The 55,798-nt window shown below is 62.6% G+C and carries 54 protein-coding genes, 1 tRNA gene and 1 pseudogene (1 of these 56 cut by a window edge); 24 read left to right on the top strand and 32 right to left on the bottom strand.

Translation table 11 applies throughout. The features are described from left to right. Together pyk and aroQ are read right to left on the bottom strand one after the other, a co-directional pair. A protein-coding gene (pyk, locus tag ACMQ11_RS07475; RefSeq protein WP_418992138.1) for a pyruvate kinase crosses the window boundary here: on the bottom strand, positions 1 to 523 show its beginning. The gene continues 953 nt to the left of window position 1, outside the view; 523 of the gene's 1,476 nt are visible here — the first part of the coding sequence; it begins with the start codon at positions 521 to 523; the stop codon falls past the left edge of the window. Between the two features lie 150 nt (positions 524 to 673). Continuing rightward, complete coding sequence (gene aroQ / locus ACMQ11_RS07470) at positions 674 to 1,102, bottom strand: type II 3-dehydroquinate dehydratase (protein WP_418992137.1); 429 nt, start codon at positions 1,100 to 1,102, stop codon at positions 674 to 676. A 201-nt stretch (positions 1,103 to 1,303) separates the two neighbouring features. On the opposite strand from aroQ, the gene ACMQ11_RS07465 reads away from it, so the two are divergent. Continuing rightward, positions 1,304 to 2,059 carry a hypothetical protein gene (locus ACMQ11_RS07465; protein ID WP_418992136.1) on the top strand — a complete coding sequence of 252 codons (756 nt, stop codon included), beginning with the start codon at positions 1,304 to 1,306 and terminating at the stop codon, positions 2,057 to 2,059. Next, a complete protein-coding gene (gene thiL, locus ACMQ11_RS07460) occupies positions 2,056 to 2,994 on the top strand; it encodes a thiamine-phosphate kinase (protein WP_418992135.1) in 939 nt (312 codons plus the stop codon). The genes ACMQ11_RS07465 and thiL overlap by 4 nt, the downstream gene beginning before the upstream one ends. Positions 2,995 to 3,217: 223 nt before the next feature. On the opposite strand, the gene ACMQ11_RS07455 is transcribed toward thiL, so the two are convergent. The 18 genes and pseudogenes from ACMQ11_RS07455 to trkA form a co-directional block, all read right to left on the bottom strand. Beyond that, positions 3,218 to 3,493: an FtsB family cell division protein gene (locus ACMQ11_RS07455; protein WP_418992134.1), complete on the bottom strand. Its 276-nt coding sequence runs from the start codon at positions 3,491 to 3,493 to the stop codon at positions 3,218 to 3,220. A 116-nt stretch (positions 3,494 to 3,609) separates the two neighbouring features. After that, positions 3,610 to 4,239 carry a 7-carboxy-7-deazaguanine synthase QueE gene (locus ACMQ11_RS07450; protein ID WP_418992169.1) on the bottom strand — a complete coding sequence of 210 codons (630 nt, stop codon included), beginning with the start codon at positions 4,237 to 4,239 and terminating at the stop codon, positions 3,610 to 3,612. After that, positions 4,239 to 4,781, bottom strand: coding sequence for a hypoxanthine phosphoribosyltransferase (gene hpt / locus ACMQ11_RS07445; RefSeq protein WP_418992133.1), 543 nt, complete (start codon positions 4,779 to 4,781; stop codon positions 4,239 to 4,241). The genes ACMQ11_RS07450 and hpt overlap by 1 nt, the downstream gene beginning before the upstream one ends. A gap of 191 nt (positions 4,782 to 4,972) precedes the next feature. Further along, positions 4,973 to 5,551, bottom strand: a complete 579-nt coding sequence (rsxA, locus tag ACMQ11_RS07440; RefSeq protein WP_418992132.1) for an electron transport complex subunit RsxA — start codon at positions 5,549 to 5,551, stop codon at positions 4,973 to 4,975. A gap of 2 nt (positions 5,552 to 5,553) precedes the next feature. Next, positions 5,554 to 6,138, bottom strand: a complete 585-nt coding sequence (locus tag ACMQ11_RS07435; RefSeq protein ID WP_418992131.1) for an RnfABCDGE type electron transport complex subunit E — start codon at positions 6,136 to 6,138, stop codon at positions 5,554 to 5,556. Beyond that, positions 6,131 to 6,781, bottom strand: a complete 651-nt coding sequence (locus ACMQ11_RS07430) for an RnfABCDGE type electron transport complex subunit G (RefSeq protein ID WP_418992130.1) — start codon at positions 6,779 to 6,781, stop codon at positions 6,131 to 6,133. Before ACMQ11_RS07430 ends, ACMQ11_RS07435 begins: the two co-directional genes overlap by 8 nt. A gap of 13 nt (positions 6,782 to 6,794) precedes the next feature. Further along, entirely contained in the window at positions 6,795 to 7,760 is a 966-nt protein-coding gene (locus tag ACMQ11_RS07425) for an RnfABCDGE type electron transport complex subunit D (protein WP_418992129.1), read from the bottom strand. 144 nt (positions 7,761 to 7,904) lie between these two features. Then, positions 7,905 to 9,248 carry an electron transport complex subunit RsxC gene (rsxC, locus tag ACMQ11_RS07420; RefSeq protein ID WP_418992128.1) on the bottom strand — a complete coding sequence of 448 codons (1,344 nt, stop codon included), beginning with the start codon at positions 9,246 to 9,248 and terminating at the stop codon, positions 7,905 to 7,907. Between the two features lie 299 nt (positions 9,249 to 9,547). After that, positions 9,548 to 10,561, bottom strand: a pseudogene (locus ACMQ11_RS07415) (Fe-S cluster domain-containing protein); the annotation flags it as partial. Continuing rightward, entirely contained in the window at positions 10,561 to 10,980 is a 420-nt protein-coding gene (locus ACMQ11_RS07410) for a SoxR reducing system RseC family protein (RefSeq protein ID WP_418992127.1), read from the bottom strand. The gene ACMQ11_RS07410 and the pseudogene ACMQ11_RS07415, both read right to left, overlap by 1 nt. Before the next feature lie 4 nt (positions 10,981 to 10,984). Continuing rightward, positions 10,985 to 12,565, bottom strand: a complete 1,581-nt coding sequence (locus tag ACMQ11_RS07405; protein WP_418992126.1) for an NAD+ synthase — start codon at positions 12,563 to 12,565, stop codon at positions 10,985 to 10,987. Positions 12,566 to 12,718: 153 nt separating this feature from the next. Continuing rightward, entirely contained in the window at positions 12,719 to 13,477 is a 759-nt protein-coding gene (locus tag ACMQ11_RS07400) for a zinc ribbon domain-containing protein (protein WP_418992125.1), read from the bottom strand. A 23-nt stretch (positions 13,478 to 13,500) separates the two neighbouring features. After that, positions 13,501 to 14,286, bottom strand: a complete 786-nt coding sequence (locus tag ACMQ11_RS07395) for a Nif3-like dinuclear metal center hexameric protein (protein WP_418992124.1) — start codon at positions 14,284 to 14,286, stop codon at positions 13,501 to 13,503. A gap of 96 nt (positions 14,287 to 14,382) precedes the next feature. Continuing rightward, entirely contained in the window at positions 14,383 to 14,922 is a 540-nt protein-coding gene (locus ACMQ11_RS07390; RefSeq protein ID WP_418992123.1) for a MerR family transcriptional regulator, read from the bottom strand. A gap of 20 nt (positions 14,923 to 14,942) precedes the next feature. Beyond that, positions 14,943 to 16,319: a methyltransferase RsmF C-terminal domain-like protein gene (locus ACMQ11_RS07385; RefSeq protein WP_418992168.1), complete on the bottom strand. Its 1,377-nt coding sequence runs from the start codon at positions 16,317 to 16,319 to the stop codon at positions 14,943 to 14,945. An 18-nt stretch (positions 16,320 to 16,337) separates the two neighbouring features. Further along, the gene (locus ACMQ11_RS07380; RefSeq protein WP_418992122.1) at positions 16,338 to 16,949 is read right to left on the bottom strand and encodes a deoxynucleoside kinase; all 612 of its coding nucleotides are present in this window, start codon (positions 16,947 to 16,949) and stop codon (positions 16,338 to 16,340) included. Between the two features lie 453 nt (positions 16,950 to 17,402). Next, positions 17,403 to 18,875 carry a GH3 auxin-responsive promoter family protein gene (locus ACMQ11_RS07375; RefSeq protein ID WP_418992121.1) on the bottom strand — a complete coding sequence of 491 codons (1,473 nt, stop codon included), beginning with the start codon at positions 18,873 to 18,875 and terminating at the stop codon, positions 17,403 to 17,405. A gap of 29 nt (positions 18,876 to 18,904) precedes the next feature. Further along, entirely contained in the window at positions 18,905 to 20,245 is a 1,341-nt protein-coding gene (gene trkA / locus ACMQ11_RS07370) for a Trk system potassium transporter TrkA (protein WP_418992120.1), read from the bottom strand. A gap of 130 nt (positions 20,246 to 20,375) precedes the next feature. Here trkA and ACMQ11_RS07365 point away from each other — a divergent pair, with 130 nt between their 5' ends. Both ACMQ11_RS07365 and ACMQ11_RS07360 read left to right on the top strand, forming a co-directional pair. Beyond that, entirely contained in the window at positions 20,376 to 20,627 is a 252-nt protein-coding gene (locus ACMQ11_RS07365) for a hypothetical protein (protein WP_418992119.1), read from the top strand. Between the two features lie 967 nt (positions 20,628 to 21,594). Beyond that, positions 21,595 to 22,053, top strand: coding sequence for a hypothetical protein (locus tag ACMQ11_RS07360; protein ID WP_418992118.1), 459 nt, complete (start codon positions 21,595 to 21,597; stop codon positions 22,051 to 22,053). 147 nt (positions 22,054 to 22,200) lie between these two features. On the opposite strand, the gene rpmA is transcribed toward ACMQ11_RS07360, so the two are convergent. Then, the gene (gene rpmA, locus ACMQ11_RS07355; protein ID WP_418992117.1) at positions 22,201 to 22,461 is read right to left on the bottom strand and encodes a 50S ribosomal protein L27; all 261 of its coding nucleotides are present in this window, start codon (positions 22,459 to 22,461) and stop codon (positions 22,201 to 22,203) included. 21 nt (positions 22,462 to 22,482) lie between these two features. Next, positions 22,483 to 22,794: a 50S ribosomal protein L21 gene (gene rplU / locus ACMQ11_RS07350; RefSeq protein WP_015546709.1), complete on the bottom strand. Its 312-nt coding sequence runs from the start codon at positions 22,792 to 22,794 to the stop codon at positions 22,483 to 22,485. Between the two features lie 158 nt (positions 22,795 to 22,952). Between rplU and ACMQ11_RS07345 the strand changes: the two genes are divergently transcribed. From ACMQ11_RS07345 to ACMQ11_RS07330, 4 genes are all read left to right on the top strand, one after another. After that, positions 22,953 to 23,321 carry a response regulator gene (locus tag ACMQ11_RS07345; RefSeq protein ID WP_418992116.1) on the top strand — a complete coding sequence of 123 codons (369 nt, stop codon included), beginning with the start codon at positions 22,953 to 22,955 and terminating at the stop codon, positions 23,319 to 23,321. Then, positions 23,321 to 24,268, top strand: coding sequence for a hypothetical protein (locus ACMQ11_RS07340; RefSeq protein ID WP_418992115.1), 948 nt, complete (start codon positions 23,321 to 23,323; stop codon positions 24,266 to 24,268). The genes ACMQ11_RS07345 and ACMQ11_RS07340 overlap by 1 nt, the downstream gene beginning before the upstream one ends. Beyond that, entirely contained in the window at positions 24,259 to 25,176 is a 918-nt protein-coding gene (locus ACMQ11_RS07335) for a hypothetical protein (RefSeq protein WP_418992114.1), read from the top strand. The genes ACMQ11_RS07340 and ACMQ11_RS07335 overlap by 10 nt, the downstream gene beginning before the upstream one ends. Before the next feature lie 82 nt (positions 25,177 to 25,258). Continuing rightward, positions 25,259 to 26,104: a 3'(2'),5'-bisphosphate nucleotidase CysQ family protein gene (locus ACMQ11_RS07330; RefSeq protein WP_418992113.1), complete on the top strand. Its 846-nt coding sequence runs from the start codon at positions 25,259 to 25,261 to the stop codon at positions 26,102 to 26,104. Positions 26,105 to 27,320: 1,216 nt separating this feature from the next. Here the strand turns inward: ACMQ11_RS07330 and ACMQ11_RS07325 are convergent. The 4 genes from ACMQ11_RS07325 to nifJ all read right to left on the bottom strand — a co-directional run bounded on the left by ACMQ11_RS07325 (position 27,321) and on the right by nifJ (position 33,507). Further along, entirely contained in the window at positions 27,321 to 27,752 is a 432-nt protein-coding gene (locus ACMQ11_RS07325) for an META domain-containing protein (protein WP_418992112.1), read from the bottom strand. 26 nt (positions 27,753 to 27,778) lie between these two features. Then, the gene (locus ACMQ11_RS07320; RefSeq protein ID WP_418992111.1) at positions 27,779 to 28,552 is read right to left on the bottom strand and encodes a S1/P1 nuclease; all 774 of its coding nucleotides are present in this window, start codon (positions 28,550 to 28,552) and stop codon (positions 27,779 to 27,781) included. 104 nt (positions 28,553 to 28,656) lie between these two features. After that, positions 28,657 to 29,769 (bottom strand): BACON domain-containing protein, encoded by a 1,113-nt coding sequence (locus tag ACMQ11_RS07315; protein ID WP_418992110.1) that lies wholly within the window; start codon positions 29,767 to 29,769, stop codon positions 28,657 to 28,659. A gap of 195 nt (positions 29,770 to 29,964) precedes the next feature. Continuing rightward, on the bottom strand, positions 29,965 to 33,507 hold the full coding sequence (nifJ, locus tag ACMQ11_RS07310; RefSeq protein WP_418992109.1) for a pyruvate:ferredoxin (flavodoxin) oxidoreductase: 3,543 nt from the start codon (positions 33,505 to 33,507) through the stop codon (positions 29,965 to 29,967). A 709-nt stretch (positions 33,508 to 34,216) separates the two neighbouring features. On the opposite strand from nifJ, the gene ACMQ11_RS07305 reads away from it, so the two are divergent. Both ACMQ11_RS07305 and ACMQ11_RS07300 read left to right on the top strand, forming a co-directional pair. Beyond that, complete coding sequence (locus ACMQ11_RS07305) at positions 34,217 to 35,452, top strand: M16 family metallopeptidase (protein ID WP_418992108.1); 1,236 nt, start codon at positions 34,217 to 34,219, stop codon at positions 35,450 to 35,452. Continuing rightward, positions 35,449 to 36,717, top strand: a complete 1,269-nt coding sequence (locus ACMQ11_RS07300) for a M16 family metallopeptidase (protein WP_418992107.1) — start codon at positions 35,449 to 35,451, stop codon at positions 36,715 to 36,717. Before ACMQ11_RS07305 ends, ACMQ11_RS07300 begins: the two co-directional genes overlap by 4 nt. A gap of 47 nt (positions 36,718 to 36,764) precedes the next feature. Here the strand turns inward: ACMQ11_RS07300 and rsmA are convergent, their stop codons facing one another. The 4 genes from rsmA to recQ form a co-directional block, all read right to left on the bottom strand. Continuing rightward, positions 36,765 to 37,562, bottom strand: coding sequence for a 16S rRNA (adenine(1518)-N(6)/adenine(1519)-N(6))-dimethyltransferase RsmA (rsmA, locus tag ACMQ11_RS07295; protein ID WP_418992106.1), 798 nt, complete (start codon positions 37,560 to 37,562; stop codon positions 36,765 to 36,767). Between the two features lie 142 nt (positions 37,563 to 37,704). Beyond that, complete coding sequence (locus tag ACMQ11_RS07290) at positions 37,705 to 37,944, bottom strand: hypothetical protein (RefSeq protein WP_418992105.1); 240 nt, start codon at positions 37,942 to 37,944, stop codon at positions 37,705 to 37,707. Between the two features lie 178 nt (positions 37,945 to 38,122). Beyond that, positions 38,123 to 38,347, bottom strand: a complete 225-nt coding sequence (locus tag ACMQ11_RS07285) for a hypothetical protein (RefSeq protein ID WP_418992104.1) — start codon at positions 38,345 to 38,347, stop codon at positions 38,123 to 38,125. Between the two features lie 275 nt (positions 38,348 to 38,622). Continuing rightward, positions 38,623 to 40,815 (bottom strand): DNA helicase RecQ, encoded by a 2,193-nt coding sequence (gene recQ / locus ACMQ11_RS07280; RefSeq protein WP_418992103.1) that lies wholly within the window; start codon positions 40,813 to 40,815, stop codon positions 38,623 to 38,625. Between the two features lie 99 nt (positions 40,816 to 40,914). Between recQ and lptB the strand changes: the two genes are divergently transcribed. From lptB to ACMQ11_RS07235, 9 genes are all read left to right on the top strand, one after another. Then, the gene (gene lptB, locus ACMQ11_RS07275) at positions 40,915 to 41,700 is read left to right on the top strand and encodes an LPS export ABC transporter ATP-binding protein (RefSeq protein ID WP_418992102.1); all 786 of its coding nucleotides are present in this window, start codon (positions 40,915 to 40,917) and stop codon (positions 41,698 to 41,700) included. A 119-nt stretch (positions 41,701 to 41,819) separates the two neighbouring features. Then, on the top strand, positions 41,820 to 43,073 hold the full coding sequence (gene aroA / locus ACMQ11_RS07270) for a 3-phosphoshikimate 1-carboxyvinyltransferase (protein ID WP_418992101.1): 1,254 nt from the start codon (positions 41,820 to 41,822) through the stop codon (positions 43,071 to 43,073). Next, positions 43,070 to 44,044, top strand: coding sequence for a chorismate synthase (locus tag ACMQ11_RS07265; RefSeq protein WP_418992100.1), 975 nt, complete (start codon positions 43,070 to 43,072; stop codon positions 44,042 to 44,044). The genes aroA and ACMQ11_RS07265 overlap by 4 nt, the downstream gene beginning before the upstream one ends. After that, positions 44,044 to 44,910 (top strand): peptide chain release factor N(5)-glutamine methyltransferase, encoded by an 867-nt coding sequence (gene prmC, locus ACMQ11_RS07260; protein ID WP_418992099.1) that lies wholly within the window; start codon positions 44,044 to 44,046, stop codon positions 44,908 to 44,910. Before ACMQ11_RS07265 ends, prmC begins: the two co-directional genes overlap by 1 nt. Next, the gene (locus tag ACMQ11_RS07255) at positions 44,892 to 45,404 is read left to right on the top strand and encodes a regulatory protein RecX (RefSeq protein WP_418992098.1); all 513 of its coding nucleotides are present in this window, start codon (positions 44,892 to 44,894) and stop codon (positions 45,402 to 45,404) included. Before prmC ends, ACMQ11_RS07255 begins: the two co-directional genes overlap by 19 nt. Next, positions 45,389 to 47,119: a M23 family metallopeptidase gene (locus tag ACMQ11_RS07250; RefSeq protein ID WP_418992097.1), complete on the top strand. Its 1,731-nt coding sequence runs from the start codon at positions 45,389 to 45,391 to the stop codon at positions 47,117 to 47,119. The genes ACMQ11_RS07255 and ACMQ11_RS07250 overlap by 16 nt, the downstream gene beginning before the upstream one ends. Positions 47,120 to 47,178: 59 nt before the next feature. Beyond that, entirely contained in the window at positions 47,179 to 47,559 is a 381-nt protein-coding gene (locus ACMQ11_RS07245) for a response regulator (protein WP_418992096.1), read from the top strand. Between the two features lie 96 nt (positions 47,560 to 47,655). Further along, positions 47,656 to 49,737 carry a sensor histidine kinase gene (locus ACMQ11_RS07240; protein WP_418992095.1) on the top strand — a complete coding sequence of 694 codons (2,082 nt, stop codon included), beginning with the start codon at positions 47,656 to 47,658 and terminating at the stop codon, positions 49,735 to 49,737. Further along, the gene (locus ACMQ11_RS07235; protein ID WP_418992167.1) at positions 49,737 to 51,059 is read left to right on the top strand and encodes a sensor histidine kinase; all 1,323 of its coding nucleotides are present in this window, start codon (positions 49,737 to 49,739) and stop codon (positions 51,057 to 51,059) included. The genes ACMQ11_RS07240 and ACMQ11_RS07235 overlap by 1 nt, the downstream gene beginning before the upstream one ends. 182 nt (positions 51,060 to 51,241) lie before the next feature. Here ACMQ11_RS07235 and ACMQ11_RS07230 read toward each other — a convergent pair whose 3' ends face one another. Together ACMQ11_RS07230 and ACMQ11_RS07225 are read right to left on the bottom strand one after the other, a co-directional pair. Beyond that, positions 51,242 to 51,676, bottom strand: coding sequence for a PepSY-like domain-containing protein (locus tag ACMQ11_RS07230; RefSeq protein WP_418992094.1), 435 nt, complete (start codon positions 51,674 to 51,676; stop codon positions 51,242 to 51,244). 80 nt (positions 51,677 to 51,756) lie between these two features. Continuing rightward, the gene (locus ACMQ11_RS07225) at positions 51,757 to 52,233 is read right to left on the bottom strand and encodes a TspO/MBR family protein (RefSeq protein WP_418992093.1); all 477 of its coding nucleotides are present in this window, start codon (positions 52,231 to 52,233) and stop codon (positions 51,757 to 51,759) included. Between the two features lie 154 nt (positions 52,234 to 52,387). Here ACMQ11_RS07225 and ACMQ11_RS07220 point away from each other — a divergent pair. The 5 genes from ACMQ11_RS07220 to mnmA all read left to right on the top strand — a co-directional run bounded on the left by ACMQ11_RS07220 (position 52,388) and on the right by mnmA (position 55,442). After that, positions 52,388 to 52,464 (top strand) — tRNA-Arg (locus ACMQ11_RS07220). 184 nt (positions 52,465 to 52,648) lie between these two features. After that, positions 52,649 to 53,197, top strand: coding sequence for a 30S ribosomal protein S16 (locus tag ACMQ11_RS07215; protein WP_418992092.1), 549 nt, complete (start codon positions 52,649 to 52,651; stop codon positions 53,195 to 53,197). Between the two features lie 82 nt (positions 53,198 to 53,279). Then, complete coding sequence (gene rimM / locus ACMQ11_RS07210; protein ID WP_418992091.1) at positions 53,280 to 53,795, top strand: ribosome maturation factor RimM; 516 nt, start codon at positions 53,280 to 53,282, stop codon at positions 53,793 to 53,795. Between the two features lie 7 nt (positions 53,796 to 53,802). Continuing rightward, positions 53,803 to 54,252, top strand: coding sequence for a GNAT family N-acetyltransferase (locus tag ACMQ11_RS07205; RefSeq protein WP_418992090.1), 450 nt, complete (start codon positions 53,803 to 53,805; stop codon positions 54,250 to 54,252). Beyond that, the gene (gene mnmA, locus ACMQ11_RS07200) at positions 54,240 to 55,442 is read left to right on the top strand and encodes a tRNA 2-thiouridine(34) synthase MnmA (protein WP_418992089.1); all 1,203 of its coding nucleotides are present in this window, start codon (positions 54,240 to 54,242) and stop codon (positions 55,440 to 55,442) included. The genes ACMQ11_RS07205 and mnmA overlap by 13 nt, the downstream gene beginning before the upstream one ends. Positions 55,443 to 55,798: the final 356 nt, after the last annotated feature.

Below are 55,798 nucleotides of genomic sequence, written 5' to 3'. Positions count from 1 at the left end.
TCTCCGTGACCGACGGCAGGTCGATCCCCACGCCGGGGACGTTGACGCTCTTGCGCGAGCGCATCGTGCCTCCGACGACGAACTCGCATACGAGCTCCGCTTCCGATTTTTCGACCACGCGGATCTCCAGTTCGCCGTCGGCGATGAGCATCCGCGCCCCGACCGGAATGTCGTCGACGATCGTGGGTACGTTCATGTAGACCACCTTGCGCGTGGTGAGGTCCCGCCCGTCGGAGCCGCGCACCGACACGCGGTCGCCCGCGCGAAAGACGATGCCGTTGCCGTACTCGTCGGCGATGGTCGTCACGCGGATTTCGGGGCCCTTGGTGTCGATCATGATCGGAATGGCCGGGTTGACGCGGTGGACGGTCTCGACGATGCGTGTGGCGCCCTCCTCCGTAACGTGGGCCGAGTTGACGCGCACGACGTCCATGCCTGCGTCGAAGAGTTTTTGCACGAACTCCTCCGTGCAGCGGAAATCCGACATGGTGGCCACGATCTTGGTTTTTTTCATTCTGTACATAATAGTATCTTACAATTTTTTTATACGCAATGCAAATTTCGCTTCATACCGCTTTGTCGCTGCGTTCCGCCGCGTTTACGATTCTGCCCCACCCCAGAATCCCCGCTTCGGCGGGGACTTGTCGCATGCGACCGGAATGCGACAAAAAATTCATTCTTTCACCTGCATCCGCAGCGCTTCGACACCCAACACATAGGAGTCCAGCCCGAAACCCATGATCGAGCCCACAGCGACCGGGGCCAGCAGCGAGACATGGCGGAACTCCTCGCGGGCCAGGATCGAGGAGATATGCACCTCGACCACCGGCACCGAAACGGCCGCCACGGCGTCGCGCAGCGCAACCGACGTGTGGGTGTATCCCCCGGCGTTGAGCACCACGCCGTCGTAGCGCCCCTCGGCCTCCTGCACGGCGTCGATCAGTTCGCCCTCCCTGTTCGACTGGAAATAGCCGAACTCCACCTGCGGGTAGCGGGTTTTCAGTTCGTCGAGGAGGGTATCGAACGTCCCCGTTCCGTAGACCTCCGTGTCGCGGCGGCCCTGCAAATTGAGGTTCGGACCGTTGAGTATCAATAGTTTCATTTTTCTTTCGCTACTTTCTTCGCGCCCGGGATCGACAAAAGCGATCCGCCCGGCCCGATCCTTTCCGCGGACGTGCTTGCCGAAAGACGAACTGTCGCAAGCCGTTTTTCGGACGACCGTCCGGTGCGGAAAAATCCTGTTGCAAAGATAACCATATTTCGAGAAATTTTCCTATATTTGTCTAATTAGAGCCGATATAACATGAGTTTCTGGTACATTGCTTTCCGTCTCTTCAGCATCACGCTTTCGGTGGTCGGCCTGGGCGGCGCGGCGCTGCTCCTGCGGCAATCGCTGCGCAACCGGGGCGACCGGGCACGGCGGGTGCTCGCATTCATCCTCCTGATGTGGGGACTGCCCTCGCTGCCCGACTGTTTCCGGCCGCTCTCGGGGCCGTGGCTTCCGATCGAACCGCTGGGCGCCCTGTCGCTCATCATCGGCAACCTCTACGTCATCATCAGCCTGCTCTACCCGCTCGAACGCGCCCGGCCGGGGTGGATCACCCCCAGGCGGCTCGTGCTGCTCTTCACGCCTTTCGTGCTCTGTTCGGGGCTCTATTTCCTCGTCCTGGCCCTCCTCGGCCAACCCATGCTCACGCTGCACGGCTCGATGGACATGCTCCTCCATTTCGGAGAGTTCAACGTCTGGTACAGGCTGGTGCTCTACCTGACGATCTGCTTCTACCTGGCCTATCTCTTCCTTTCGACCAGCGTAAGCGCCCTCGAACTCAGTTACCGCGACTCCGCAATACTCGACCGCCGCTGCATCGCCTGGCTGCGCTTCTACGGCGCAGGCATGGCCTGCGTCACGCTGGCCTACCTGGGCGTGATGCTCTACGGCACGTTGCAGAGCCTGGTCATCCACCGCATGACAACGACCCTCTTTTTCGGCACCTTTGCCCTGAATGCCGTTTTCAACCGGCCGCTGCACATTTTCACCCCTGCACCCGAAAAGCCATGACCGAATTCGGATTCATCGAAAGCATCCGCGAAGCATTCGCCGCGCTGCCCGACAACGGATTCGAGGGCATCGGCGACGACTGCGCCGTGCTGCCCGTGGGCGGGGGCGAGTCGCTGGTCTTCACCGCGGACATGCTCGCCGAGGGGGTGCATTTTCTGCGCGCCGCGACCTCGCCCGCGGAACTGGGCCGCAAATCCCTGGCCGTCAACCTCAGCGACGTAGCCGCCATGGGCGCCCGGCCCGTGGCCACGCTTTTGTCCCTCTCGCTCCCCGCCGATGCCACCGACGCCTGGGCCACGGAGTTCATGCGCGGCTACCGGGAGTTGTCCGAACAATACGGTGTCACGCTGGCAGGCGGCGACACGACCCGCTCGGCGTCCCTGATCGCCATCAACGTCACGGCCATCGGCCGCGCTCCATCGGCCCACCTCAAACGCCGCGGCGACGCCCGCCCCGGCGACGCGATCTTTGCAGCCGGCGAGCTGGGCGGCTCGGGAGCCGGTCTGCGGGACATGCTCGCCGGCCGCTGCGACACGCCGTCGGCCGCCCTGCACCGCAACCCCGTCCCGCAGGTCGCTGAGGGCATATGGCTTGGAGAACGCCCCGAGGTCCACGCCATGATGGACCTCTCGGACGGGTTGGCTTCGGACCTCGGACACATCCTCGACCGTTCGGGGGTCGGCGCCGAGCTCGACCTCGACCGCATACCCGTAGCGCCGGGCGCCGATCTGCGAACCGCGGCCTGCGCGGGGGAGGATTACAAGTTGCTGCTGACCGCGGCTGCCGAATTGGCTGACCGCCTTTCCGCCGATTTCCGCGCCCGCTTCGGCACCCCGCTCTACCCCGTAGGCCGCATCGTACCCGCTCCGGGACTGGTCTGGCTCCGCGACGGCCGCCCCGTCCCGCTCGACTGGCACGGCTTCACCCACTACTGACCCACCCGCCCGCGTAAAACGCGGGTTATTGGGGCAATCCTCTGTCCTTTTGCTCACCAACCTCCTACCTGCTCCCGACCCGCATAAGACGCGGGACTTACGGGCGAAAGGCTGGCCGCTGCACGTTCGAGCCCGTTCTGCCCCCGCCCCGCCACAAAAAAAAGAGAAGCAACCGCCGAAGCGGGGCCTCCCCTCTTTGTTCCGAAAAATCCGGAAGAAAGAGTCACTCTTCGAGGATATAGACGTGTTCGTCGCGCCGCTGCATGTGGTAATTCTCGCGGGCGTACGCTTCGAGGTAGTCGTCGTAGCGCAACCGTTCGAGCAGCGTGCTGTCGCGGGCGATCCGGTCACGGTAGAGAGCCTCTTCCCGGCGCATGACGTTGATCCGCCGCTTGATCTTCACGGCGTGCAACAGGTTGCGCCCCACCACGAAGACCGTGAACAGAACGATAATCGCCGTGAGGACGATCCAGAATTTTCTGCCTATCTGAATTTTCATACCTCGTTTCTCTTCGCCGCCGGATGCTTTCGACCTCTCAGGCCGGACCTGCTCTCTTCCTCGCAAGACCCCGCAACCGAAACCCCTTGCCCGAACCGAATCGGCCGCGTCCGGGGTTACGGTATGTGCATGTATTTGTGTGTCTGGATGGAGATATTCCACCGCGGATGCGCCTTGGCGTATTCGATCATCGCGGGCATGATCCGCTCGGCGACGCTCCATTCGGGTTGCAGGTAGAGCCTGCACGCGGGCCCCACCCGCAGGGCGTTGCGCTCGGCCCACGCGAAATCGGCCTCCGACTCCACAATCACTTTCAGCTCGTCGGCCCTTTCGAACGCCTCCTCCAGCGGCGGCACCTGCCGCTTGGGCGAGAGGCACACCCAGTCGAACACGCCGCTGAAAGGGTGCGTGCCGGAGGTCTCGAGAAAAATCTCCAGCCCCGCGTCCCGCAGCGTTTCGGTCAGCACTCCCAGCGGGTAGAGAAGCGGTTCGCCGCCCGTGATGACGATGGCTTGCGCCGGACACGCCGTGGCACGGTCGATCACGGTCTGCACGTCGGTGGGCGGATAGAGCTTCGGATTCCACGTGTACTTGGCGTCGCACCAGCGGCACCCCACGTCGCAGCCGCCCAAGCGGATGAAATAGGCGGGTTTCCCGGCGTGGAAGCCCTCGCCCTGGATGGTGTAGAAATCCTCGACCAGCGGCAGCCGGCGGCCCTCGTCGAGCAAATCGGCGTTCACGTCCATCACTCGCACACCACGTAAATATCTTTCAGACTGCGCCCCAGCTGGTCGTAGTCGAGCCCGTATCCCACGATGAACTCGTTGCCGATCTCCATGGCCCGGTACTCGATGGGAATCTGCTTGCGGTACGATCCGGGCTTGAAGAAGAGGGTGCAGACCGAGATGCTGGCCGGTTTGTGCGACTCGAGCTCGCGGACCATGTGTTCGATCGACTCGCCCGTGTCGACGATGTCCTCGACGATGATGACGTGCCGCCCCTCGATCGGCGTGTTCAGTCCGATCAGGCTCCGCACCTCGCCCGTGGAGGAGGTTCCCTCGTAGGAGGCCAGTTTGACGAACGAGAGTTCGTTCTGGAACTCGATCTTCTTGATCAGGTCCGACATGAACATGAACGAGCCGTTCAGCACGCCGACGAACAGCGGGGTCTCGGTCGAAGCGTAGTCGGCATTGATGCGCCGTGCCACGGCCGTGACGGCCCGGTCGATCTGCTCGGCGGGGATCATGATTTTGAATTTCTTGTCGTGCAGGCGGATGGTATCTTCCATATTCCGGTATGGGATTTTTGTGTTATAAATGCAAAAGTAACTATTTGCGCGCAACAAACGAAGAAACGGCACGTCTTTTTTCGCCGGAGCGGATTCCGCAGCTTACTCGAACGAAGCGGGGCGCGGATGGGTCGTATCGGAATACGTCCCATTCGCGCCCCGAGAGTGCAAAGAGCCTGCAAAATCGAAAATCAGACCAGACCCGAGAACCCCATGAACGCCATGGCCAGAATGCCGGCCGTGACCAGCGCGATGGGAATACCCTTGAACGCCTTGGGCACGTCCTCGAAATCCATCCGCTCGCGGATACCCGCGAAGAGGATGAGCGCCAGGGCGAATCCGATGGCCGTAGCCACCGAGTAGGTGACGCTTTGCAGCAGGTTGAACTCTTTCTGGATCATCAGAATCGCCACACCCAGCACGGCGCAGTTCGTAGTGATGAGGGGCAGGAAGATACCCAGCGCCTGGTAGAGCGACGGGGAGAGTTTCTTGAGCATGATCTCGACCATCTGCACCAGCGCCGCGATGACGAGAATGAAGACAATCGTCTGCATGTAAACGATGTCGAGCGGCACCAGCACATAGGTCTGGATCAGCCACGCCACGACGGCCGCAATGGCCATGACGAACGTGACGGCGGCGCCCATGCCCATCGAGGTCTCGACTTTCGACGACACGCCCAGGAAAGGGCAGATGCCGAGGAACTGCGCCAGCACGACGTTGTTGACGAAGATGGCGCCGATGATGATTGCAAAGTAGGAAATCTCCATGACTATCTCTTGGCTATTTTGTTAAACAAAACCATCAGGTACCCGAGCACCAGGAACGCACCGGGAGCCAGCACGAAGATCAGCGGCGCCACGCTGGCAAAGCCGAGGTTCACGCCGAAGATCGCCCCGCTGCCCAGCACCTCGCGCACGGCGCCCACGACCGTGAGCGCCAGCGTGAAGCCCAGCCCGATGCCTATGCCGTCCAGCACCGAGTCGAAAGCCGAGTTTTTCGAGGCGAACGCCTCGGCGCGGCCCAGGATGATGCAGTTCACGACGATCAGCGGGATAAAGACGCCCAGCGCGGCATAGAGCACCGGCACGAAAGCCTGCATGAGCATCTGGATGATCGTCACGAACGAGGCGATCACGACGATGAACGCCGGGATGCGGACCTTGTCCGGAATGATGTTTTTGATGAGCGAAATCACCAGGTTCGACATGACGAGCACGGCCATCGTAGCCAGCCCCATGCCCATGCCGTTTTCGGCCGAGGTGGTCGTACCCAGCGTGGGGCACATGCCCAAGACGAGCACGAACGTCGGGTTGTTGCGGACGATGCCGCTTCCGATCAGCTGCAACTTATTCATTTTCTCCTCCTTCCTGAGCCGCCGGCCCGTTGGTTTGCGTTGCGCCCGAGGCCGCCTCCTGAGGCGCCTGGCCCGTCACGGCACTCTTGTATGCCATCCAGGCGCGGTTGATGGCGTCCACGTAGGCGCGCGAGGAGATCGTCGCCGCCGTCAGAGCGTCCACGTCGCCGCCGTCCTTGGTGACGGCAAGCTTGCCGTCCACCAGTTTTTTCTCTTCGAGCCGCTGCCCCTGGATGCTGCCCAGGAGCGGATTCCCCTCGTCGGCCATCTTGGTGCCGAGGCCCGGGGTCTCGGTCTGCTCCAGTACGTTGACGTTCACGACCTCGCCCGCGGGGGTGAAGCCGACCATCATGCGCACCGCGCCGCCGAAGCCCTGCTTGGTCATTGTCTGCACGGCATACCCCGTCACGGCGCCCTCTTTGGTGGCCGTGTAGACCGTGATGGGTATTTCGTCGATCATCATTTCGGCGGGTACCGTTCGGTCGAATGCCGGAAGCACCTCGTTCAGTGCAGCCACCGTCGCAGCCTCCTTGGCCCGGGCGATCGGCTCCTCGGTAATGAGGTTCACGGCCCCGACCCCGGCCGAAGCCACGAGCGTGATGCCGAAGAGGACGGCCGTCATGTTCAAAAGTGTACTTTTCATGGTGTCACCTCCTCTATTTTACGCCGAAGCGTTTGGGTTTGACATACTTGTTTATCAAGGGTACGACGGCGTTCATGATCAGAATGGCGAACGACATGCCCTCGGGATAGGCGCCCCACAGGCGGATGCACATGGTGATCGCGCCGATTCCCACGGCGAAGATCACCCCGCCGCGCACGGTCATCGGCGAGGTCGAGTAGTCCGTCGCCATGTAGATCGAGCCCAGCAGCGCGCCGCCCGCCAGGATGTGGAAGAGCGGGAACTGCCACAGCGCCTCACCGCCCATGCCGCCGGCAGCGGCCACGACGAATGCGAAGAGGGCCATCGTTCCGAGCACCGTCACCGGAATGTGCCACGTGATGACGCGGCGCACGAGGAGGTAGACGAAGCCCAGAAGCAGCGCCGCAGCGGCCACCTCGCCCAGCGAGCCCGGCATGTTGCCCAGCAGCATGTTCCCGAAGCCCGCCACGTCGGCCGAGGCACCTTGTTTCACGGCCGCCAGCGGCGTAGCGCCCGAGAGGGAGTCGAACGCACCCCGTACGGGCATGGGCCAGGTGGTCATCTGCACCGGGTAGGCGATCAGCAGGAACACGCGGCCGACCAGTGCCGGATTGAAAGGATTTTTGCCCAGCCCGCCGAACGTCATCTTCGCCACGGCGATGGCGACGAATGCGCCCATCACGACGATCCACCACGGAATCGAAGCGGGCAGGTTGAAAGCCAGCAGCACGCCCGTCACGACGGCCGACCAGTTCGAGACGGTCACGGGACCGCCAACGAGGTATCTCTGAATGAGGTACTCGAACCCAACGCACGAGGCCACCGAGAGGGCCACGACCGCCAGTACGCTCCAGCCGAATACCACGGTCGAGACCACCAGCGCAGGCACGAGCGCGATCACCACGTCGCGCATGATCGAGGCCGTGGAGTGCGTCGACTGCACGTGGGGTGCGGGAGCGACGATAAGTTTGTTTGCCATAAATTATACTATAATTTTATTTTCATCGGATCATTGTACCGTTCATCCGTTTTCCCTGGATCCTGCGGCCGCATTCTCCCGTGGGAGGTAGTAACGACTGCAAGCGGTCAGCGGATCGGACACGTCGCAACGGTACGCTTTCGTTTATTTTTTCGGGGCGGCCGAACGCGCGCGGATCAGCCCCATCACGGTCTGCTTTCCGAGGCGCACCCAGTCCAGCAGCGGCAGGTAGGAGGGGCACGACGACTGGCAGCAGCCGCACTCGATGCACGAGGTAATCATCTGCGCCTCCAGCTCCTCCCAACCTTTCTTCTGGGTCATCTTCGAGAGGTAGTAGGGTTCCAGCCCCATCGGGCAGGCGGCCACGCACTTGGCGCACTTGATGCACTGCATCGGTTCGCGCCGCACGGCGTCCCGGCCGCTCATGACGGTGATTCCCGAGCACCCTTTTGTCACGGGCGAGGCGAGGTTGACCATCGCCCGGCCCATCATCGGCCCACCGTTGATGACCTTGCCTGCATCCTGAGGAAGACCGCCGGCGGCGTCGATCAGCGACTGAATGGGGGTTCCCATGCGGGTCAAGAGGTTTTTGGGCTCCTTGAGACCCTTGCCCGTGATCGTCACCACGCGCTCGATGAGCGGCTTGTTCTTCTGCACGGCCTGGTAGACGGCGTAGGTGGTCGAAGCGTTGCACACCACGGCGCCCACGTCGATCGGCAGTGCGGGCGGAGGCGGCACCTCGCGGCCCGTGACGGCCGCGATGAGCTGCTTCTCGCCGCCCTGCGGGTATTTGACCTGGAGGGGTACGACCTCGATGCCCCGGTAGCCGGCGGCCAGCTCCCGGAGGTGGGCGATGGCGTCGGGTTTGTTGTTCTCGATGCCGATATAGGCCCTTTCGACCCCGATGGCTTTCATCAGAATCGTCACGCCCACGAGCATCTCCTCGCCGTGTTCGAGCATCGTACGGTGGTCGGAGGTGAGGTAGGGTTCGCACTCCACGCCGTTGATAATCAGTGCCTCGGCCTTTTTGCCGGGAGGGATCGAAAGTTTCACGTGCGTGGGGAACGTCGCACCGCCCATGCCGACGATGCCGGCCTCCTTGATACGGGCGATGATCTCGGGCCCCGTGAGCGAGCACTCCCGGACGAGCTTGTCCGAGCGGTCGATGCCCTCGGCCCATTCGTCGCCCTCGCGTTTGATCGTAATCATCATCTGGCGCAGGCCCTGCCCGTTGGGCTGCATGTCCACGGCCGTCACCGTCCCCGATACGGGGGAGTGGATGTTGGCCGACATGAAACTGCCCGCCTCGGCCACGAGCTGCCCCGTGAGCACCTTGTCGCCCTTGGCGACCCTGGCCACGGCGGGCGCGCCGATGTGCTGCGCGAGCGGGATCGACACCACCTCGGGCAGCGGCAAAAGCTCGATGGCCCGGCCGCTGCTCAGTTTGTTTTCCGACGGATGGACTCCGCCTGTTGGAAACGTCTTCATATTTCGGTTCGGATATTATCGGATTAGTTGTTCGAGGCTTTGGGAGGCACCTGCGGCGCGGGTACCGACTTGGGCGCATCGTTCGAAGCGCGCGGCGGCACGGGCGGAGCCGGAATCGGCTTCACTGCGTTCCCGGATGCGGCAACCGGGTTCGTCCCAGCCTGGGCAGCGGCTACTTTCGGTTCGGCGGCCGGAGCGGCCGATTTTTCGGCAACTTGTTTTTCGGTAGCCGGTTTTTCTGCGGCCGCGGGTTCTGCAACCGCCTTTTCAACAGCCGGAACCGCTTTCTCTGCGGCCGGAGCCGACGCTTTCGGAGCCTCGGCAGCAGCGGGCACGGCAGGCGCAGCGGTCGCTACTTTATCCACAGCCGGAGCAGCGGCTTTCGAAGCCCCGGCAGCCGAAGCCGTCTTGGCTGCGGCCGGGTTCGCCGCCGGAGCGGCCGCTTTCCCCGCGGCGGGCGTTGCAGGCGCAGCGGCCGCTTTCGGCGCCTTGGGCAGCGGCTCCATGCCCACGAGCCGGATGGCGCCCGTGGGGCACTCGTTCACGCACTTGCGGCAGAGCTTGCACTTTTGCGGATCGATATATGCCAGGTTATTCTCGAGCGTGATAGCCTCGAAAGGACATACTTTCACGCACTTGCCGCAGCCGATGCACCCGGCCTTGCAGGCTTTCATCACCACGGCGCCCTTGTCCCTGGACACGCACGAAACGTAGACCGCGCGGTTCTTGGGCCACTTTTTCCGCAGTTCGATAATCATCCGCGGGCACGCCTTCACGCACGCGCCGCAGGCGGTGCATTTCTCGGCGTCGACCTCCGGAAGCCCCGTCGCGGGGTTGACGTGGATGGCGTCGAACGCACATGCGACCACGCAATCCCCGAATCCCAGGCAGCCGAACGCACAGGCCGTCTCGCCCACGTAGAGCGACGAGGCCACGGCGCACGACGAAGCCCCGTTGTACTCGTTGGTGCGGGGACGCTTCTCGCACGTACCGCCGCAGCGCACGGTCGCCACCTGCGGTTCTTTCTCGGCAGCGGCCTTTCCGAGGTACGAGGCGACCGATTTCATGCAGTCGCCGCCGCCCACGGGGCAGAAGAGGGTCGAAATGTCCTCGTTGCGCACCAGCGCGTCGGCCATACCGCGGCAGCCGGCAAAGCCGCAGCCGCCGCAGTTGGCGCCGGGCAGCATCTTCTCCACCTGGTCGATGCGCGGGTCCTCTTCGACGCGGAATTTCTGCGCCACGAAATAGAGGATCACCGCCGAGAGCACGCCCAGCGCACACAGCGTCAGGACCGTGAAAAGTAATACATCCATTAGTTTTTCGTTATTGTAAATTGTATTGTGTGTTCTATTTTGCGGCGGAAGAGCCACAGCACGCCGTAATAGAGGACCACAGCGCCCAGCGCCGCCAGCGCACTGCACCCCTCGCTCCAGCCCAGGAGGGAAATGCCGGCGACGAGCGCCGCGAGCAGCACCGCAAGGGCACCGACATAGGCCAGCGCCACGGCCAGTCCTCCGGCACGCCGTCTGACGCCCACCGTCACCCTGTCGCCCGGGGCATACTCCCCGGCCTGGGCCGCAGGCACCTCGACGATCTTCTCCTGCGCCTCCGCCAAGCCGCACGCCTGGCGTGCCTTGCAGGAGCCGCAGGCGCTGCGGGAGGTGATCTTCACGTAAACCGTACCGCCCGCGGTGCGTTCCACCACGCCGCTATGTTCGATCAGCTCCGGCACCGCCCTAATCTCCGTATTTGTTCGTCAGGGGCATCAGCCGTTCGTGGCCGAACGAGCACACGGAGAGCCGCAGCACGGGCGGGAACTGGTAGCGCTTCTTCTCGTTGCGCATGATCATCGTATGGATCTTCTCCACCACCCCGGAGTCGAACCCGGCGTTGACGATCTCCTCGCGGTGCTGCCCCTCCTCGATCATGCGGTAGAGAATGGCGTCGACCACCTCGTAGGGAGGCAGTATGTCCGAGTCCTTCTGCCCGGGATGGAGCTCCGAGGAGGGTTCCTTGTCGAGAATATTCTCCGGGATGCGGTTTTCGTGCATCCGGTTGATGTAGCGGGCCACGTCGTAGATTTCGCTCTTGTAGAGGTCGCCCGTGGGGCTGAACGCGCCGGCCGTGTCGCCGTAAAGGGTGCAGAGTCCCAGGGCGTTCTCGCTCTTGTTCGAGCTGTTCAGCAGGATGTGGTCCGTCTTGTTCTGCACGGCCATCAGCAGCACCGTGCGGATGCGGGTCTGGATATTCTCCTCCGTCGAGTCGAACTCCGTCCCTCCGATGACGGGCTTGAGGGTGTTGACCACGCTGGTGTAGATCTCCGAGATGGGAATGACGTTGTATTCGATTCCGAGGTTTTCGGCCAGCTGCCGGGCATCCTCGACCGAATGTTCCGACGAGAAAGGCGAAGGCATCATCAGTGCGCGGACATTTTCGCGGCCCAGCGCATCGACGGCCAGTGAGGCCACCACCGCCGAGTCGATACCGCCCGAAAGGCCGATCGAGGCTTTGCGGTAGCCGTTCTTGAGAAAGAAATCGCGCAGTCCGCAGCGGGCGGCCTCGTAGACCATGCGCGTGCGGTCGTTGTAGGTCGAGGGCACCTCGACCGGCTCGTGCGGAGCGGCAGTATCGAAAACGCGGAAATCCTCCTCGAAATTGCGCATCATCAGCACCAGTTCGCCGCGGTTGTTGAACGCTCCCGAGGTGCCGTCGTAGACAATATCGGTCGATCCGCCCACCTGGTTAACGAGCACGAGGTTCTTGCCCTCGACGAACGAGAGGTTGCGCATCATTTCGTAGCGGTAGGTCATCGACCCCTTGCCGTACTTGCGGGCATTGATCGAGATGATGGTTTCGACCGACTGGTCGAAATCGTGCTCGCGGCTCAGGTCGTCGCCCACGATGATGGCGCATTTGTGCCCCTTGATCGTGGCGTATTCATACCCTTTGGAGGGGGTGAGAAAGCCCATTTCGCGGCGTGCGGTGATGTATTTCTTGCCCACGTAGCGCAGCACCTTGCGGTCCTGGATCAACGCTGCGGCGCTGATCGTGCCCCGGTCGGTCAGCATCGGCATGCCGACGATGGCCGCAATGCCGTCGCAGCACGAAGCGATCTCGACCAGCGCATCCTCGCACAGTTCGAGGAAAGTCGTTTTGCGCAGCAGGTCGAACGCCGGGGTTCCGCTTAGGGCCTGCTCGGCGAAGATCACCAGATCGGCCCGTTCCGCCTTGGCTTTGTTGATCGAATCGATGATCTTCGAGGCATTGCCGTCCACATCGCCGATGGTGTAATTCAACTGGGCAATCGCTATCTTCATCTATGGCAGTTTTAGTCGGGTAAATACAACGCGGCAAAGTTAAGGATAAAAAGTAAAAGTCGGAAGAATTTTCAATGTTAATAATTTAACATGTTAAAAACGCAAACGACCGGAACTTTTCGGTTCCGGCCGTATGCGTTTTCGACAGGCGCGCTACTCCTCGCTCTCGGGATCGGCCACGAGGATGCGGCCGCAGTACTCGCAGACGATGATCTTCTTGCCCTGACGGATGTCCACCTGGCGCTGGGGCGGGATGCGGTTGAAGCATCCGCCGCACGCATCGCGCTTGACCGTGACCACGGCCAGCCCGTTGCGGACGTTGTTGCGGATGCGCTCGTAGGCCGCCAGCAGCCGCTGGTCGATCTTTTCGCGCACACGCACGGCCTCCTCTTCGAAGCGGGCGACCTGGGGTGCGGTTTCGGCCTCGATGCCGGCCAGTTCGGCTTTCTTGGCTTCCAGGTCGGCGGCACGCCCTGCCGTGACGGCTTCGGCCTCTTCGAGCTGGAGTTTCTTGGCCTTGACGCCCGCGGAGTACTCCTTGAGGCGCTTCTCGGCCAACTCGATTTCGAGTTCCTGGTACTCGATCTCCTTGGTGATGGCATCGAACTCGCGGTTGTTGCGCACGTTGTTCTGCTGCTCCTTGTAGTTGCCGATCAGGATTCGAGCCTGGTCGACCTCGCGCTTGCGCTGCTTGGTGAGGGTGTTGAGCTCCTCGATCTCGGCGTTGATGTGTTCGATGCGTGTCCTCAGGCCGGTCATCTCGTCTTCGAGGTCCTGTACCTCGAGCGGCAGTTCACCTTTCACCTTGTTGATCTCGTCGATTCTGCTGTTGATCTTCTGAAGCTCGTAGAGCGCCAGGATCTTCTCCTGCATCGAATAGTCAACCTCGGCACTCTTTTTCTGTGTTGCCATATAATGTAGTGTATAGTTTAGACTTAAACCAAGTAATTTACCGGATTTCGAGAGCCCTCACTCTTGCGAACCGCAAAGGTACGCAAATTTTTCGACAAAATATCAAATAAAAGTTGAATTGCGCAATATTCGCTCTCGAAATGGCCTATATCCGCTACGGTCAGGGCTTTATCGGGTGCCATGAAATCGTTGTATTTCAAATCGGAGGTCACGTACAGTTCGGCCCCGGCCCGGCGTGCGTCGCCCGTGAGCGAAGCCCCGGCGCCCGTGCAGACCGCCACGCGGCGCACCGCGGGCGTGGCCACGTCGCTGTGGCGGATGACCTGCGCCCCTGTCACCAGCTGTATCCGACGCATGAACTCGACCGTGCCGACCGCCTCGGCCAACTCGCCGACCACTCCGAAACCCACATTCGGGTCCGTCGCCGCGGGCTGCAACACCTCCAGCCGCCCGATGCCGAGCATCTGGGCCAGCCGCCAGCTCATTCCCCCCGGGGCGCTGTCAAGGTTGGTGTGGCAGGCGTAGAGCGCAATGCCGTCGCGGATGGCCCGCTCGACGCAGCGCTGCACGATGTCGGCCGAATTGAACCGCTTGAGCGCGTGGAAGATGATCGGGTGGTGCGTGACGATCAGGTCGCACCCCTCCCGCACGGCCTCGTCCAGCACCTCTTCGGTCACGTCCACGGCCAGCAGCGCGCGGTGCACCTCGTCCCCGGGGCGGCCGACGATCAGCCCGGCATTGTCGTACGGCTCCTGCCAGCGGAGCGGCGCGAATTGTTCGATCACGTCGGTGATTTGGGAGATTTTCATCGTTTTTTCGATTTTTTCATCCGTTTCTCTTTTTCAGCCGAAGCGGGGGCGGGACTGTACACCGACGGAACGCCGGGCATACACTCCGCCGATGGATCAGAATAAGGACTGTTCGTAAAACGCAAACAGTTCCTTGGTTTCGCTCTCCTCCTTTTTGCGGCGGGGTCGGCGCGGTGCGGCGGATTTGGCGGCCGTTCCCGGCTCCGCGGACTCCGCCTCGTCGATCCGTACCACAGCCTTGCGGCGGCTCTTTGCAGGCGCCTCCTGCCCACCCCCGGGCTCCTGGTCGGGAACGATCCCCTCCCCGCCCGCCTTGAGGTCCTCGCGGACCTCCGCGAGCAGCGACCGGATGCGCTGCAAGCGCTCCATCAGTTCGGCATCGCGGTCCACGCCTTTGCCCGCACGCTGCTGACGCAGCGCCTTTTTGGCCCCTTCGAGCGTCATGCCGCGCTCCTTGACCAGGTGGTAGATCACTTTCAGGTGCTCGACATCCTGCGGCGAGAAGAGTCGGTTCCCTTTCTTGTTGCGCTTGGGGCGCAGGACAGTGAACTGCGACTCCCAGTGGCGCAGCAGCGACGGCTTGACGTCGAACATTTCGGCCACCTCGCCCATCGAATAAAAAAGTTTTTCGGCCATTCCTTATCCAATTCAAAAATTCATTTCATCCTTATGCGCAGCGAATCGGGATAGAGGTTGTTCACCCGCCTGCCGATCCGCTTGGCGAATCCCAGCGCCAACCCCGAGGCGCACATGAGGTTGATCCCCTCGGCCAGCGGTTCCGGCCCGACCGGCTGCCCGCGCAGGTAGCGCAGGGCGGTCTGATCGTCCAGCTCCGCCGACGGCACGGCCCCGCGGTTGAGCCCCGTGAAGAACGCCAGCGCCGCATCGGGTTTCAGACGCCCCTTGAAGAACTGCCCCAGCGCCACGCCCGAATAGATCACGGGCAGCGTATCGGCCAGCGTTCGGACGGCTTCGGCCTGGGCCGCATACCAGCCGTAGAGGGTGTCGCCCGCGGCGCCGAACCGCATTTGTTCGGGTTCCGCGACCCAGCGGCTCAGTTCCGCCGTCGCCGCGCGGTCCGCCGGAGCGATCACCTGCCGCCTTGCACGCGGCGTCCGGCTGCGGCCGCCCGCGTCGAACGACTTGCGGGCCACGGCGGCGAAAAACCCCTCGCCCACGGTCCGGTGGGGATAGAACCGCCAGGTCCGGAACGGTCCCACGCACCCCTCGACGATTCCCCACGCCGGGTCCGGCGCCTCGACCGGCGCTTCGGCCGCCTCATCGCCGATCCGTTCCAGCAGGCGCTCCAGCGCCCCCTCGTCCTCGTCGCGGTTGAACGTGCAGGTGCTGTACAGCAGCGTGCCGCCGGGCCGGAGCGCCCGCCACGCTTCGGTCAAAATCGCATCCTGCCGCGCAGCACACAGCCTGACAATGCCCTCGCTCCACTCGCCGCGGGCCGCCTGATCCTTGCGGAACATGCCCTCGCCCGAACAGGGAGCGTCCACGGCCACCACGTCGAACCAAGCTTCGAAATCGCCCAGCGCCCTCGGCTCGCACGTCGTGACGGCCACGTTCCCCGTACCCCACTTGCGCACGTTGTCCGCCAGGACCTGCGCCCGGCGGCGGTCGATCTCGTTGGCCACGACCAACCCCTCGGGTCCCGCGAGCGAAGCGTAGAGGGTCGTCTTGCCGCCCGGTGCGGCACAGAGGTCCAGGATGCGGGCTCCGCGTGTCTGCGCGCCGCCGAGCAGCCGCCCCACCGCCTGCGAAGCGGCCTCCTGCACGTAGTAGGCCCCGGCATGGAACGCCGCATCGAGCGTAAACTGCGGACGCGCTTCGAGGTACCATCCCTGCTCGCTCCACGGTACGCGCCCGGCGGCCCCCAACCGCCCGAGCATGCGCTCATCGCTTTTGGCCGGATGGAGCCGCACCGAGACGGGCGGCACGGCGTCGAGCGCCTCGCACAGCGCACGCCCCTCGGCCTGGCCCAGCTCATGGCGGACCCGTTCGACGAACCCGGCGGGCAGGGGGATCGGCAAATCGTTCATCGGCTACTTGCGTGCCTTGAGTGCATCCAGACGTGCGCAGATTTTCTCCAGCACCCCGGGATCGGAGAAATCCTCGTGGTCCTTGTCCACCACCAGTACGTCGCCGTCGTAGAGATTTTCGATCCAATAATCGTACTTGTCGTTGAGCCGCTTGAGGTACAATTCATCGATGTTCATCTCGTATTCGCGGCCGCGCTTGCGGATCTGCGAAATGAGCGTCGGCACGCTCGCCTTGAGGTAGATCAACAGGTCGGGACGCGGGATGAGCGCCGTCACCAGCCGAAAAATCTTCATGTAGGTTTCGATGTCGCGCGTGGCCATCAACCCCATCTCGTGCAAGTTGTCGGCGAAGATGTGGGCATCCTCGTAAATCGTGCGGTCCTGGAAGATCACCCCTTGCTTGCCCTCGCGCAGCATGTCCATCGTCTGCTGGATGCGGCTGCCCAAGAAATAGATCTGGAGGTTGAACGACCAGCGGTTCATGTCCTCGTAAAAGTCGCCGATATAGGGGTTGTTGCACTCCTCCAGATAGGCTTTGGCGTCGTAACGCTCCGTCAGAATTCGGGTCAGCGTCGTCTTGCCGCTTCCGATATTCCCTGCTATGGCTATGTACATGTCAGTATGGGTTTTTCTCAGTTCAAAAAATCACAATTTGTCGTCCGCACGCGGGCGGGCGTAAAACGCCGTTTTGAGGGCGGCAGGCGGTTCGGGCGCTTTCGAGGCCGGTTCTGCGCTCCCCGGACCTAAGAGGTCCGTCTTGTGGGCGGCAGCCGGTTCGGCGCTTTCGGGCCGGTTCGGCGCTCCCCGGACCTAAGAGGTCCGTTTTATGAGCGGCAGCCGGTTCCGGCGCTTTCGAGCCGGTTCTGCGCTCTTTGGTTTTGCGGGCCGGAGCCAGCGGAGGTCTGCTCGGAGCCTATGCGGAGTGCAGTCCTCCGCATCCGGTGGCTGCGGACTGCCGCCGCTTGCAGCGGCGAGTTCTTCTGGATGCTCTGTGACCCCTCATCGATTATGAGGTTCGACAATACCTTTCAACCAGCTCACTTACCCGCAAAGTTCACCTTTCACCTTTCACTTTTCACCTTTCACCTGAAGCACGTCCTCCGCCACCCGGCGGTCGTTGACCAGCCGGGGCACCTTGTTCTTGCCGCGGAGGCGCATCCAGTCCAGAAAGCGTCCCCGCTCGACGACCGTCACGCGCTGCCGTTCGAGGGTGGTCCGCCGCTTGGCATCGTAATCCGAATTGACAGCCCGCAGGCAACGGTCGAGCTCTTCGGCGAACCGCTCGCGGCTCGCGGGCTCGCGCTCGAACTCCACGATCCACTCGTGCGCCCCGCGCTCGCGCAGCGACATGTAGCACGGCGCCACGGTATACTCTCCGACCACCGCCCCCGTCGCCTCGCAGGCCCCGACCAGCGCCCGGTCGGCATTGTCGACGATCAGCTCTTCGCCGAAAACGTTGATATACTGACGTGTGCGTCCCGCGAAACGGATGCGGTAGGGATCGGTCGCGGTGAACTCCACCCGGTCGCCGATCTCGTAGCGCCACAACCCGTTGTTCGAGGTGATGAGCAAGGTGTACGCCTTGCCCGCCTCCACTCCCTCGAGCGGCACGACCGCGCCGTCGTCGCCCCGGAACTCATAGAACGTCCCGTAGTCGAGCATCAGCAGCATGTCGTCGCGCCGCGGATCGTCGGCCAGCGCGAAGAAGCCCTCCGAGGCGTTGTAGGTCTCCATGTAGTGCATCCTGTCCGAGGGGATCAGCTCCTCGAACGAGCGGCGGTAGGGCTTGAACTCCACCCCGCCGTGGGCGAACATCTCCAGATGGGGCCATACCTCCAGCAGGTGCCGCTTCCCGGTGTACTCCAGCACGCGGCGCATGAGCGCGAGGTTCCACGACGGCACCCCGGCAAAGGCCGTGATGCGCTCTCCCGTGCACTCGCGGCAGATGGCGTCGGCCTTTTGCCAGAAATCGGGGATGATGGCCGTCTCGGTCCGCGGGGCGCGGAACCAGCCGCTCCAGAACGTCGTCTCGTGGATCAAGAGCGCCGAGAGGTCGCCCACCAGATTGCCCCGCTCGGCGACGCACGAGCCGCCCAGCGTGAGGGTCTTGCCCTCGAACACGCGGGTCGCGGGGTAGTTGGCCGCATAGACCGTGGCCACGTCGCGCATCCCCAGCGTGTGGTTCCACCACAGCGACTCCCGCGTCACGGGGATGTATTTGCTGCGGTCCGAGGTCGTGCCCGACGAGCGGGCGAAGAGCTCCACGCGCCCCGGCGCCGTCACGTTCCGCACCCCCTCCATCATCCGTTCGATGAACGGTTTGAACGTGTCGTAGTCGAACGTCTCGACCGCCGACTGGAACTGCCCGACGGTATGCACCCGCCCCAGCCCGTAGCGCTCGCCGAACTCCGTGCGCCGTCCGCGCCGCAAGAGCCGGCGCAGCATGCGCTCCTGCACCTCCAGCGGATGGCGCCGGAACCGGTCGATCGCTCGCTCCCGCTGCGAGAACCACGCTTTGAGTATTGTGCTGCGAAATGACAAGGGGCCGATGAATTTTTAATTCTTAATTCTCAATTGAAAAAGTATCCCACCTTTCCCACCGAAGCCGGCATGGCGAATACCACCACGCGGTCGTAGGGGTTGATCTCCATGTTTTCGACGGCGATGAATACCTTGTCGCCCCGGACGATGCCGCCGATGATCGTATCCTCGGGCAGTCCCAGCTCCTTGATGCGGGCCTTGGTGGCCGGGGAGTTGGGCTTGACGATGAACTCCAGCACCTCGGCGTCGCTGCCCGTCAGGCACTTGATGGCCTGCACATCGGTCGACATGGTGAAGCGGAAGATATTCGACGCCGTGACCAGCTTTTTGTTGATGATCGTGTCGATACCGATGGACTCCGCGAGGTTGATGTAGTTGAGGTTCTCGACCTCGGCGATCACTTTCTTCACGCCCATGCGCTTGGCGAGCATGGCCGCCAGGATATTCGTTTCGCTGCGGCCCGTCACCGCGACGAACGCATCCATGTTCGACAGCCCCTCCTCCATCATGGCCTCGGTATTGCGGCCGTCCTCGTTGATGATGAGCGTCTTGTCGAGCATCTCGGCCAGGCGGTAGGCCTTTTCGGCGTTGTAGTCCACCAGCTTGATGTTGACCTCGTCCTGCAACTCCGTGGCGACGCGGATTCCGATGCGCGAACCGCCCAGGATCATCATGTTCTTGATCTCGATGTTCATCTGCCCCGAGTACTCCATCACCTCCCGAACGGCATCCTGCCGGGCGATGACGTAGATCACGTCGCCCTCCATGAAGCGTTCGCCCTCGCGCGGAATGATCGTCTGCCCCCCGCGCGTAATGGCCACCGTGCGGTAACTCAGGGGCGCCTGGTCGTCGTCGAAACCCGTGAGCACCTGTCCGACCAGCGGCGAAGCCGGCTCGAGTCGGAAGACCACCAGCGAGAGCTTGCCGCTCGAAAAATCGACGTACTCGGTGGTCGAGGTGTGGCCCAGCAGGTTGATGACCTCGCGGGCAGCGACCTTTTCGGGATAGAAGAGGTAGTCGATGCCCATGTCGATGAACATCTCCTTGTTGTTGGGTTCGAGGTATTCGTTGTTGTCGATGCGGGCGATGGCCTTGCGGGCTCCCAGCTTCTTGGCCAGCATCGCCGCCACGACGTTGTCGTTCTCGATGTGGTTCACGGCGATGAAGAGGTCGCATTTGCGCACCGCGGCCTTGCGCAGCACGGCGAACGTGGTCGAATCGCCCTCGACCGAGATCACGTCCGCCAGGCTCCCCACCTCCGCGAGCAGCTTCGGATCGCTGTCGATGATGGTGATGTCGTGGCCGTTTCCGCTCAGCATCTTGGCCAGGTGGCTGCCCATCTCGCCCGCTCCCGCTATCACGATTCTCATAGTTCGCCGTTCTCTTTTTCCGCCCCGAAGCCTTTGCGTCACCACGGGTACCGTTTTTGCAAATTATCTTACAAATGTATACATTTGTCGCCGAAAGCCAAAATTTCAGCACACAAAACTATCCAATACAATGCCAACCTGGTTGATCGTCCTCCTCTGCTCCATAGCCGCCGTCGCCCTGTTCGTCGTGGGCATGTCGCTCACGCTGATGCTCAAGGGGCACCACATCGACTCCGAAATCTCGACCAACAAGAACATGCAGCGACTCGGGATCCGCTGCGCCGTGCAGGAGTCGCGCGAGGATTCGGGCCAGACCGACTGCGCCGACGCCGGCTGCTCGGGCAACTGCTCGGCCTGCGACATCGAAAAGGAGGATTCCTGATCGTCATTCCGGACGCTTCCCCCTTGTCATTCCAGACGCTCCATTTCGTCATTCCTCTCCCGTCGCCCTCGAAACGGACCTCTCGGGTCCGGCGAACGGGCGAACGAACGAACAAGGGGTGGCCTCTGTTCGTTCGTTCGGTTCGGTCGGTCGGGCGCATCCCGGAGAATGATTATTTATATTTAGAGGCCGCTACCCGGGCTATCTATTTGGTCGGGTTCATCGAGGACGAGTAGATTCGTTTCCGGCCGATGGCCGGAAACGGCAGTCCGCAGCCCCCGGATGCGGAGGACTGCATCGGTTCCCGATTTGCCCTCCGCTGGCTGCAAACTGCAAAAGATGACGCAACACCCGGACGACCACTCGTTAGGTTCTACGGACACAGAAAACACTTTCCACTTTCACCTTTTCGTGCAGTTCGCAGCCAGCGGCGGGCGTAAGACGCCCGTTTTATGGGCGAATGATGGTCTGCGTGCTTTCGGGCAGGTTCCGCGCTCCCCGATTTCGCAGTCCTCCGCCCGGGGTGGCTGCGGACTGCCGCCGCTTGCAGCGGCGAGTTCTTTGCTATACCCTGCGACCCCTCGACCCTGCTCGGGGATCGAAAACACCTTTCACCTTTGTCTTTTCACTTTTCACCTGTTTTGCGACCCCTCGACCCTGCTCGGGGATCGAAAGTACCTTTCACTTTTCACCTTTCACCTTTCACCTTGTTTACGGCGGCTTGACTTTGCTCCCGCTCGGCATAGCCTGCAAGCAGCCTCTGCGCTCGCTTACCCGCAAAGTTCACCTTTCACCTTTCACCTTTCACCTTTCACCTTGTCTGCCCCTCCCGTTTTTTCTTCTGTTTTATCCGAACGGTACACTTTTTGCCCCTTTTGCGGTAAACCGAAAGGCATGCCGGAAAGCACACGCTTTTTCGGGTGCGTGAGGCAACCATAATTGTTTAATTAAAAAGCAAAAAAAAGTTATGAGACAGTCTAACAACGGCGACAAAGAGCGCAGCGAAGGGATGAAAGGACACGTCAACAATCCCGAAGGCCACAACCAGTTCACCGAAAACAAATCGTCGAGCCGCGGCAGCTCTTCGAGCCGCAGCGAGGGTTCTTCAAGCCGGGGCGAAAGCCGCAGCGAGGGTTCGTCGAGCCGGGGTCGCGGAAACACGACCGAGAGCTCCGAGAAACGCAGCGAGGCCATGAAAGGCCACGTCAACAACCCCGAGGGCCGCAACGGTACGGGCCACACCGGCAGATCGTCGTCGAGCCGGGGCGAGGGCCGCAGCAGTAGCTCTTCGAGCCGCAGCGAAAGTTCGTCGTCCAGCCGGGGCGGACGCGGTACGTCGGAGAGCAGCGAGACCCGCAGCGAGGCCATGAAAGGCCACGTCAACAACCCCGAGGGTCACAACCAGTACACCAAGAACAACCGGTAATCGCACGTTTTCCCGGCGCGGATTCTCCGCCGGGTAAAGTCGTGGATGGCGTCACACGGGGCAAACGCGCCCCGTGTGTCGTTACGGGCGCAACGAAAAGCGGCCTCCCGAAAGGGGAAGCCGCTTTGATTTTTTGTCGTCTGGAGCCTACTCGCTCAGGGGAGTGACGCTCACGTAGGATTTGCCCTCGCCTTTCTTGCAGAAAGCGACGGTTCCGTTTACCAGGGCGAAGAGCGTGTGGTCCTTGCCCATGCCTACGTTCTCACCGGCGTTGTGTACCGTGCCGCGCTGGCGAACGATGATGTTGCCCGCCTTTGCGAACTGACCGCCGAAAAGTTTGATGCCGAGTCGTTTGCTCTCCGACTCACGGCCGTTCTTCGAACTACCTACACCTTTCTTGTGTGCCATGTTACTTCAGTTTTTAAAGGGTTACGCAACGATCTCCTCCACGAGAATCTGGGTCAGATACTGGCGGTGACCATTGCATTTCTGATAACCCGTTCTGCGCTTCTTCTTGAAGACCAGGACCTTGTCGTCCTTGAGGTGCTTCAGGATCTTGCACTTTACCGCGGCGCCTTTTACAACAGGTGCACCGACTTTGACCTGACCGTCGTTGTCTGTGAGCAGGACTTTGTCGAAACTTACGGACGAATTTTCTTCGCCCTGAAGACGGTGGACATAAAGTTTCCGACCTTTTTCAGCTTTAAATTGCTGACCTGCAATCTCTACTATAACGTACATTTAATGCGATAGTTATGTATTAGAACATAATTCGGAGTGCAAATATACGCATATTTATCGTATATACAACCTCTGCGGCGATTTTTTTTGCGCATATCCGCCTCTGGCATGGTTTTGGGCAGGGGTGGCGACGTCCGGCAAAAGCCGGCTGCGAGTGCATGCACCGAATATTGATTGTTTCCGACGATGCTTTCTTACGCGACCTGGTCCGGCTTTCGCTGCTGGACATCGAGGCCGAGGTGCGCTGTGCGTCGGACGGCCAGCAGATGCAGCGTCTGTGCCGAAAGGTGCTTTTCGACCTGGTGATCGTGCTGCGCGTGGCCCCGTTTTTGTGCGGCGACAACCCGGTGCGCGACCTGCGGCCCCAGGGACTGCGGCGCCCGTCGTTCTACGTGGTGTCGTGGCAGCAGTCCGAACAGACGGTGCTGAGCCTCTTGGAGTGCGGCGTGGACCAGTACATGACCTTTCCCGTGAGCCTGCAACGGCTGCGGCGCAAGGTCGGCGATTTCTTGACCAGGCAGTTGTGATGGAACGACTCTATATCCTCTACTCGGCTGCGGCGGCTGCGGCGACGGTCCTGCTGCTCGCGGCGCGGCTTGCGGCCGGTCTGCGTGCGCGCAGGCGGCGGAGCCGGGACGCGGTGCTCGGCAGCCGCTACCTGCACATCCTCATGCTGGCGCTCGCCGCCGGGGACGGCAAGGCGCCGCGCTTCCCGCTGATCCGCCGCTCGGGAGCCCGGCTGCTGCTGGCCGAGACCCTCGCGGGGGTCGTCTCGGCCACCTACGGCCTCGATTCCGAGCCGCTGCGCCGCATCGTGGCGGCTTACCGGCTCGACACGTGGCTGCTCCGCCGTGTCGCCCGCTCCTCGGGCTACCGCCGGGCCCGCTACCTGTGGCTGCTCGCGGGACTGCCCGCATCGGCCGAGGTAGCGGCCCGCTGCGCGCGATACCGGGCGAGCCGCAACCGCTGCGTGCGTTTCTGCGCCCTGATGACACGGCTGGCGGCCGACCCCTCGACGGCCCTGCGGCTGATGGCCGACCACACCGATCCGTTCTCGGCCGGCGAGGTGGCCGAGATCATGACCCTCCTCCGACGCGGGATGCTGCCGATCGCCTACGAACCGCTGGTCGAATCGCCCGTGCGCAACCTGAGGATGGTGGGGCTGAGCATCGTGCGGCAGTTCGGCATCGAGGAGGCCGAAGCGCACCTGCTGCGGATCGTCGAGCAGGACGAGGCGCCCGAACTGGGACGCGAGGCGCTCTACACGCTCTGCTCGCTGCGGCGGCCGCTCGCGCGGCGCGAGGTGGCGGAGCGTCTGCGCCGGATGGAGGCCCCCGAGCGCAAGGCGCTGATGCGCTACATGGCCCGCGAGGGTTACTCTCCGGCGGCCCTCCACAAACTCTTCGGGGAGCGGGAACGCCCCTATTACGAATCGCTCGTCAAATCCTACAAACGGTGTCTGGCATGTCGGTAGCCCTCTTTCTGCTGCTCGCGGCATGCTCGGTGTGTGCGCTGGCACTGCTCTATCGGATCGTCCGGTCGCGCAACAAGCGGCGCCTGCTCGGTGACATGCGGGGTCCGTCGTGCGGGCCGCTGGACGGCGTGGGCGTCTCGGTGCTGGTGAGCGGCACGGGCGAGATGAAGCAGATCGAGAACCTGCTTTCGGTCGAATACGCCCGCTACGAGGTGGTGGTCGTGCTCGACGCGCGGCGCTACCCGCAGCAGTTCGCGGCGCTGGTGGCCCGCTACTGCCTGATCCGGGTGGACCACACCCCCTCGGAGGAGCTTCCCGCGGACGGGGTGCGGATGATGGGGCGCTCGCGCAAGCGGTGCTTCCGCCGGCTGGTGCTGCTCGACCGGGCCCAGGACACGCCCGCGGGGGATTTCGACGCTGCGGCCGCCGCAGCGGCTTACGATTATGTGCTGCCCGTCCGTGCCGGGCAATACCTGGTGCCGGGCGCCGTCGAGCGGCTGGTCGCCGAACTGGGCGAGGAGCCTGCGGGCCGTATCCGCGCGATCCGCGCGCCCCTCGGCGAACCCGGAGTTCTGCTGAGCCGCGAAGCGGTGGTCGAGGCCGGAGGATTCGCCAACCGCCCGCTGCGGAGCATCCCGTCCCGGCACCGCAAGACCCTCTGGGAACCCGTTTTCTGCACCCCCGATGTGCGGTGTGTGCGCACACACCGCCTCATTCGGGTCTTGGGACTGCTGCTGGCGGCTGCCATCGCCGCCGCGGTTTGGAGCGGACGCTGGCCGCTCGCGGCCGTGCTGCTCACAGCCGCTCTCGTCTGGGCCGCAGCGGGTTGTGCCCGAGAGGCCCTCTCCGACCTGCCCGCGGCCTGCTTCGGCGGGTGGAGGCGCTGGCGGAATCTATGGCAATTTTGATGTTAAAAATTTCACAATATCGTAAATTCTTTCTACCTTTACCATGGTAATCGAAAACCGCGACTTAAAAAATGTTTCGACGATGATTAACGACAAGGTGAGAATGTATCTGCTGCCTCCGCTGTTCAACGCGGCAGTCAGAGCCGGAGCCGCGATCATGCACATCTACAAGAACCTCGACGATTACGACATAAGCCTCAAGAACGACCGCACCCCCATCACCGTGGCCGACCGCCTGGCCCACAAGACCATCCGCGAATACCTCGGCCCCACGCGCATCCCGATCCTATCGGAAGAGGGGCGCGAGATGCGCTACGACGAGCGCCGCAACTGGGAGCTCTACTGGCTGGTGGACCCGCTCGACGGCACGGTCGAGTTCATCAAGGGCAACAACGAATTCACGGTCAACATCGCCCTGATGGAGAACAACGTCTGCATGGGAGCGGTGATCTACGTCCCCTATTTCGAAAAGATATACGTCGCGGGCCGCGGCGACGGCGCCTACCTGAGGGAGCACATCGCCCCGGCCGCTGACGCCGACTACACCTACGATGAGATCGTCGCGGGGTGGACGCGCCTGCCGCTGGAGCGCGAAGCGGGCCACGCCCGGCAAATCGTGGCCCTCTCGCGGTCGCACCAGACCCCCGAGACGCGCGAGCACGTCGACCGGCTGCGCGAACGCCACCCCGACCTGGGGATCGTCGAGCAGGGCAGCTCCTACAAGTTCTGCATGCTGGCCGAGGGCACGGTCGACTACTACGTCCGCACCACGCACACCTACGAATGGGACACGGCGGCCGGGGAGCTGATCCTCGCCGAGGCCGGGGGCCTGACGCGCTCGCTGCCCGACGAGCGGGAGCTGCGCTACAACGAGGAGGACCTGCACAATCCGTGGTTCTACTGCCGCTCGAAATACTGCAAGTTGTAGCGGAGGAGTTCAGTTGCGAACGGGCGAACGAACAAAGGCTCCCCCCTTGTTCGTTCGTTCGTTCGGATTTTTCACCTCGCCCCCTGCCCGAACGGGCGAACGAACAAACACAGGCCACCCCATGTTCGTTCGTTCGGTTCGTTCGGTTGGGCGCGTCCCCCTCTGCGAACGCCGAACGAACAACACAAGCCCACCCCTTGTTCGTTCGTTCGGTTCGTTCGGTTGGGAATGTACAGGAATATCTATCTATATAGAAATCGAAATGTCATTCCCGAGCCTTGCGTGAGGAATCTACCGCTTTTTCCCCTGCCCGAACGGGCGAACGAACGCACAGAGGCCTCCCCTTGTTCGTTCGTTCGTTCGGTTCGTTCGGTTGGGAGTGTACAGGAATAGAAATTTTCTGACATGTAATTTACCTTGTACTTGTTTTGCGGGCTGCAGCCAGCAGCGGCCGTCTTACACCCGGCGAACGCCCGAACGAACAAACACAGGCCACCCCCTGTTCGTTCGTTCGGGCGTTCGGTTGGCTGTGTACATGAATATATATATGTATTAATATATTTAGTAATATATATATTTATATAGATCGATCTTTATTTGAACTTACGACACCTCGAACGGGTTTGGGGGTCGAATAGTCCGTTGATTATCACGGCCGTGTGTCATTCCTTACACCCGTTGTCATTCCGAGCCTCGCGCGAGGAATCTTCCGCTTATTTAACTTTAAGTAAATCACCTCGCCCCCTGCCCGAACGGGCGAACGAACGAACAGGGGGTGGCCTCAGTGCGTTCGTTCGGGCGTTCGGACAGGGCGCATCCCCGGAAAATAATTATTTACTTATATCGAACTTGCGAACCCCTCGACGTTGCTCGGGGATCGAGAATTCGCCGTTGCTCGGGCTCTTGGGGTGCCCGGACGAGCGGATTCGTTTCCGGCCGCCGGCCAAAAAACGACAGTCCGCAGCCCCCGGACCGCGAATTCGGGTAGCGCAGAACCGGCCCGAAAGCACGCAGACCATCATTCGCCCATAAAACGGACCTCTTAGGTCCGCCGAACGGGCGAACGAACGAACAAGGGGTGGCCTCTGTGCGTTCGTTCGGGCGTTCGGGTGTTCGGGTGTTCGGGCGTTCGGCGTTCGGGCGTTCGGTCCCGCCCCGAAATCGAAAAAAGCAGGGCCCGGTTTCGGGCTCTGCTCTTCGATCGAGCGCAATCGGATTACTTGCGCGTGTCGCTGTTCTTGTCCACGGCGTTGAAGACGGCCAGGGTCTTCTTGTCGTCCATGAGCGTGAGCTGCGAACCCTTGATCTCGAAACGGTCCACCTCGTCGAGCATCTTCACGAAAGCGTCCTCGTACTGCATGTCGGGGCAGGCCATGCGCGTCATACCCATGTTCTCGAAATCGAGCTTGCGGTCCCGGATCTGGTATTTGCCGAAGAAGCGGTTGCAGTTGGTGCGGCCCGAAACCAGCGTGTCGGCAGGGTCGAAATGCAAGGTGAACGCATCGGCCTGGGACGAGATCGCCGAGGCGGGAATGCCGGGCATGGTGGCCAGTTTCCAGGTCGTGCCCTCCAGAGCCTTGTCGTGTTTGGCGCCGCCGCAGGCGGTCATTGCCAGGAGCAGCGCAGCGGCTGCGATGATCTTTTTCATACGTCAGTTATTTGAGTTTACAAAATCTATCCGAACAACTCATTCAAAATGCGCGCCAGACGGTATCCGGCCCGCACGATCTGCTGCTCGGCCAGCGGCCGCACCCGGTTGAGCAGGTCGCGCGACTGCGTTTTGCCGAGCTGCGCGCCGGGTTCCACCCATTCGTGGATCGTGCGGCAGTCGCGGGCCGTCTCTTCGAGCCACTCGCGGGGCGTTCCGGCGGCGATCCGCTCCCGCTCGCGGCGCGTCGAGCGGTCGAGCTGGTCGCGGTAGTCGGCATACCCCCACGCATGGCACAATTCCAGTGCCGGAGTGTCCCAGAAAGCGTGGAATTCGTACCGGCGCTCCTGGAGCCGGAACTCGAAATTACGGTACCACGGGTATTTGACGTGGACCGGGCAGTGCATGTCGGCGACGGTGTGGACGAGAAACCGGATCGCAACCACGACCGTCGAATCGTCCAGCGAACGGCGGTTGCGCAACTGCTCGACGAGCGTCTCGACGAACGCCACGGCGTCGCCCTTTTCGCGCGGGACGTAGCGGCATGCGGCGTCCACGTCGGCGCCGTGCCAGGCCGAGGTGTGGCGGTAGGCGGGCTCGTGGCGGATTTCATCCATCCACGAAGCGTAGTAGACGATCGAGCGGCCTGCGAGACAGCGCTCCAGGTTTTTCTTCGCCCGGGGCGTGAGGTTGCACTCGGCGATGTGGGCCACGGCGTCGTGCCCCATGCGTCCCCACCCGTAGGCCGAACCGCAGGCGGCGCACAGCGCCACGCACAGCGAAAGCAAAATTTTTTTCATCGTAAGACAAAAGTACGGAATTAAATCCGCCCGCGCAAATCCGCGCCGCACACGAAAAAGCCGCCCGGAATTTCCGGGCGGCGTAACAGGCTGCGGCCAGCGACCTACTCGGCCTGCCGGGTGAGTTTGATGCCGATCTCCAGTTTGGTCGAATTGTCGAAAAGACCGGTCACGAATTGCAGGATGTCGGCCTTTGCGATGGTCATCTCCTCGCTCATCGAGATACCCGCATCGGGCACCGCCGAGCCGATCACGTCTAACAGAAGCTGCTTGAAAGGCAATATCATCTCCCGGTCGACGTAGAGCGTCAGTACATCCTGCTCGACTTTGTATTTGAGCGGCAAGGCGAAGACCTCCTCGTTGCTCACCAGCGCGAGGCGGTATTTGGCAATCAACCCCTCGATCACCGAAACGATAGGCGCACCGAGCGTCCCGGGATCGACCCGCGAGATGAACGGCTTGTCCACCGAGAGGAAGATCTTGTCACCCTGCGTATAGTATTTGATAAGGTCTACGGGTATGGCAGGATACATCACCGGATCGGGGAACACGAGGGTTTCCGTACCGAAAGTCGGGGAGAAAATATCGGTCATCCCGTTTTCCAGCGTCACCGTGTGGTAGCGGGCCGCCAGGCGGCCGTCGTCCAAGAGGTCCAGCCCGGCAAGCCCCTGCACATAGTAGATGCCCGCCAGTTGTGGAAGCATCATCTCGATCAGCGCCCACTCGATCTCCGTGGTGCCGAGCATCAGCTTCGGCGCGCCCTGCTCGTTCCACTCGGAAGCGATGAAGAGACCGAAATCGTAACTCGCCTGGTCGAACCTGGGTGAATAGCTGCCGATCAGTTCCGACGCGAATTTGGCTTTCTGGCTGATCGCCACCTCGACGGGCTGCACACCGGGAGCGCTCAGCACCAGCTTCGCGCTGCGGGGCGACGAAGCGGTGTTGGGCTGGACGGTGACCTGCACGCCGCCCGCAACCACGCGGGGCGTGACCCAGCCCGTCTCGGCACCGGCGTAGATCACCTCGGCCGAGAACGAGGCGAGGTGCTCGGTCTCGACGGCCAGCGTCTTGGTATAGGAGCCGCTCGTAAAACCGAACTCACCGGTTTCGGGGGTAAGTCGGGGGGGGGTTGCGTCGTCGTCGCTGCACGCAACGAAAGCCGCCGAAGCGAAAGCGACGGCCAGCAGGACGAAGATTCGGGTAGATAATGTTTTCATAATCCGTTTGTTTTGGTTTTTTTCGGTTTGCTCTTTGGCTGCAAAATTAGGCTCCGCCGCGCGCAACCGCAAATCTATTCATCGAACCGCAAAATTCTCAAAACAAACACCCGGATTTTCCCGATGAACCCGGACATGAAAAAAGACCGCGGCACACGAGCCGCGGTCCCTCACCAAACTTTTTATCGTTGAGCACTAATACTCCAGCACGCTCAGGCGCTTGTAGCCGTTGTAACGCCACCGGGCGTTCTGCTCGGCGGCCTGGAACAGCTCCTCGGCCTCGGCCGGGAACGCCTTTTGGAGCGAGGTGTAGCGCACCTCTTTCTTCAGGAAATCCTGGAATTTGGACCAGTCTGGCTCCTTGGAATCGAGCACGAACGGGTTTTTGCCTTCGGCTTCGAGCTGCGGATTGTAGTGCCACAGGTGCCAGTAGCCGCAAGCCACGGCCTCCTTGCCCACGGTCTGCGTGCGGGTCATGCCGCCCTTGATGCCGTGGTTGATGCACGGCGCGTAGGCGATCACCAGCGACGGACCGGGATAGGCCTCGGCCTCTTTCAGCACGTTGAAGAGCTGCTGCTGCGAGGCGCCGATCGAAACCTGGGCCACGTAGACATAGCCGTAGGTCATGGCCATGGCGCCGAGGTCTTTCTTGCGGATGCGCTTGCCGCTCGAGGCGAACTTGGCCACCGCACCCACGGGGGTCGATTTGGACGACTGGCCGCCGGTGTTGGAGTAGACCTCCGTGTCGACCACCAGGATGTTCACGTCCTCGCCCGTGGCCAGCACGTGGTCCACGCCGCCGTAGCCGATGTCGTAGGCCCAGCCGTCGCCGCCGATGATCCACTGCGATTTCTTCACCAGCCAATCCTTGTGTTCGAGAATCTTTTGGCAGTAGTCGCAGCCGCAGGCTTCGAGCATCGGGACCAGGCGCGCCGTCACCTCGGCCGAAGCCGACGACGAGCCGCGCGCGGCGATCCACTCCTGCATCACGGCCTTGAGTTCGGCGGAGCATTTTTCGCACGAGGCGATCGCCTCCTCCATCGTCTGCTGGATGCGGTCGCGGAGCTTCTCCACGCCGATGTGCATGCCCAGGCCGAACTCGGCGTTGTCCTCGAAGAGCGAGTTGGCCCAGGCCGGACCGCGCCCCTCGGCGTTGGTGCAGTAGGGCGTCGAGGGGGCCGAACCCGAGTAGATCGAGGTGCAGCCCGTGGCGTTGGCCACCATCATCTTGTCGCCGAACAACTGCGAAATAGCCTTGATGTAGGGCGTTTCGCCGCAGCCGGCGCAGGCGCCCGAGAACTCGAACAGGGGTTGCGCGAACTGGAGGTTCTTGACCGACCGGGTCTTGTCGACCACCTGCTTGTAACCCACGTTTTTGTTGATCCACTCCCAGTTCTTCTGCTGGGGCAGCTGCGACTCGAGCGGTTTCATCACCAGCGCTTTCTCTTTGGCCGGGCAAACGTCCACGCAGTTGGAGCAGCCCGTACAGTCGAGCGGCGTGAGCTGGATGCGGAACTTGTACTGCTTGGTCTCGCCCAGGCCCTGCTTCCACTCCACGCCCGAAGCGGCCGCCTCGGCCTCGGTGGCCAGGAACGGACGGATCACGGCGTGCGGGCAGACATAGGCGCACTGGTTGCACTGGATGCAGTTCTCGATGATCCACTCCGGCACGTTCACGGCGATGCCGCGCTTCTCCCAGGCGGCGGTGCCGTTCTCCCAGGTGCCGTCCTCGCGGCCGTTGAAAGCCGAGACGGGCAGGTCGTCGCCTTTCAGGCCGTTGATCGGCTCGACGATCTTCCGCACGAACTCGGGGCACGCGGCGTCCGAGGCGTGGGCGAAGCCGCTCTCCTCGATCGAGGCCCACTCGGCGGGCACCTCGACCTTTTCGACGGCAGCGCCGCCGGCGTCGACGGCCGCGTAGTTCATGTTGACGATGTCCTCGCCTTTCTTGCCGTAGGACTTGAGGATGGCGTGTTTCATCTCCTCGACGGCTTTCTCGAACGGAATGACGTTTGCGATCTTGAAGAACGCCGACTGCATGATGGTGTTCGTGCGCGACCCCAGCCCCAGTTCGGCGGCGATCTTGGTGGCGTTGATGATGTAGAAATTGATGCGGTTCTTCGCCAGGTACGCTTTCATGTGGTCGGGCAGCGTGCGGCAGGTGGTCTCGGCGTCGTGCACCGAGTTCAGGAGGAACGAACCGCCGGCTTTCAGCCCCTTGAGCACGTCGTACTTGTCGACGTACGAGGGCACGTGGCAGGCCACGAAATCGGGCGTGGTGACCAGGTAGGGCGAGGTGATCGGCAGGTCGCCGAAACGCAGGTGCGACGAGGTGTAGCCGCCCGACTTTTTCGAGTCGTAGGAGAAATAGGCCTGGCAGTACTTGTCGGTCGTGGTGCCGATGATCTTGATCGAGTTCTTGTTGGCGCCCACCGTACCGTCGGCGCCCAGGCCGAAGAACAAAGCCTCGAACGTGCCGGGCTTGGCCAGCGAAATCTCCTCGCCGACGGGCAGCGAGCGGAACGTCACGTCGTCGACGATACCCACCGTGAACTGGTTCTTGGGCTCGTTGGCCGCAAGGTTCTGGAAGACGGCCAGCATCTGCGCCGGGGTGGTGTCCTTGGACGAGAGGCCGTAACGGCCGCCGATGATCAGCGGCTTGCACGCGCAGGGAATGTCCTTGCACGAAGCGAAAGCCTCCACCACGTCCAGGTAGAGCGGATCGCCGTTGGCTCCCGGCTCCTTGGTGCGGTCCAGGACGCAGATGCGCTTGACGGTCTCGGGCAACACCTGACCCAGGTATTTCACCGAGAACGGACGGTAGAGGTGTACCGTGACCACGCCCACCTTTTCGCCTTGCGCGCGCAGGTAGTCGACCGTCTCCTTGAGGGTCTCCGTGACCGAACCCATCGCCACGACCACGCGCTCGGCGTCGGGCGCACCGTAGTAGACGAACGGCTTGTATTCGCGGCCGGTGATGCGCGAAATCTCCTGCATCGTCTCAGCCACCATGTCGGGCACGGCGTCGTAGAATTTGTTCGAGGCTTCGCGGGTCTGGAAATAGATGTCGGGGTTCTGGGCCGTACCGCGCGTGACGGGGTGCTCGGGATTGAGCGCGCGGTCGCGGAACGCCTTGAGGGCGTCGCGGTCGAACATGGCCGTCAGCGCAGCCTCGTCGATCAGCTCGATCTTCTGGATCTCGTGCGAGGTGCGGAATCCGTCGAAGAAATGGAGGAACGGCACGCGCGATTTCAAGGAGACGATGTGCGCCACGCCGGCCAGGTCCATGACCTCCTGCACCGACGAGGTGGCCAGCATGGCGAAGCCCGTCTGGCGGGTAGCCATGACATCCTGGTGGTCGCCGAAGATCGAGAGCGACTGCGCGGCCAGCGCGCGGGCCGAGACGTGGAACACGCCCGGGAGCAGCTCGCCGGCGATCTTGTACATGTTGGGGACCATCAGCAGCAGGCCCTGCGAGGCGGTGAAAGTCGAGGTCAGCGCACCGCTCTGCAACGAGCCGTGCACGGCGCCGGCGGCACCGGCTTCGGACTGCATCTCGACGACCCGCACGGTCTCGCCGAAGATGTTCTTGCGGCCCTGGGCGGCCCATTCGTCCACCAGCTCGGCCATGGTCGAAGAGGGCGTGATGGGATAGATGGCTGCGACTTCCGAGAACATGTAGGCCACATGGGCCGCAGCGTAGTTACCATCGCAGGTGATGAATTTCTTTTCTGCCATTTCGTTGAAATTTAATAATTATATGTGTGTTTTTCTCTGATTCGGATGGAACAAGCGTTGCAAAGATAGCAATTCCGCCGGAAAAAACACCCTTATTTTTGTACAAAAAGATTGCATTTTTTGACTTTTCGGTGTTATTCCGTTAACAGCTCGGAGTGTGATTCCTTTCACAGCGAACCCACGGGAAATCACTGATTTGCAAAACGGTTAACCGAGAAAGGATTATCCGGTTTTTCCAGGCGAAAAAGGGCGTCGGGCAGCATACGGAACCTCCGTCCCCGAGTTCCCGGTCGGCGCAAAGGCTTCGATAACGCAAACGGCGCATAGAATAGGCCATTCGGACACACGGGTTGCCAAATCGGGAAAAATGATTACTTTTGCTTCCCGTAAAAGCGCGTTCTTTACATATCGTATTCATAAGTATCGACATTCCTGAATTCTGGTAAAATTTTTGAAACTGTTGGCAGATGCTTCACCCGGGGAGGGTGTGTGTCGTCTTGCCAACAACGGTTTACCAGAGCCGAGGAATGGAATTTCGGCGCCCGCTTTCCCTTTCTTGTCCGGCGGCGTTCGAATGCTTACAAAAATTGCGAACAGCGGCAGGACTTTTGGATTCACTCGATTCGAATCTTCACAATCACCCAAGAATCCACTTTCACATGGCGTCACCACGTTCTGTCGCTGTTCTTTTTTTCGTATCTTTGCCGCAATGATTCCCTATCGCACACGTACACTCGACAACGGCCTGCGGGTCGTCGTCAACCGCGACCGAACCTCGCGCCTGGCCGCGGTCAACCTGCTCTACGAGGTCGGCGCCCGCAACGAGGACCCCGGCCGCACGGGCTTCGCGCATCTGTTCGAACACCTCATGTTCCGCGGCACGCGCCGGGTCCCGAATTTCGACCTGCCGGTACAGATGGCTTCGGGCGACAACAACGCCTTTACGAACAACGACTACACCGATTTTTACATCACGCTCCCGGTGGACAACATCGAGACGGCCCTCTGGCTCGAAAGCGACCGCATGGAGGGGCTGGACATCACCCCCGAAAAACTCGAAACCGAGAAGAAAGTGGTGATCGAAGAGTTCCGCCAGCGCTACCTCAACCAGCCCTATGGCGACCAGACGATGCTGCTGCGCGCGCTCTGCTACAAGGTCCACCCCTACCGCTGGTCGGCCATCGGCCTTAGGCCGGACCACATCGCCGCCGCCACGCTCGCCGACGTCGAAGCGTTCTACCGCGCCCACTACCACCCCTCCGGCGCCATCCTCTCGATCTCGGCCGATCTCGAGGAGGAGCGGATGCTCGCACTCGCGGAAAAGTGGTTCGCTCCGCTCGCCGACCGGCCCTCGCCTCCCGCGTCCATCCCCGCCGAACCCGCGCAGACGGCACCCCGCCGCGAGGAGGTCGAGCGCGACGTGCCGGCTACGACCGTAACGGTCGCCTACCACATGGGCTCCCGCACCTCGCCCGAATTCTACACGGCCGACCTGGTTTCGGACCTCCTCTCGGGCGGCGATTCGGCGCGGCTCTACCGCAGCCTGGTCCAGGGGCGCAAGCTGCTCTCGTCGGTCAACGCCTACGTCTCGGGCGATGTCGATCCGGGCTTGTTCGTCTTCACGGGCCAGCTGCTGCCGGGCGTCGAACCCGCCGCGGTCGAGGAGGCGTTCCGCGCCGAAATACGCGCGCTCTGCACCGAGCCGCCCACGCCTTACGAGACCGAAAAGGTGAAAAACAAGTTCGAAGCCAACACGCTCTTCGGCGAGTTGAACGTGATGAACAAGGCCATGAACCTGGGCTACTACGAAATGCTCGGCGACCTGGAACTCGTCAACCGCGAGATCGACCTCTACCGGGGTGTCGGCTACGACGACATCGCGGCTTTCTGCCGCCGCACGTTCCGCGACGAGAACGCATCCACCCTGATTTACCGAGCCAAATGACACAGCCGCCCCTCACCATTCCCGACAAGATCGCCATCCAGCAGGCACAGCGCACGACGCTTGCGAACGGCATGGAACTCTACACGCTCCCCTCGGACGATTTCGAGGTGCTGCGCCTTTCGTTCGTATTCCGCGCCGGGTCGTCCCGCCAGCAGGTCCCTTTCTCGGCCTCTGCCACGGCCGGGCTGCTTTCGGAGGGCACGCGCAGCCTGACGGCGCAGCAGATCGCCGAGCAGCTCGACTACTACGGCTCGTGGTTCGACGTGAACGTCGACCGCGACTGCGCCTACATCAGTTTCGCCATGCTCTCCAAGTTCGTTCCGCAGACGCTCGCCGTGGCAGAAGAGGTCCTGCTCCACCCCACATTCCCCGAGGAGGAGCTGCGCACCTACTGCTCGAAGCGCAAGCAGCGACTGGCGATCGAGCGCACGAAAGTCGATGTCCAGGCGCGCGAAGCGTTCGCTGCGGCCCTGTTCGGTCCCGATCACCCCTACGGTCTGAGCACCGACGAAAAGGCATACGACACCCTCGCGCGCGCCGACCTCGAAACCTTTTACCGCCGGTTCTACACCGCCTCGAACGGCTTCGTGGTGTGCAGCGGCCGCATCGGCGAGGCCGAGCGGCAGGCCATCGAGGCGCTGGCCGGGCAGTTTCCCGGCGGCATGCCGCCCGAGACCGTCTTTCCGGAACCCTGCACGCAGCACCGGTCGCAGGTCGACCATCCGGGCGCCGTGCAGTCGTCGATCCGCATTGGGCGGCTGCTCTTCGGACGCCAGCACCCCGATTTTCTGGGGATGCAGGTCGTGGCCACGGCGCTGGGCGGGTATTTCGGTTCGCGGCTGATGCAGAACCTGCGCGAGACGCACGGCTACACCTACGGGGTGGTCGCAGCGATGGTCAATTTCGAAAAGACGGGGTATCTGGCCGTCGCCACGCAGGTCGGATCGGAGGTGACCGCGAATGCCCTTGCGCAGATTTACGCAGAGATCGAGCGGCTCCGCCGGGAACCGATGCGCGACGAGGAGTTGTCGCTGGTCCGCAACATCATGGTGGGCGAGATGATGCGCATCCTCGACGGCCCGTTCGGCATCGCCGACGTGACGATCGAGAACATCCTCTGCGGCCGCTCGAACGCGGTCATCGACGAGAATATCGACCGCATCCGCCGCATGACCCCCGCCGACGTGCAGCGCCTGGCCGCGCGCTACCTCGCCCCGGAAGAGCTGGTGACCGTCGTCGCAGGGGATGTGAAAGGTGAAAGGTGAAAAGTTCACCTTTCACCTTTCACCTTTCACCTTTCACCTTTCACCTTTCACTTTTCACTTTTCAACTTGTCCGCGACCCAGCGGGTCAGCTCCACGAACTCGCCGACCGAGAGTTGCTCGGCACGGCGCGTAAAGAACGGATGCTCGGCGCCGCGGAAATCGCCGAACGCGGCACGCAGGGAGTTGCGGATCATCTTGCGGCGCTGGCCGAAAGCGGCTTTCACGACCAGGACGAACAGCCGCTCGTCGCAGTCGAGACGCTCCGTAGAGTTGCGCCGCAGCCGCACGACGGCACTCTTGACCTTGGGCGGCGGGGAAAAGACCGTTTCGTTGACGGTAAAGAGGTACTCGATGTCGTACCACGCCTGCAACAGCACCGACAGAATGCCGTACTCTTTCGAACCGGGCGGCTCGGCCAGGCGCACGGCGACCTCTTTCTGGATCATGCCCACGCATTCGGGCACCCGGTCGCGGTTTTCGAGGACCTTGAAGAAGATTTGCGACGAGATGTTGTAAGGGAAATTGCCGATGATCCGCACCCCGTCCGGGAAGCGCTCCGCAAGGTCCATCTGCAAGAAATCACACGCCACGAGCCGCGGGGTGAACGCGGGATAGTGCATCTGCAAATAGGCGACGCTTTCGGGGTCGATCTCGGCGCCCCAGGTCACGATGTCCGAACGCCGCAACAGGAACTGCGTCAATACGCCCATGCCGCAGCCGACCTCCAGCACCGGAGCGGGATCCCCGGCGCTGCCGCCCGACAGGGCGTCGCAAATCTTGCGCGCGATATTCAGGTCCGTGAGAAAATGCTGTCCCAGCGACTTTTTAGCCCTTACCTCCGTCATTGCCTCTTGTTTAGGGCGTGAAGATACGAATAATTACGCAAATAGAAAGAACGGCAAAGACATTGGCCGAGAAGCGGAATCGCACGAAAGGCAAGCGTAAGCCGGAAACTGCGACCGGAACCGTCTTTGGGCTCCGAGCGGTTCAGCGACGGGATTTGCGCCCGCGTTTTTTCTCCCGCCGGGCCTGCTCGCGGCGTGCGGCAATTGTACGGCGCTGCGTGAGGCGGAACGTGTAGAGCAGTCCCACGAACCCGATGCCCAGCAGTGCGACCCAGAACCACACCGCGATGCCGCGCTCCATGTATTCGATGGCGTAGATAATACCCGCAATCGCCAGCACCATCATCACCAGCCGTACGATCTGCATCCAGTTGATTCTCATATTACTCGTCTATTAGAAACACATTATTCTCCCGGCAGCGCGCCCATCCGGCAGCCGGCCAGACCGGCTCCCGCCCCGAAGCGTACCACCCCGCGGCTCGCGGCCGAAAAACCCCTCCGGCCTAAAACTCAATTCAAGCGCGCCTCACGCGCCGAGCGAACACCAGGCACGCTCCCGGCTACGGAATTTTGTACCTGTTGACCTCGTCGAGGTGCTTGCGCTTCTTCTTGCAGAACTCGTTGTAAACCATGGCGGCACCCGCCGCCACGAAGATGGCGCCCACGACCAGATCGAACGTTCCGACACAGTTGGCCCGCGTCACGGCCCAATAGATCGAAACACCGAACCAGGCGAGCGCAAGCAGCAGAAACAGCAACGCCAAAGTAAAAGTCTTCTTGTTCATAGGCACTCGAAATTTAGGTTATGTTCGGTTTACGGTGGTTCACTTTCTCCGGGCGGTTTGCTGCCGGCGGCCCGGTCGCAATCGCTTCCGGCGACGGACGGCTTACCGAAATGGATTTCCGGAAAGAAACCCCTGGAGAGGATCGGCCTGCCCGCGACGGGCGAATGACAGGGCTCTGTTCCGGCTCTGCCGCCGGGCGGATGCGAATTTCGAAAACACGCCTCCCAAACCTTTATTTTTAATTTTTAATTCTAAATTTTTAACTTTTAATTGCCTCAGTTCCCCTGCTCGCACATGAACTTGATCCGCACCAGCCGGATCTCCTCCTCGGTGTAGTCGGCCCCCAGCTCCCCGATGGCGGCGTCCAACGAGTCGCTCTCGGCGTCCTCCTTGAAATAGAGGTAGATGTCCTCGACTTTCTCCTCGTCCATGAACTCCTTGAGGTAGTAGGAGATGTCGAGCTTCGTACCCGAGTTGACGATGCCCTCGATCTCGTTGAGCAGTTCGTCGAAATCGAGGTCCTTGGCGCGGGCGATGTCCTCGAAATCCATCTTGCGGTCGATGGCCTGGATGATGAATATCTTGTTTCCCGACTTGGTACCCACCGACTTGACGACCATGTCCTGCGGGCGGATAATCTCCTTTTCCTCGACATAGGCCTTTATCAGGCGCACGAACTCCTCGCCGAACTTGCGGGCCTTGCCGGCTCCGACGCCCGTGATGTTCTGCATCTCTTCGAGGGTGACGGGGTACTGCACGGCCATGTCCTCGAGCGAGGGGTCCTGGAAGATGACAAAAGGCGGCAGGTCGTGCTTCTTGGCCACCTTTTTCCGCAGGTCCTTGAGCATCGAGAAGAGCTCTTCGTCGGCCGCCCCGCCCTTTCCCATCGGGGCCACGGTTTCGGCCTGCGCCTCCTCCTGGTCGTAGTCGTGATCGAGCGTGACGGTCACCGGGAACGGCATGGCGATGAAGCCCTCGCCCCGCTTGTTGACCGAGACCAGGCCGTAGTTCTCGATGTTCTTGTCGATCAGCCCCAGGATGAGCGCCTGGCGCATCACCGCGCCCCAGAACCGGGCGTCGTGCCCGGCGCCCGCGCCGAACCATTTGGATTTGTTGTGTCCGTAGCTCTTGATCAGGGCCGTCGTCTTCCCGACCAGTACGTTGATGAGGTAGTCGGCCTTGAACTTGTCGCCGATCTCGCGGAGGGCTTCGAGGGCCATCCTGAGTGCGGCCTTGGCGTCGATGCGGGGCTTGGGGTTGCGGCAGTTGTCGCAGCAGCCGCAGTTCTCCTCGGTGTAGTCTTCGCCGAAATAGTGCAGCAGCGTCTTGCGGCGGCACATGGAGCTCTCGGCATAGGAGACCGTCTCCAAGAGGAGCAGCTTGCCGATCTCCTGCTCGGCGATGGGCTTGCCCTGCATGAACTTTTCGAGCTTCTGAATATCCTTGTAGCTGTAAAACGTCAGGCAGTATCCCTCGCCGCCGTCGCGCCCCGCGCGGCCCGTCTCCTGGTAGTATCCCTCGAGCGACTTGGGGATGTCGTAATGGATCACATAGCGCACGTCGGGCTTGTCGATACCCATGCCGAAAGCGATCGTGGCCACGATCACGTCGACGCGCTCCATCAGAAAGTCGTCCTGGTTGGCGGCCCTGGTCGAGGCGTCCATGCCCGCATGGTAGGCGCGGGCCTTGATGTCGTTGGCCACGAGCAGTTCGGTCAGCTCCTCGACTTTCTTGCGGCTCAGGCAGTAGATGATGCCGCTCTTGCCCTCCATCTGGCGGATGAAGCGGATGATGTCGTGGTCGACGTTGTGCTTGGGCCGTATTTCGTAGTAGAGGTTGGGGCGGTTGAACGACGAGCGGAACACCGCGGCGTCGGACATGCCGAGGTTCTTCTGGATGTCGAGCTGCACCTTGGGGGTGGCCGTGGCCGTGAGGGCGATCAGCGGCGCCGACCCGATCTCGTTGATGATCGGGCGGATGCGGCGGTACTCGGGGCGGAAGTCGTGGCCCCACTCCGAGATGCAGTGCGCCTCGTCGATGGCGTAGAACGACACCTTGATCCGCCTCAGAAAGGCCACGTTGTCCTCCTTGGTGAGCGACTCGGGGGCGAAATAGAGGAGTTTGGTCTTGCCCGAGAGCACGTCCTCGCGCACCTGCGCCACGGCGGTCTTGTTGAGCGATGAGTTGAGAAAATGGGCGATGCCCGACTCGGCCGAAAAGGTGCGCATGGCGTCGACCTGGTTTTTCATCAGGGCGATCAGCGGCGAGATGACGATCGCCACACCCTCCATCAAGAGCGCCGGCAGCTGGTAGCAGAGTGATTTCCCGCCCCCGGTCGGCATAAGCACGAACGTATCTTTCCCCTCCAACACATTGCGGATCACTGCTTCCTGGTTCCCTTTGAACGATGAGAAACCGAAATACGCTTTCAGTTTCGCGTGCAACAGGGATGAATCGTTTTGTTTCATTTCGCCGTTTGTATGCTTTAAATCAGAAAATTCAACGTAAAGATAAAAAAATTTTGGGAAAAAAGCATAACTTTGTGAAAAATTTATTCCCCCAACCGCATGCGTCTTTACACCAGCGAACTCGTCAAAAAATACAAATCCCGCACCGTGGTCAACCACGTCACCATCGATGTCAACCAGGGTGAGATCGTCGGCCTCTTGGGTCCCAACGGAGCCGGCAAGACCACCACGTTCTACATGATCGTGGGGCTCATCAAACCCAACGAGGGACGCATCTTCCTGGAAAACGACCGGGGCGAGGTCTCCGAGCTGACGGACATGCCCGTCTACCGGCGGGCGCAGATGGGCGTGGGTTATCTGGCGCAGGAGGCTTCGGTCTTCCGCCACCTCTCGGTTGAGGACAATATCCGGGCCGTGCTGGAGATGACCGATTTTTCGAAAGAGTACCAGGCCGAGCGGGTCGAGGCGCTGATCGAGGAGTTCCGCCTCGAAAAGGTGCGCAAGAGCCTGGGCATCCAGCTCTCGGGCGGCGAGCGGCGGCGCACGGAAATCGCCCGCGCGGTGGCCATCAACCCGGCTTTCATCCTGCTGGACGAGCCTTTCGCGGGCGTGGACCCCATCGCCGTGGAGGACATCCAGTCGATCGTGGCCACCCTGAAGCACAAGAACATCGGCGTCATCATCACCGACCACAACGTCGACGAGACGCTGGCCATTACCGACCGCACCTACCTGCTCTACGAGGGCAAGATTCTCAAAACGGGTTCTGCCGAAGAGCTGGCCGCCGACCCGATGGTCCGCAAGGTCTACCTCGGACAGCATTTCGAACTGAAAAAGAGCCACCAGCTCACGCAGGAGATGAAGAACCGGGGGGCCAAGAATTAAGAATTAAGAATTAAAAATTAAAAATTAAGAATTAAGAATCGGGAGGGGCGGTCGATGACAGCCTCCGCCCGAACAGCGATCTAAGGCCGGGCGACCGGCTGACAAGTTGCGAAAACAGGATGGATAAAACCATATACCCGGGCCGCGTCCGAGGCACGCTGACGCCGCCCTGTTCGAAAAGCTACGCACAACGTGCCCTGGCCGCCGCGCTGCTGTCGAACGAGGTGTCGGTGCTGCGCAACGTGGAGTACTGCTCCGATACGCGCTCGGCCCTGCGGTGCATCGAGACGCTCGGCGCCCGCGTCAGCCGCACCGAAGAGGACGAACTCACGATCGAAGGAGGCCTCGCCCCCGCCGCCGACGTGCTGCGGGTGGGCGAATCGGGGCTGGCCGCGCGGCTCTTCACCCCCATCGCCGCGCTGTGCGCAAAGCCCCTCCGTATCGAGGGCGAGGGCTCGCTGCTGCAACGTCCGATGGGGATGATGACCGAGCCGCTCCGGCAGCTGGGCGTCCGGGTGCGCGACAACGACGGCTTCCTCCCGCTGGGGGTGTGCGGCCCGCTCCGCGGCGGAGAGGTGACGGTGGACGGCTCCGTCTCGTCGCAGTTCGTCACGGGGCTGTTGCTGGCGCTGCCCTGCGCCGAGATGGATACCACGCTGCGGGTGCACGATGCGGTCTCTACACCTTATTTAGATATGACGATTGACACCGCCGCGCGCTTCGGGGTCGAAATTTGCCACAACGACTACTCGGAGTTCTACATTCCCGGCGGCCAGCGCTACCGCGCCGCCTCGTTCGACATCGAGGGGGACTGGAGCGCCGCAGCGATGCTGCTGGCGGCCGGCGCGATTGCGGGCGAGGTAACCGTTGGCAACCTCTCGACGCTTTCGCGGCAGGCCGACACGGCCGTCACGACGGCCCTCGTGCGCGCGGGCGCAGCCGTAATTCACGAAGCGGAGCGGGTCACGGCGTCCCGGCGGCCCCTGCACGCGTTTGAATTCGACGCCACCCATTGCCCCGACCTCTTTCCGGCGCTGGCCGCTCTGGCCGCTGCGGCCGAGGGCGTGAGCACCCTCCGGGGCACGTCGCGCCTCCCGCTCAAGGAGTGCGACCGCGCCGAAGCCATCCGCTCGGAGTACGGCCGCCTGGGTATCGAGGTCGACACCTCCGAGCCGGACGTGATGCGCATCCGCGGCGGCTCGATCCGCCCGGCTACGGTCTCCAGCCACGGCGATCACCGCATGGCCATGTCGCTCGCGGTGGCGGCCCTCCGCGCCGAGGGTCCCGTCACCATCCGCGGGGCCGAATGCGTATCGAAGAGCTATCCGGGCTTCTTCGAAGATATGGAACGAATCAAAATCAGCATGGCATGAATCAATTCGGACAAAATTTCCGGCTCGCCATCTGGGGCGAGTCGCACGGACCGCAGATCGGTGTGACGATCGACGGCATTCCCGCAGGCATTCCGCTCGCACCCGAGGATTTCGAGCAGGACCTCGCACGCCGCCGCAGCGGCGCCAGCGGCACGACGACGCGCCGCGAACCGGACATTCCGCAGCTGGTCACGGGCATCTACAACGGCCACACCACCGGGGCGCCCCTGACGATCGAGTTCGCCAACCGCGACGTCCATTCGCAGGACTACGATACCGTGACGCGCCACTACCGCCCCTCGCACTCCGATCAGGTAGCCTACCACAAGTTCAACGGCTTCAACGACCCGCGCGGCGGCGGCCATTTCTCGGCCCGCCTGACGGTGGCGCTCGTGGCCGCCGGAGTGGTCGCCAAGAAGATACTGCCGGCGAGCATGTGCTTCACGACCCGTCTCACGGAGATCGGCGGATGCACCGACCCGGCCCGCTTCGAGGAGGTGCTCCGCACGGCGGCGGCCGAAAAGGACTCCGTGGGCGGCATCGTCGAGTGCCGCGTCGCGGGCGTGCCCGTGGGGCTGGGTCAGCCTTTCTTCGACTCGACCGAGAGCATGATCGCCCACCTCGTGTTCTCGATCCCGGCCGTCAAGGGGGTCGAGTTCGGCAACGGATTCGCCGCAGCCCGGCTGCGCGGTTCCCAGAACAACGACGCCATCGCCGATTTCGAGGGCACGACCTTTACGAACAACGCCGGAGGCATCAACGGCGGCGTGACGAACGGCAACGAGCTCATCGTCCGCGCGGCCATCAAGCCCACGCCGAGCATCGGCCGCGAGCAGATGACCTACAACCTGGCCACCAACCGGGTCGAACCGCTGACGATCCGCGGCCGCCACGACGTCTGCGTCGCCCTGCGCGGCGCGGTGGTCGTCGAAGCCGCCGTGGCCATCGCCCTGGCCAATTTCATCCGCTGATGGAGGGCGCTTTCGCGGCTGCCGGACTCACCCGGCACGAGGCCGTCGGCCGCATGGCCGAGGCCCTCGCACCGCTTTACGACGCACGCGAAGCCCGCACCATCGCCCGGACGGTCCTCGCCGAGCTGGAGGGCGTCCCCCTGCCGGCGCTGCTCGCCGACCCCGCGGCTCCGGTCCGAAGCGGGGAGCTGGAGGCCGTCACGGCCCGCCTGAGCGCCGGGTGCCCCTTGCAATACGTCGTAGGCGGCGCCTGGTTCTGCGGCCGCCGCTTCGCCGTGCGCGAGGGGGTGCTGATCCCAAGGCCCGAGACCGAAGAGCTCACGGCCTGGGTCCTCGATGCGGAGCACGACAGCCGCGCGCTGCTCGACGTGGGTACCGGCAGCGGCTGCATCGCTGCCACGCTGGCCCTCGCCTTGCCCGACGCGCGTGTCTTCGCCGCCGACCTCTCGGAGGAGGCGCTCGCCGTGGCCGCCGAAAATTTCCGCACGCTGGGGGCCGCCGTGACCCTCCGCCGGGCCGATGCTCTGACGAATTTGGCGGAGGTTTTCCCCGAACCGATGGACGCCCTGGTCTCCAACCCGCCCTACGTGCCGCAGCGCGACCTTGCGACGATGCACACCAACGTCCGCGACCACGAACCCCACCGGGCGCTCTTCGTCCCCGACGACGACCCGCTGCTGTTCTACCGCGCCATTGCGCGGGCCGGGCGGCGGATGCTGCGCCCCGGAGGCCGGCTCTATTTCGAAATCTACCACCTCTATGCCGACTACATGCGCCGGATGCTCGCCTCGGAGGGCTACACCGCGACCGAGGTGCGAGAGGACCTCTTCGGAAAACCCCGCATGGTATGCAGCCGGATGGCGTGAAGAAGCGGGCCAAGACGCCCGAGGAGGCCCTTGCGGCCCTGCGGCGGCTCGCGGCGCGGGCCGAAAAGGCGGAGAGCGACGCCCGGCGGCTGATGCGCGGCTGGGGGCTTCCGGCCGCCGAGGCCGAGCGGGTGCTGGCGCGGCTGGTCGCCGAGCGCTTCATCGACGACGGCCGCTACGCCGCCGCTTTCGTGCGCGAAAAACTGCGGCTGAGCGGCTGGGGCGAATACAAGATCCGCACGGCCCTCCGGCGCAAGGAGATCCCGAAAGAGCTGATCGACGAGGCGCTGGCCGCCGCCGAGCGCCCCGACATGGCCGAACGGCTTCGGCAGCAACTGCAACGCAAGGCCCGGACGGTGCGCTACGGCACTCCTTACGAATTGAAAACCAAACTGATACGCTACGGACTTTCGCTCGGCTACGAGTACGACGCCGTGCTCGAAGCGGCTGCGGCGCTGGCGACCGACACCGACGATTCATGCGACGAATTCTGATCTTTCTATCGCTCTTTCTCTGCGGCGGGGCGCAGGCCCAGCGGCTCGACCCCGCCGACTTTGTTTTCCCCGTGCGCGGGGTCGCGGGGCTCTACTCGGCCAATTTCGGCGAACTGCGCCCCGGCCACTTCCACGCCGGGGTGGACATCAAGACCGACGGCGTGGAGGGCAAAGAGCTGGTGGCCGCGGCCGACGGCTACGTCTCGCGCGTGACCGTTGCGCCGGGCGGTTACGGCCGCGCAATCTACCTCACCCTGCGCAACGGCACGACGGCTGTCTACGGCCACCTCCAGCGCTTCCGCGACGACCTGGAGGAGCACGTGCGCACGGAGCGCTACCGCCGCCGGGCCAACACGGTCGATTTGCATTTCGGCCCCGGGCAATGGCCCGTCAGGCAGGGCGAGCTGATCGGATATGCGGGCAACAGCGGCGGCTCGCTGGGGCCCCACCTCCACTACGAACTGCGCGACACCCCCACGCAGCGGCTCCGGAACCTCGTGCGCGAGGGGATTCTCCGGCCGCAGGACGACCTGCCGCCGCGCATCCTGCGCATCCACTACATAGAGGTCGACACGGTCGGAATCGACGGTGTGTGCGCACACACCGCACCCCGCAGCTATGCCGTGGTCCGCACCGCCGAGGGGCGCTACCGCCTGACGCACGACCGGCCGGTCGAGACGGGCCGCAAGGGCTATTTCGTCGTCGAGGCGACCGACCGCCGCAACGGCGTCCACAACTCGTTCGGCCTGTGGCGCGTCACGGCACTGCTCGACGGGGAACCCTGTTTCGAATACCGGCAGGACGGCTTCACGCACGACCTGGCGCGCAGTTCCGACGCGGTGAGCTGCTACCCCCTGCAACTCGGCTCGCGCAACGAGGTCATCCGCCTGGCCCGGCTCGAAGCTGCACCGGAGTGTTTCTACCCCATCCTGCGCGAGCGCGGGCTGGTGCGCACGGCCCCGGGTGAGGTACGCCGCCTGGGGATCGAGGCCGAGGACGATTCGGGCAACGTGTCGCTGCTGGAGTTCGACATCCGCGGCCGCGAGGGCGGGTTCCGCGCCGTGGCCGACAGCGCTGCCGCGGTCGTGCGGCCCGACCGCGAGAGCGCCGTAAGCCTCGGTTTCGGCCTCACGGCCCGCATCCCGGCCGGAGCGGTTTACGAAACGCTATACTGCCGTCCCGAAGCGTGCGAGGTCCCGCAACTCGATTCGGGCGTAGTGGTGCTCTCGCCCGCCTACCGCATTTTCAGCTTCGACACACCGCTGGCGCACCCCATAGAGGTCTCTGTGCGCGCCGAGGTGCCGCACGCCCTGCAACTGCGCACCCTCATGGCGGCCCGCGACCGCAAGGGCCGGGCCATCCCGGTCGGCGGGAGCTATGCGGCGGGCCGCGTCACGGCACGGACCCGCTCGACCGACGTCCTGACGGTGGTGGCCGACACCCTGCCCCCGCGGATCACTCCCCTTTTCAAGCCCGGAGCCTCACTTTCCGGAGCGGTCGCCTTGCGCTTCCGAGTGGCGGACAATTTCGCGGGCGTAGCCCGCTGGACGCTGCTCATCGACGGCCGGTGGGTTCCCGCGGACCGCTTTCCGATGCAGGGCACGCTGGTCCATAGGTTCGACACGCCGCCGACGCACGGCAGCCACCGCGCACGGCTCTCGGTAAGCGACACAGCGGGCAATACCGCCGTGTGGGAGGGAACATTTTACCGCTGATCGGCCTCTCGTATTTCGAAAAATTGATTACCTTTGCCGCAAGAGCAATGCGCCAAGCCATGACCGACACACCCAAGAATGACCGCAAACCACTGATTCTGATAGCAGAAGATGTCGAAAGCAACTACAAGCTGCTGGAGATAATCCTCCGCAAGGAGTACGATCTGCTCTGGGCCAAGAACGGCCGCGAAGCCGTAGACTACGCCCTGGAGCGCCACCCCGACGCCGTACTGATGGATATAAAGATGCCCATCATGGACGGAATCGAAGCCCTCAAGGAGATTCGCCGCCACACGACCGACCTGCCCGTCATCATGCAGACGGCCTATGCGTTCGATACCGACCGCCGCACGGCCGAAGAGGCCGGCTGCAACGGTTTCATCACCAAACCCGTCATGCCGCGCGAGTTGAAAATGTACCTCGACAAGTACCTCAAATAAGTCCGACAGGGCCATCGAGACGATAAAACGGACCGGAATCATTGCCCGGTCCGTTTTTTTCACTACTTTAGCGCACAAATTCCGCAACGATCCCTTATGCACCCGCTCAGACAAACCGTACAGATACTCTGTTTGCTCTTCTGCACGGTCGTCGCCCGTGCGCAGCAGCCCCTCACGGACAGTCTCCAGCACGTGCTGGCCCATACGGCCGACCCCGCGCGGCAGGTCCGCCTGCTGCTCGACCTGAAAGACCTGAACGAGGACACGCCGCTCAACCTCTCCTATTCGATCCGCCTGTTCCAGAAAGCCGTGGTGACCGGCGACACCTACGCCATGACCAACGCCGTGGTGCCGATCATCGCCCGCTACGCCCTCTATCCCGAAAAGGCCGATTCGCTCGAATACTGCATCCGGAAGCTGCGCGAACTGACGCCCGGCACCCCCGAAGAGGGCGCGGACAGCTATGCCCGGATGGCCGTGGAGTACTACCGCCTCAGCCGCGGATACGACCGCAACGAGACGCTCGCTCTCTCGCACCGGGTGGTGGAGCGGAGCCGCGAGGAGGCGCAGGGCGACGAGACGGTCTACGAAAAGGCCCGCCGGCTGTTGGTCGAGGGGTATGCGCGGGTCAACCTCCTCTACCACAAACAGGGCATCCGGCGTCCGATGGTCTGCCAGACGGCCTGCTGGGAGGAGGCCTACGCCCTCACGCACCGCATGCCGAACATCCTCGTGCGCAAGAATTTATGCAACATCATCTACTACGTGCTGAGCGGGGCCTACAACCAGGCGCGGAAATACGAGGAGCTGGAGGCGCTCACCCGCGATTATATCGGCGTGATGGACGCCTACTACGCCCGAGAAGCACAGCTGGGGCGCCGCCCCTACCTCTACAAGGACAACAGCTACGTCAACCCCTACCGGCAGCTCTTGCAGGGGGCCATGAACATCGGCCGCAGGGAGTATGCCGAGCGCCATTTCGAGGCTTTCCGCCGCCGGATGATGAACGCCGGCGGCCGCGACCTGCAACGCAACAAGAGCTACCTCTACGAACTGGGCTACCTCTGGCTCGCCAACGAACGCGAATACGACCGCAGCCTGGCTTACTGCGATTCGCTCGTGAGGCTCATCCGCGAGGGCAAGAGCTATTTCCTGCCCCAGTCATCGAAAGTCTACCAGGTCTACCGCGACCGCAGCCGCATCCTCGAACTGGCCGGCCGCTACGACGAGGCGTTCGACGCCTATGCCCTCACCACCCGCGTGCAGGACTCGCTGCTCTCGGCCGAGCGCCGCGAGCGGGCCCGGACGCTGCGCCTGCGGCACGAGATGGACCGCCGCAAGCTCGACCAGACGCGCCGGGCGATCCGCAACCGGGCCGTTGCGACCGCGTCGATGGTGGCCGTGGGCGCGGTGCTGCTTCTGACCGCGGCCTATCTCTACCGGGCCCTCAGGCGCAACAGGCGGCTCCAGGCCGACATACGCCGCCACAGCCTTAAGGCGCAGGAGAGCGAACGCATGAAATCGAATTTCATCAATTCGATCTGCCGGGGCATCGGTCCGCCCTACAAGGCGATCGAATCCTCGACCCTGCAACTGATCGTGGCCGGGATGCGCTCGCCCGACCGCCTGGACAGCCTCCGCGCCATCCGGCGCAATACCGAGGTGCTGCTCTCGGCCCTCGACAATATGCTCGAAGCGGCCAACCTGGACAGCCTGAGCGAACCGCTGCGCCTCCACGAGACCGACATCGACGAGGCGTGCCGCGCCGAATTGCTCTCCGCGGCGCGGCTCTACCGCGACAAACCGATCGATTTCCGGATCGACGTACCCGGCACCGCATGCCGGATTCCGACGCACGAAAAGTACTTCCGGTTCGTCGTCCGCGCGCTGCTGGACAATGCCGGCAAATATACCGCTGCGGGGAGCGTCGTGCTCTGCTACCGCCTCGACCCCGTGCGCGGCGAGCTGCGCATCGAGGTGACCGACACGGGATGCGGTATCGAGCCGTCGCGCCGCGAGGAGTTGTTCCGCCCCTTCACCGCCGGGACAGTGGCTTCGGCCGGTCTGAGCCTCTCGCTCTCGCGCATCATCGTCGACCGCCTGGGCGGCACGATCCGGCTGGATACGACCTATACCGCGGGCGCCCGCTTCCTCTTCACCATTCCGCTCGACAAGTGATGCGCACCCTACGTCATATCGCCCTGCTCTCACTGCTGCTGCCCCTATCGGTGGCGGCGCAACCCCTGCGCTACGACCCGCATGCGGGCTCGGAGCAGATCGAACCGTACGCTTTCCGGCCCTCGGAATTCATCGTCTCCGTCAACGAGCAGCACCTGCTGATGGCCCGGGCACGCTACTACCGCACAGCCTACCGCCACGCCGTCAACCGCGGCCGCTACACGCAGGCGACCGCCTGCTGCGACTCGCTGATCCGCATCGCCGAGAACCGCCGCCTGCGCGGAATCCGTTTCATCCGCTGCTACGAGAACCGCGCCCTTGCGCTCAGGGCCCTCAACCGCAAGGCCGAAGCGGCCGCCGCCTACGCCCGGGCCGTGAAAGTCCGGGACTCGCTCATGCGGCTTGAACAGAGCGAGCAGCTCCGCGAGATGCAGGCCTCCTACGAACTGGACCGCCTGGCGCTCGACGAAACGCTGCTCAGAGCCCGCCACAACAAACGGGCTTTCCACCGGGTACTGGCGCTGCTGCTGCTGGCAGGCGGCGCGGTCGCATTCATCGGAGCCGGCTACCGCCGCACCAAACGCCTCCAGCGCGAACTGCTGCTGCAAATGGAACACGCCCGCCAGAGCGAGGAGAAGAAGCGGGCTTTCATCAACTCCATGTGCCACGAGGTCCGCACGCCGCTCAACTGCATCACCGGATTCTCGGAGCTGCTCTGCGACGACGACATCTCGCCCGAAGCCTACAACCAATACTGCGAGATCATCCACGACAACCGCCGCCAGCTGCGCTACATTTTCGACGACCTGCTCGAAACGGCCAGTCTGGAGAATCTGAGCGAGCCGCTGCCCTGCCGCTATACGGATATTTGCGCGCTGTGCCGTGCCCGGCTGCGGGCGATGCGGGTGCGCTGTCCCAAACCGGACCTGAGGTACGAGGACCGCATTCCCGCCGAGCCGATCGGGATGATAACCAACGAGAAATACATCGGCCTGCTGTTGTCGGCACTGCTCGACAACGCCTGCAAGTTTACCGAACGGGGTTTCGTGCGGCTCGAATGCCGCCGCGAGGGCGATGACCGCGTGCTGATCGCCGTCACGGACAGCGGCTGCGGCATTCCGCCCGATCGGTACGAATACGTTTTCGAACGCTTCACCAAACTCGACACGTTCCGCCCGGGCAACGGCCTGGGGCTGCACCTCTGCCGCCTGATCGTCGGCCACCTGGGCGGTACGATCCGCATCGACCCGGCCTGCACGGACGGTACGCGCATCGAGGTGACGCTGCCCCGGCGCCCCGACGCCGCCCGGCAGGAGCGATAACCGCAGGCACCTCGGGACCGGCAACCTGGCCGCCCAGCCCGAAAATCACACGCCGCCCTCACAACACCAGGCCCTCGGGTCCGGACACGAAAAAAGCAGTATTCTTTCAAATACTGCTTCACCGGTTGCCGATCCCGAGTATCGGTCGGGACGCCGGATCCGGTTCCGTAAGCCGACGCGGATTATTTCGTGGCCTTGACGTAGTTGCCGTCCTTGTCGAAATCGAGGAACGTGCCGTTCTGCAACTTGACCTTGTACCCGTCGGCCGTGGTCTCGATCATCACCACGCCCAGGCGGGGATAGTTGGCGCCCGTGTACGACTTAATCTTCACCGGAATGACGGTCATGGGCACGTAGCCGTCCTTCATGACGATCTTCGACCAGTCGCCGCTGCCGCCCTCGAACGACACCTGCGTGCCGCTGTTGAACGTCACGGTATACTTGTCCCACGACGCCTCGCGGTCCATCTGCACGTCCTTCACCTTTTCACGGGTAAAGTTCTTCTGGATGAACTCCTGCGAGTTGTTCGGCAGTTTGTCGAAATCGACTTTCTGCGGAGCTGCGTCGACCGAGAAGCCGACTGCCGCAGCGACGATAAAAAGTAAAAATTTTTTCATGGTTTTGAAAATTTAGTTAAAAATCGATATAGCTCTCCTTGCAAAAGGTATTCCGTTTTGATCGGCCATGCAGCACGGCTCTAAATTCCGGGACCGTTCGCGGCCAGAATCCACGCATTGAGGTAGGTTGCGAAGAGAATCCAGCACAGATAGGGAACGAACAGCCACGCGGCGGCGCGACGCACCGGCGCGCTCCAGGCGATATAGAGGATGACAAGGGCGTCGAGCACCACGATGTCGATCATCCCCAGCAGCGGACTACGGCAGACGAAGAAGAGGATGCTCCACAGAAAGTTGAATCCCAGTTGTACGAACCACAGGGTCGTCACCTTGCGCCGCACTTCCGAGTGGGAGTTGAGCACCAGCCCGGCCGATATGCCCATGCAGAGGTAGATAATGCTCCACGCGATGGGAAAAATCCACCAGGGAGGCGTCAGCGCCGGTTTGTCCAGCAGCGGATACCAGTTTTCGATCGCGTCCTGCTGCAACCAGCCTGCGATGCCGCCCACGACGAACGCCAGCAATGTGGGGAGAATGTAAGCCCAAGCCTTTTTCATGGTACGATCTTTTCGGGGCCATACTGCAAAATGTATGCCCGCACGGGCCGAAAGGGCCGGAATCGAAAAATGGGCTGCCGTTTTGAGGCTAATTGTCGGAAAAGATTTTGCAGATGCTCGCAAAATTCATACTTTTGCCTCGCAATCCTGCGATGGTTCCGTAGCTCAGTTGGATAGAGCAGCAGATTTCTAATCTGCCGGTCGCGCGTTCGAGCCGCGCCGGAATCACCACCTGCAAGCCTGCTTCGGCAGGCTTTTTTGTTCACGTACTTTGTCGTCCCGCCGGCAAGTGGCCCGAGAACCGAGATTTTGACGCGATTTATTTTGCCGTGCAGAATATTTTGTCTACATTTGCAGGCTTAAAAGCCCGAATGGGTGAGCGTTTTATTAACCTTATATCAAAATTTTATAGCAAATGGCTGTTAAAATTCGTCTGGCACGCCACGGTAAGAAAGGTTTCGCTTTCTACCACATCGTTGCCGCAGATAGCAGAGCGCCACGTGATGGTAAATTCATCGAAAAGTTGGGTACCTACAACCCCAACACGAATCCTGCTACGATCGATCTGAGCTTCGAGAAAGCCCTGGATTGGTTACTCAAAGGCGCACAACCCACCGATACCTGTCGGGCGATCCTCTCCTACAAGGGTGTCATGTACAAGAAGCACCTGCTGGGTGGCGTAGCCAAGGGCGCTTTCACCGAGAGCGAAGCCGAAGCCCGCTTCAACAAGTGGATGACCGAAAAGGAGGGCAAGATCGAGGCCAAGACCAACAAGCTGGCCACCGACGCCAAGTCGGCCGAGAAAGCCCGTCTGGCCGCCGAAGCCAAGATCAAGGAGGAGCGCATCAAGGCCCTCGAAGAGAAGAAAGCCGAAGCCGAAGCCGCAGCCCGCGAAGCGGAAGCCGCTGCCGCCCCCGAGACGGAAGCACCCGCCGCAGAGGCCGAAACGCCGGCCGCAGAGTAAGCAGCAGCACGCTCGGATAAAGAACGGCGAACTCTCGGGTTTGCCGTTTTTTTGTAATTTTACACCCTGAATTCAACCGCTTATGAACTCTCCCCGAGGCCGGATCAACCGCCTTTTCGGCACCGACGGCGGCGTGGCGCTCACGCTCTACGCCTCGTTTCCCGCCGATTTCGATCCCCGGACGACGCCCCTTACGGTCACCATCGATTCGCTGGAGGTGCCGCTCTGGTGCGACCGCTTCGAACGCCGGGGCGCTTCGGGCGCCGTGGCGGCATTCGCAGATCTGGACACCGCGCGCCGGGCGCAGGAGCTCGTGGGACTGGAGTTTACCCTCGAAGCATCCGCAGAAGAGCCTGACGACGAGTTCTATCCGGAGGATTTGATCGGCTTCCGGGTCGAGGCCCGCGAGGGCGGAAAGACCGGGCGACTGCACGGCACGATCACGGACTATTACGACAGCGAGGCCAACCCCCTCTTCGAACTCCGCCTGGAGGGGCGCGAGGTACTGGTTCCGGCCGTCGAGGAGTTCATCGCCCGCATCGATTTCGAGCAGCGCACGATCCACCTGGTGCTGCCCGAGGGACTGACTGATCTGTAACCGCCCCATGGAGTTTCGCATACAACCGTTCGACCGCATGACCCCCGCCGAGCTGCACGCCGCAGCCCGGCTGCGACAGGCCGTTTTCTACCTCGAACAACGGGTCGATTGCGAAGACCTGGACGACCTCGATCCCCATTGCCTCTTTCTGAGGGCTGTCGGCAACGGCGAAACGATCGGCGTGCTGCGGATCGTGCCGCCGGGCGTCATCCGCGCCGAGGCATCCATCGGCCGGGTAGCCGTAGCGTCCCAGCACCGCCGCCGGGGCGTGGCACGGGCGATGATGCGCGCGGCGCTCGATTACATCGGCCGTACCTGGGGCACCCCCGTGTGCATCTCGGCCCAGTCGCACCTCGTACCGTTCTACCGGCAGTTGGGCTTCGAGGCGGTATCGGATGTTTACCTCGAAGCGGGCATTCCGCATCGCAAAATGATTCTCGAAAAATGGCACGCGTAGTTATCGGACTCTCGGGCGGCGTCGATTCGTCGGTGGCGGCCTGGCTGCTCAAGCAGCAGGGACACGAGGTGGTGGGCCTCTTAATGATCAACTGGCACGACACCACGGGCACGCTCGAGGGCGACTGTCCGTGGCACGACGACCGCGTTTTCGCCGAACTGGTAGCCCGCAAACTGGACATCGAGCTGCACGTCGTGGACCTCTCGGCCGAGTACCGCAAACGGGTCGTGGATTACATGTTCGCGGAGTACGCGCGGGGCCGCACGCCCAACCCCGACGTGCTGTGCAACCGCGAGATCAAGTTCGACGTCTTCCTCGCCGAAGCCCTGCGCCTGGGCGCCGATTTCGTCGCCACGGGCCACTACTGCCGTAAGGCGGAGCAGGTGCTCTCGGACGGACGGACCGTCTACCGGCTGCTCGCCGGCAGCGACCCCAACAAGGACCAGAGCTACTTTCTCTGCCAGCTCTCGCAGGAGCAGCTGCGCCGGGCCCTCTTTCCCGTGGGCGGACTCCTCAAACCCGAGGTGCGGCGCATCGCCGCCGAGCAGGGGCTGGCCACGGCGCGCCGCAAGGATTCGCAGGGCATTTGCTTCGTAGGCAAGGTCGACCTTCCGGTCTTTCTGCAACAGCAGCTGGCGGCCAAGCGGGGCAATGTACACGAAATCCTGCCCGCGTGGCCCAAGTTCGGCCAACGGGCGGTTCCCTGCGACCGGGCCAACCCGACAGACGCCGAGTTGGCCGCCCTGGCGGCGCCGTGGCGCTATACGGTGCGCGACGGCAAGAAGATCGGCGAGCACAACGGAGCCCATTTCTACACCGTCGGCCAGCGCAAGGGGCTGGGCATCGGCGGCCGCAGGGAGTCGCTCTTCATTCTGGCTACGGACGTTGCGGCGAATGCGATCTACGTGGGCGAGGGCGATGCACATCCCGGGCTGTGGCGGCCGGCGCTGCATATCGCACCCGGGGATATTCACTGGGTCAACCCCGCACGGGCCCTCGCCGCGGGCGAAAGCCGGCGTTTCGAGGTCCGCATCCGCTACCGCCAGCCGTTGCAGGCGGCCCGGCTCTTCGTCCGTGCCTCGGGCGGCTACCTCCTCTTCGACCGCCCCCAGCGCGGCATCACGCCCGGACAGTTCGCGGCCTGGTACGACGGCGACGAACTCATCGGCTCGGGCGTGATCGCGGAGTAATTCGAAATTGGCTATCGACATCGATCATTTTTCATCCGCCAACGACGGCTTGACAAAGTGAAAGGGGAACTTTGCGGTTAAGCAAGAGCAGAGTCCGCTTGCGGGCTCTGCCGAGCGTGAGCAAAGTCAAGCCGCCGCAGGCGGGTTAAAAAGACAAAGGTGAAAAGTATAGCGCAGGCGAAAAACGATCCCTCCTCGACCCCCGAGCTCCGTCGAGGGGTCGTCGGTCAATCGTTGTCATTGCGAGCGCATGCGAGGAATCTTCCGCTTATCACGCCGCGTTCCGCGGCAGCAGTCTGCAGCCACCCCGGGCGGAGGACTGCACTCAGCTCTTCGGCTTCGAGCAGACCTCCACT

Source organism: Alistipes sp. (assembly GCF_048465575.1).
GTDB lineage: Bacteria > Bacteroidota > Bacteroidia > Bacteroidales > Rikenellaceae > Alistipes.
Note: the sequence above shows the minus strand (reverse complement) of the source record. Positions and strands in the feature narration are given on the sequence as shown.

Excerpts from the sequence above, each read along its gene's own strand:
- aroQ (WP_418992137.1), bottom strand. The coding sequence starts at position 1,102 with ATGAAACTATTGATACTCAACGGTCCGAACCTCAATTTGCAGGGCCGC.
- ACMQ11_RS07465 (WP_418992136.1), top strand. The coding sequence starts at position 1,304 with ATGAGTTTCTGGTACATTGCTTTCCGTCTCTTCAGCATCACGCTTTCG.
- thiL (WP_418992135.1), top strand. The coding sequence starts at position 2,056 with ATGACCGAATTCGGATTCATCGAAAGCATCCGCGAAGCATTCGCCGCG.
- ACMQ11_RS07455 (WP_418992134.1), bottom strand. The coding sequence starts at position 3,493 with ATGAAAATTCAGATAGGCAGAAAATTCTGGATCGTCCTCACGGCGATT.
- ACMQ11_RS07450 (WP_418992169.1), bottom strand. The coding sequence starts at position 4,239 with ATGGACGTGAACGCCGATTTGCTCGACGAGGGCCGCCGGCTGCCGCTG.
- hpt (WP_418992133.1), bottom strand. The coding sequence starts at position 4,781 with ATGGAAGATACCATCCGCCTGCACGACAAGAAATTCAAAATCATGATC.
- rsxA (WP_418992132.1), bottom strand. The coding sequence starts at position 5,551 with ATGGAGATTTCCTACTTTGCAATCATCATCGGCGCCATCTTCGTCAAC.
- ACMQ11_RS07435 (WP_418992131.1), bottom strand. The coding sequence starts at position 6,138 with ATGAATAAGTTGCAGCTGATCGGAAGCGGCATCGTCCGCAACAACCCG.
- ACMQ11_RS07430 (WP_418992130.1), bottom strand. The coding sequence starts at position 6,781 with ATGAAAAGTACACTTTTGAACATGACGGCCGTCCTCTTCGGCATCACG.
- ACMQ11_RS07425 (WP_418992129.1), bottom strand. The coding sequence starts at position 7,760 with ATGGCAAACAAACTTATCGTCGCTCCCGCACCCCACGTGCAGTCGACG.
- rsxC (WP_418992128.1), bottom strand. The coding sequence starts at position 9,248 with ATGAAGACGTTTCCAACAGGCGGAGTCCATCCGTCGGAAAACAAACTG.
- ACMQ11_RS07405 (WP_418992126.1), bottom strand. The coding sequence starts at position 12,565 with ATGAAGATAGCGATTGCCCAGTTGAATTACACCATCGGCGATGTGGAC.
- ACMQ11_RS07400 (WP_418992125.1), bottom strand. The coding sequence starts at position 13,477 with ATGGCAACACAGAAAAAGAGTGCCGAGGTTGACTATTCGATGCAGGAG.
- ACMQ11_RS07395 (WP_418992124.1), bottom strand. The coding sequence starts at position 14,286 with ATGAAAATCTCCCAAATCACCGACGTGATCGAACAATTCGCGCCGCTC.
- ACMQ11_RS07390 (WP_418992123.1), bottom strand. The coding sequence starts at position 14,922 with ATGGCCGAAAAACTTTTTTATTCGATGGGCGAGGTGGCCGAAATGTTC.
- ACMQ11_RS07380 (WP_418992122.1), bottom strand. The coding sequence starts at position 16,949 with ATGTACATAGCCATAGCAGGGAATATCGGAAGCGGCAAGACGACGCTG.
- trkA (WP_418992120.1), bottom strand. The coding sequence starts at position 20,245 with ATGAGAATCGTGATAGCGGGAGCGGGCGAGATGGGCAGCCACCTGGCC.
- ACMQ11_RS07365 (WP_418992119.1), top strand. The coding sequence starts at position 20,376 with ATGCCAACCTGGTTGATCGTCCTCCTCTGCTCCATAGCCGCCGTCGCC.
- ACMQ11_RS07360 (WP_418992118.1), top strand. The coding sequence starts at position 21,595 with ATGAGACAGTCTAACAACGGCGACAAAGAGCGCAGCGAAGGGATGAAA.
- rpmA (WP_418992117.1), bottom strand. The coding sequence starts at position 22,461 with ATGGCACACAAGAAAGGTGTAGGTAGTTCGAAGAACGGCCGTGAGTCG.
- rplU (WP_015546709.1), bottom strand. The coding sequence starts at position 22,794 with ATGTACGTTATAGTAGAGATTGCAGGTCAGCAATTTAAAGCTGAAAAA.
- ACMQ11_RS07345 (WP_418992116.1), top strand. The coding sequence starts at position 22,953 with ATGCACCGAATATTGATTGTTTCCGACGATGCTTTCTTACGCGACCTG.
- ACMQ11_RS07340 (WP_418992115.1), top strand. The coding sequence starts at position 23,321 with ATGGAACGACTCTATATCCTCTACTCGGCTGCGGCGGCTGCGGCGACG.
- ACMQ11_RS07335 (WP_418992114.1), top strand. The coding sequence starts at position 24,259 with ATGTCGGTAGCCCTCTTTCTGCTGCTCGCGGCATGCTCGGTGTGTGCG.
- ACMQ11_RS07330 (WP_418992113.1), top strand. The coding sequence starts at position 25,259 with ATGATTAACGACAAGGTGAGAATGTATCTGCTGCCTCCGCTGTTCAAC.
- ACMQ11_RS07325 (WP_418992112.1), bottom strand. The coding sequence starts at position 27,752 with ATGAAAAAGATCATCGCAGCCGCTGCGCTGCTCCTGGCAATGACCGCC.
- ACMQ11_RS07320 (WP_418992111.1), bottom strand. The coding sequence starts at position 28,552 with ATGAAAAAAATTTTGCTTTCGCTGTGCGTGGCGCTGTGCGCCGCCTGC.
- ACMQ11_RS07315 (WP_418992110.1), bottom strand. The coding sequence starts at position 29,769 with ATGAAAACATTATCTACCCGAATCTTCGTCCTGCTGGCCGTCGCTTTC.
- nifJ (WP_418992109.1), bottom strand. The coding sequence starts at position 33,507 with ATGGCAGAAAAGAAATTCATCACCTGCGATGGTAACTACGCTGCGGCC.
- ACMQ11_RS07305 (WP_418992108.1), top strand. The coding sequence starts at position 34,217 with ATGATTCCCTATCGCACACGTACACTCGACAACGGCCTGCGGGTCGTC.
- ACMQ11_RS07300 (WP_418992107.1), top strand. The coding sequence starts at position 35,449 with ATGACACAGCCGCCCCTCACCATTCCCGACAAGATCGCCATCCAGCAG.
- rsmA (WP_418992106.1), bottom strand. The coding sequence starts at position 37,562 with ATGACGGAGGTAAGGGCTAAAAAGTCGCTGGGACAGCATTTTCTCACG.
- ACMQ11_RS07290 (WP_418992105.1), bottom strand. The coding sequence starts at position 37,944 with ATGAGAATCAACTGGATGCAGATCGTACGGCTGGTGATGATGGTGCTG.
- ACMQ11_RS07285 (WP_418992104.1), bottom strand. The coding sequence starts at position 38,347 with ATGAACAAGAAGACTTTTACTTTGGCGTTGCTGTTTCTGCTGCTTGCG.
- recQ (WP_418992103.1), bottom strand. The coding sequence starts at position 40,815 with ATGAAACAAAACGATTCATCCCTGTTGCACGCGAAACTGAAAGCGTAT.
- lptB (WP_418992102.1), top strand. The coding sequence starts at position 40,915 with ATGCGTCTTTACACCAGCGAACTCGTCAAAAAATACAAATCCCGCACC.
- aroA (WP_418992101.1), top strand. The coding sequence starts at position 41,820 with ATGGATAAAACCATATACCCGGGCCGCGTCCGAGGCACGCTGACGCCG.
- ACMQ11_RS07265 (WP_418992100.1), top strand. The coding sequence starts at position 43,070 with ATGAATCAATTCGGACAAAATTTCCGGCTCGCCATCTGGGGCGAGTCG.
- prmC (WP_418992099.1), top strand. The coding sequence starts at position 44,044 with ATGGAGGGCGCTTTCGCGGCTGCCGGACTCACCCGGCACGAGGCCGTC.
- ACMQ11_RS07255 (WP_418992098.1), top strand. The coding sequence starts at position 44,892 with ATGCAGCCGGATGGCGTGAAGAAGCGGGCCAAGACGCCCGAGGAGGCC.
- ACMQ11_RS07250 (WP_418992097.1), top strand. The coding sequence starts at position 45,389 with ATGCGACGAATTCTGATCTTTCTATCGCTCTTTCTCTGCGGCGGGGCG.
- ACMQ11_RS07245 (WP_418992096.1), top strand. The coding sequence starts at position 47,179 with ATGACCGACACACCCAAGAATGACCGCAAACCACTGATTCTGATAGCA.
- ACMQ11_RS07240 (WP_418992095.1), top strand. The coding sequence starts at position 47,656 with ATGCACCCGCTCAGACAAACCGTACAGATACTCTGTTTGCTCTTCTGC.
- ACMQ11_RS07235 (WP_418992167.1), top strand. The coding sequence starts at position 49,737 with ATGCGCACCCTACGTCATATCGCCCTGCTCTCACTGCTGCTGCCCCTA.
- ACMQ11_RS07230 (WP_418992094.1), bottom strand. The coding sequence starts at position 51,676 with ATGAAAAAATTTTTACTTTTTATCGTCGCTGCGGCAGTCGGCTTCTCG.
- ACMQ11_RS07225 (WP_418992093.1), bottom strand. The coding sequence starts at position 52,233 with ATGAAAAAGGCTTGGGCTTACATTCTCCCCACATTGCTGGCGTTCGTC.
- ACMQ11_RS07215 (WP_418992092.1), top strand. The coding sequence starts at position 52,649 with ATGGCTGTTAAAATTCGTCTGGCACGCCACGGTAAGAAAGGTTTCGCT.
- rimM (WP_418992091.1), top strand. The coding sequence starts at position 53,280 with ATGAACTCTCCCCGAGGCCGGATCAACCGCCTTTTCGGCACCGACGGC.
- ACMQ11_RS07205 (WP_418992090.1), top strand. The coding sequence starts at position 53,803 with ATGGAGTTTCGCATACAACCGTTCGACCGCATGACCCCCGCCGAGCTG.
- mnmA (WP_418992089.1), top strand. The coding sequence starts at position 54,240 with ATGGCACGCGTAGTTATCGGACTCTCGGGCGGCGTCGATTCGTCGGTG.